Source organism: Streptomyces sp. NPDC006339 (assembly GCF_040612775.1).
Taxonomy (GTDB): domain Bacteria; phylum Actinomycetota; class Actinomycetes; order Streptomycetales; family Streptomycetaceae; genus Streptomyces.
Genome location: NZ_JBEXQW010000004.1, coordinates 1 through 55892, shown reverse-complemented (window position 1 = coordinate 55892; position 55892 = coordinate 1). Strand labels below are relative to the sequence as shown.

Genomic DNA, 55892 nt, shown 5'->3' with positions numbered 1-55892 from the left:
CGAGATCGCGGCGCTCACCGCCGCCGCCGAGACCGACACCTGTGCCGGTGCCCTCGCACCCGACACCGTCCATACCTGTGCCGAACTTCCGGCAGGAGCCTCGACGGAGTTCACGCTCGACGCCGGCCGTTCGCCCGACGTCCTCTACGTGCAGCTCATCGCCGCCCGCGGACAGACGCTGGAAGCCACGCTCACCGCCCCCGGCGGCAGCGCTCTCGCCTGCGAACGCCTCGACAGCGGATATGGCGAACTGCGCTGCCCGACCACCGCCGAGGGCGTCCACACCCTGCGCGTCCGTGACGGCTGGGGCTACGGCGGCGGGTTCTCCGTGTCCTGGACCGGGCTGCTCGGCACCCCGGCCTGCACCGCCGTCTCCGCGTCGGGCACCACGCTCGGCGCGCCCGAGGAGTTCACCGGCTCCCTGGCTGCCGGCGCGGCCGGCCACTGCTACGCCCTGCCCCTGGCCGCCGGCGACGTCCTGCGCGCCCACGTCTCCAAGTACTGGGTCCTCGTCTCCGTCCACGACGCCACCGGCGCCGAGGTGTGCACGACCCGCTCCCGCAGCTCCGGCGACCTCGACTGTGCCCTCACGGGCACCGCGCCCTATCGGGTCCTGGTGAACGACGACGCGGGCCGTGCCCACGACTACACGCTCTCCTTCGCCCGGCTCTCCCGCCCGGCCGGCTGCCCCGCCGTCCAGCCCCAGACCTACGGCACGGTGCCGGACGCCTCTTCCACCGCCCGCTGCCGTCTCCTGCACGTCCCGGCCGCCGGACCGTACGTCCACGCCCCGGTCGGCGAGGGCGTCACCGGCCGCCTCTTCAAGGCCGACGGCACGGCCGTGTGCGCAGCCGCCCCCGACAAGCCCTGCGAGCTCGCGATCGGCGACTACACCTGGGCGCGGGACGGAGCGAGCACCGGCACCGGCCCGTACGGCATCCGTTTCCACGCCACCCGCGGCACGGAGGGCTGCACCGCGACCCGCGACGACGGCTTCGCCTCCGGGCCCGCGACCGGTACCTTCACCGGCGCCGGACAGAGCCTGTGCCGCAGCCTGCCCACATCCTCCGGCCGCGGGCTCTACCTCGTCGACCGGGCCACCTCCGACGGCGCTCACCCCGACCTGAAGGTGTTCGACGCCAAGGGCGTGCCCCAGTGCGCCAACGAGTACGCCCCGACGGTCTGCAAGCTGACCGGCATCGCCCCCTTCCACGTCGTCCTCGCCGGCCCCGAAAGCGGCACCTACCGGCTCGTCGTCCAGCGCACCGGCGAGGCCGCGGGCTGCACCCCGTGGGCACAGTCCGCGTTCGGCGCCACCTGGGGCGCCGAGGTGAGGACCGACCCGCAGGGGCAGCGCACCGCGTGCCTGTCCGTCCCCGCCGCCGCGCACTCCACCGCCGAGATGCTCGACTACGCCAACGACAGCAACCAGGCCAACGCCTCGGTGCTCGTCCATGACAGCGCCGGCAACAAGGTCTGCGGCACTGGGGCCACCTCCACCGCGGTGTGCGCCTTCACCAGCGGCACCCCGTACACGGCGCTGCTGTCGGCGCGTGGCTACACGCCCGACACCTACCGCCTGGTCCGGCGGGACGTTTCGGCGACGGCCACGTGCGCGGCCCCCGCGTCGTTGACCGTGGGCGGGGCGTCGACCGGCGACACGTTCACCTCCGCCCTGGACAGCATGTGCCTGCGCGTCACCGCAGCGGCCACCGACAAGATGATGTTCTCCGTGCGGACCCCCGGCGCCGCGTGGAAGACCGGCGCGATGCTGGGCGTCACCGACGCCAAGGGCACGATCCGGTGCCTGAACCCCGGCGCCACCTGCCGGGTCACCGGCTCCACCTCGTACGTCGTCTTCGCCCTGGCCTCCGGCTACAACGGCACCGCGATCCCGGTCCGCCTGGACACCTGGCGGATGGCCACCTCGGCCGGTTGGGCCCCGCAGTGCACGGCCGACACGCTGTCCCCGGCCGGCTTCCCGCTGCGCAGCGGCACCTTCACGGAGACCGGACGGACGGCCTACTGCGCGGTCATCGACATGAAGCCGAACCAGGCGTTCGAGGTGGTCGGCACGGACAGCGCCACCGGCACCGAGACGGCCTGGACGACCCTGCTCGCCGACAGCTCCTTCGACGGCACCACCGACCTCTCGTACCAGTGCAGCGGCACCTACGGACAGTTCCGCTTCCGCTGCCTCACCACCGCGCACGCGTCCGCCGGCCGTTACGTCTTCCTGCTGCGCCCGGGCACCGCGCGCGCCCCGCTGGAGTACTCGCTGCAGGGCGTCTGCGACCAGGGCTGCTCCCCCTGGCCGAAGCCGGCCGAGGTGACCCGGCTGAGCAGCACCAGCGGGCCCGCCGGCACGGCCGGCCAGGTCGTGCTGTACGGCACGGGCCTGACGCTCGGCACCGAGATCTCGCTGCGCAACGACAGTGCGTCCAACGACTCCCCGATGAACCCGACGGTGTCGGTCAACGCCGAGGGAACCGCCCTCACGGTGCTGCTGGGCGCGCGGGACCTGCCTCCGGGCACCTACGACCTGGTCGTCGACGGCTCCACTCAGTTGCGCCAGGCGTACACCGTCACCGCCCCGCCCACGGCCACCCCCGGCCGGTTCGTGCCGGTCGAGCCGACGCGGTTCCTGGACACCCGTTCCGGTCTCGGTGTGCCGAAGGCGCGGGTGGGGGCCGGTGGCACGGTGAAGCTGAAGGTCGCCGGTGTGCAGGGTGTTCCGGCCACCGGTGTGACGGCGGTCGTCATGAACGTCACCGCGGTCGCCCCGACCGGCAGCGGCTTCATCACCGTCTACCCCGACGGCGAGCCCAGGCCGGCGGCGTCCAGCCTCAACTACACCGCGCCGCGCACCCTCTCCAACCTGGTGACGGTGGCCGTCCGCAACGGGTCGGTGAACCTGTACAACAGCTCGGGAGCCGTGGACCTGATCGCGGACGTCGCCGGCTACTACACGACGGCACCGGACCGGGGGTCCGCGATGACGTCCATCGAGCCGACGCGGTTCCTGGACACCCGTTCCGGTCTCGGTGCGCCGAAGGCGCGGGTGGGGGCCGGTGGCACGGTGAAGCTGAAGGTCGCCGGTGTGCACGGTGTTCCGGCCACCGGTGTGACGGCGGTCGTCATGAACGTCACCGCCGTCGCCCCGACCGCCAACGGCTTCGTCACCGTCCACCCCGACGGCCGTCCCCTGCCCGCCGTGTCGAACATCAACTACACGGCCGGCCGGACGCTGCCCAACCTCGTGGTGGTCCCGGTGGTGAACGGCACGGTCGCCCTGCGCAACAGCGCGGGCACGGTCGACCTGCTCGCGGACGTGACCGGCTACTTCTCCGGCGCCGGAGCGCCCTTCACCTCCACCGTGCCGACCCGGCTGCTCGACACCCGGGCCGGCCTCGGCGCGCGGGCCGGCGAGGTCGGACCCGGCGGTGTGGTCAGCATCCAGGTCGGCGGTGTGCACGGGGTCCCCGCGGCGGACGTCAAGGCGGTCGTCCTGAACGTGACCGTCACCGGCCCCACGAGCGACGGATTCCTGCGCGTCCACCCGCACGGGCGACCGCTGCCGGGCGTCTCGAACCTCAACTTCACGAAGGGCGAGACCATCTCCAACCTGGTGGTGGTGCCCGTCGTGGACGGCCGGGTCAGCTTCGTCAATCACTCGGGGGCGACGCAGGTGATCGCCGATCTGAACGGCTACTACGCCGGCTGATCCCGAGCGGAGCCGGACGGGCCGGCCGCGACGACCGGCCCGTCCCTATCCCCCCGTGCCGGGGGTGTACGTCCCGAAGCTCCAGACGTTGCCCTCGGCGTCCCGGGCCATGTAGTCCCGCGAGCCGTAGTCCTGGTCCGTCGGCGGCATCAGGATCTCGACGCCGTGCGCCACGGCCCGGGCATGGTGTTCGTCCACGTCGGTCACGTGGACGAACACCCCGGCCGGGCCGGCGCCGGTCATCAGCTTGTCGAACTCGCTGCCCGTGCCCTTGCTGCCGAGCATCACCGTCCCGTTCCCGTAGGACAGCTCGGCGTGCACCACCAGGCCGTCCTCCCCCTCGTACACGGCGTCCGCGGTGAAGCCGAACGCCTCCGTGAGCTGCCTGATGGCGGCCTTCGCGTCCTCGTACGTCAGCGTCGGACAGATGTCGGGTGCCTCGGCCATCCCGATCACTTCCTCTCGATGCGATCTGGATCCTCGATGTGACCTGGATCTCAGTCTGGCAGCCGCCACCGACAACGCGGGGACTCAGCGGAAGGTGTCGCACCGCGCCATGTCGCCGGTGCGGTATCCCTGCTCGAACCACTGCTGCCGCTGCGCCGCCGATCCGTGCGTCCAGTTCTCCGGGGTCACCCGGCCCTGGAAGCGCTCCTGGATCCGGTCGTCGCCGACCGCCGCCGCCGCGTCCAGGCCGTCCCGGACGTCCTGGTCGGTGAGCCGGGTGAGCAGCGGCCGGCCGGTCCTGTCGTCGGGCGTCGTCGTCGCGTGCCGCGCCCACACGCCCGCGTAGCAGTCGGCCTGGAGCTCGACCCGTACAGCGTTGGAGCCGGCACCGGTCCGGCCGTCCTGGGCCCGGGCCAGCGTCCCCATCAGGTTCTGCACGTGGTGGCCGTACTCGTGCGCCACCACGTACGCCTGCGCGAAGGGCCCGCCGGTCGAGCCGAACTTCGTGCGCAGCTCGTCGAAGAAGCCCAGGTCCAGATAGACCTGCCGGTCGCCCGGGCAGTAGAACGGGCCGACGGCCGAGCTCGCGGTGCCGCAGGCGGTGGGGACCCGCTCGCTGAACATCACCGTCGACGCGGTCGCGTACCGCCCGCCGCGCCGCTGGTACTCGGCCCGCCAGAAGTCCTGCACGCTGTTGACGACGGCCACGATCCGGCAGTCCTCGCGGGTGTTCGCGTCCGAGCCCTTCCGGCAGGTCCGGTCCACCTCGGCCGCCGAGGAGGAGGTGGGGGCCGGCTCCTCGCCGCCGGAGGACAGGCCGAGCTCCTCCGGGCCCACCCCGAAGAGCAGGCCCAGGACCAGGGCGATGACGCCGGCGATCCCGCCACCGACGGTGGCTCTGCCGCCCGGGATACGACTGCCCCGGACGTCCTTGACCTCCGAGGTGTCCAGGTTGGCGTCGTCGTCGAACTGCATGGCCACCGCCCTCCGCGTTTCTGCCGAGTATCGAGGAGTCCGGGGACTTCTACCCGTTGTGCGGGCGTTCGTGGCGAGAGGGGCGCGCACGGCGGATGTGGGGAATGTCGCGAAATGCCCTGCCTGTGATCTGTGGCCTAAAAGCAGTTGCAGGGGGCCGTTAGACTGGCCGCATGGCCATTCTCCCCGTGCATTAGCGGCGTCGAAGCCCCATCCAGCCGTCCTTCCGCCGTTTCCCACCGCCCTGGAGTCTGTCCGTGATCACCGCTTCCGGCATCGAGCTGCGCGCCGGCGCCCGCGTCCTCATCGAGTCCGCGTCCTTCCGTGTCGCCAAGGGCGACCGCATCGGCCTGGTCGGCCGCAACGGAGCGGGCAAGACCACCCTCACCAAGTGCCTCGCGGGCGAGGGCCAGCCGGCCGGCGGCACCATCACCCGCTCCGGCGAGGTCGGCTACCTCCCGCAGGACCCGCGCACCGGCGACCTCGACGTCCTCGCCCGCGACCGCATCCTGTCCGCCCGCGGTCTCGACGTCCTCATCCGCAAGATGCGGCAGAACGAGGAGCGCATCGCCACCGGCAGCGGCGCCACCCGGGAGAAGGCCCTCCGGCAGTACGAGCGCCAGGAGACCGAGTTCCTCACCAAGGGCGGCTACGCGGCCGAGGCGGAGGCGTCCACCATCGCCGCCGCCCTCGGCCTGCCCGACCGGGTCCTCGCCCAGCCGCTGCACACCCTCTCCGGCGGTCAGCGCCGCCGCATCGAGCTCGCCCGGATCCTCTTCTCGGACGCCGACACCCTGCTGCTCGACGAGCCCACCAACCACCTCGACGCCGACTCGATCGTCTGGCTGCGCGACTACCTCAAGTCCTACCGCGGCGGCTTCATCGTCATCTCCCACGACGTCGACCTGGTCGAGACCGTCGTCAACAAGGTCTTCTACCTGGACGCCAACCGCTCCACGATCGACGTCTACAACATGGGCTGGAAGCTCTACCAGCAGCAGCGCGAGGCCGACGAGAAGCGCCGCAAGCGCGAGCGCCAGAACGCCGAGAAGAAGGCCGCCGCCCTCAACTCGCAGGCCGACAAGATGCGCGCCAAGGCGACCAAGACCGTCGCCGCGCAGAACATGGCCAAGCGCGCCGAGCGGCTGCTCTCCGGCCTCGAGGCCGTCCGGGTCTCCGACAAGGTCGCCAAGCTGCGCTTCCCGGACCCCGCACCCTGCGGCAGGACCCCGCTCACGGCGGAGGGCCTGTCCAAGTCCTACGGCTCGCTCGAGATCTTCACCGATGTGAGCCTGGCCATCGACAAGGGCTCCCGCGTCGTCATCCTCGGCCTCAACGGCGCAGGCAAGACCACCCTGCTCCGGCTGCTCGGCGGTGTCGAGCAGCCCGACACCGGCACCGTCACGCCCGGCCACGGCCTCAAGCTCGGCTACTACGCCCAGGAGCACGAGACCCTCGACCCCGAGCGCACGGTCCTGGAGAACATGCGCTCCGCCGCTCCCGACCTCGACCTCGTCGAGGTGCGCAAGGTGCTCGGCTCCTTCCTGTTCTCCGGCGACGACGTCGACAAGCCGGCCGGCGTCCTCTCCGGCGGCGAGAAGACCCGGCTCGCGCTCGCCACCCTGGTCGTGTCCTCCGCGAACGTGCTGCTCCTCGACGAGCCGACCAACAACCTGGACCCGGCCAGCCGCGAGGAGATCCTCGGCGCGCTGCGCACGTACAAGGGCGCGGTCGTGCTCGTCACCCACGACGAGGGCGCCGTCGAGGCGCTCGACCCGGAGCGGATCATCCTGCTCCCGGACGGCGTCGAGGACCTGTGGGGCGCGGACTACGCGGACCTGGTGGCCCTGGCCTGACCCCGCGGCACCGGATGGATCATGCGGGGCTGGATCATTCGGCTCATGGGTGATCCTTCATCTGAGTGAGTGCTTCTCATACCCCCCGGCGCGGCCGCTGCGGAATCCTTCCGTCAGGGCCGCGCCGCTTCCGTTTCCGCAGCGCGGCCCTGACCTGGGGATTCCCGGCGGGGCGGGAGGCGGGGAGGGCTCCGCGCGGCGCGGAACGATCAATTCCGCTCGTGGCCGTCGCCGCCGCTCGCGCCAAGCGAATGGCACGGACCTTGTCGAATGGGTGGCCAGGACGTCCGGGAGGGGTGATCATGAGAAGTCCAGAGCGCACTTCCCATGAGGAGGCACGGGTGGCCGAGACTCTGAAGAAGGGCAGCCGGGTGACCGGCGCCGCGCGCGACAAGCTCGCGGCAGACCTGAAGAAGAAGTACGACTCCGGTGCGAGCATCCGGGCGCTGGCCGAGGAAACCGGTCGCTCCTACGGATTCGTCCACCGGATGCTCAGCGAGTCCGGAGTCACGCTGCGCGGACGCGGCGGAGCGACACGGGGCAAGAAGGCGGCCTCGGCCTGACATCGGGGCGGCTCGATCGGGCCACCGGGTCTCTCGGTGGCCACCCGGTCGGCCGTGAGGCCGACCGGGTGGTTACTGTGCAGTCACTTAGCATCGGATGCAGTGCTGCACCGGAACCGGAGGCGCCCCATGACTTCGCTCCACGACTCTGAGCACGAAGAGCGCGCAGAGCTCGTTCTCGACAAGGACGGTGTACGGCTCACCGTCGAGGACGCCGTTGCCACGGTGACCCTGACCAACCCGGCGAAGCGCAACGCCCAGTCTCCCGCTCTGTGGCGGGCGTTGACGGAAGCCGGCCGGTCACTGCCGGGCAGCGTGCGGATCGTGGTCCTGCGCGGTGAGGGCAAGTCCTTCTCCGCCGGCCTCGACCGGCAGGCGTTCACGCCCGAGGGCTTCGACGGCGAGCCGTCCTTCCTCGACATGGCCCGGGGATCCGACGAGGACCTCGACGCGGTCATCGCTGAATACCAGGACGCGTTCACCTGGTGGCGCCGCAGCGACATCGTGTCGATCGCGGCCGTCCAGGGCCACGCCATCGGCGCCGGCTTCCAGCTCGCCCTCGCGTGCGACCTGCGGGTCGTCGCCGACGACGTGCAGTTCGCCATGCGCGAGACCAGCCTCGGCCTCGTACCCGACCTCACCGGCACCCACCCGCTGGTCTCCCTCGTGGGCTACGCCCGCGCGCTCGAGATCTGCGCCACCGGGCGCTTCGTCCACGCCGAGGAGGCCGAGCGGATCGGCCTCGCCAACCTCGCCGTGCCCGCGGCCGAACTCGACGGCGCCGTACGGGACCTCACCGCGGCGCTGCTCGCCGCGCCGCGCTCCGCGGTCATCGAGACCAAGGCCCTGCTCCAGGGCGTCGCCGGCCGCTCGTACGAGGACCAGCGCGTCGCCGAGCGCGCCGCCCAGGCGCGGCGGCTGCGGGACCTGGCGGGGCTGGGCGACTGAGCCCTACCGGTTGATGCCGGGCCGGTTCGTGGGTGGGCCCGTGGGAGACCCTCCGGGGCCCCCACGGGCGGCTCCGTGGCCGGGTGGCTCACCGTAGTTCCGACACCACCACCGTGACCGTCGTCGCTTCCGGTGCCGCGGCCGTCACCGCCGTGCGGAGTGCGCGGGTGACCGTCAGGGGGTGGTGGTCCTTGGTGACCGCGACCTCGACGCGCAGACCCGTGGGCGTACGGACGACGGGCGCGCCGAAGGCGTCCGTCAGGGCGGCCACGCCCGGGACCGCGAGGGCCGCCAGGGCCGCCGGGTCGTCGGGGGTGGGCGGGGAGGTTCGCCCGGGTGGAGGAACGGGCGGCGGGGAATCCGGCGGCGCGTCGAGCAGGTCCGTGATCCGCAGGTTCACCTCCGCCACCGACAGGCCCAGCGTGCCCTCCGCCGCGTCCAGGAGCGCGACCCGCAGCCGGCTCGCGAGCTGGGGGAGCGGGCGGCCCGTCACCGCCGCGAATTCCAGGGAGACGCGGAGATCGCCCGGAGGCAGTCCCCCCGGCGGGACGGGGATCCCCGCGTCCGGGCCGGGCTCCGCGAGGCGGAACCTCGGGCGGGCCGGCACCACCCCCCGTACTCCTTGTGCTGCCGTCAGCAGCAGCTCCTGTACTGCCTGCTCGGCGATCCACGCGCCGTCCGCCGCTTCCCCCAGCGGCAGCAGCCGGTCCGTCGTGCGCCACACCTCAGCCGTCGTCATTGCTCCAGCCTGCCGCATTCCCGGCGCGAAGCCGGGCAAGCGCCCTTAATGTGGGCGAACAAGGCCGAACCTTCACGGAAGGGACGAGTGACGATGGCTGACAGCGTGCACTCCGACCAGCAGAACCCGATGACCAAGCGGGGCGGCGGCGATCCGGCCTCCCGGGGCCGGACCACCATCGCCGACGGCGTCGTCGAGAAGATCGCCGGCCTCGCGGCCCGCGACGTCGTCGGCGTCCACGCCATGGGCAGCGGACTCTCCCGCACCCTCGGCGCCGTCCGCGACCGCGTGCCCGGCGGAAGCAGCGCGAAATCCGGTGCCAGCCGGGGCGTCAAGGCCGAGGTCGGCGAGGTGCAGACCGCGCTCGACCTGGAGATCGTCGTCGACTACGGCGTCTCGATCTCCGATGTGGCGGGCGCCGTCCGGGAGAACGTCATCGCCGCCGTCGAGCGCATGACCGGCCTCGAGGTCGTCGAGGTCAACATCGCGGTCAGCGACGTCAAGCTGCCGGATGAAGAGGAAGAAGAACCGGAGAACCGACTCCAGTAGCGGGTGACGTCACGACGGAAAGGGCTCAGCATGAGCATGGCGATGATCGGCCTGGTGGCCGGCATGGCGCTCGGCTTCGCCGGGTACTTCGGCGGCTTCGGGGCGTTCGTCCTGGTCGCGGCGCTGGGAGCGATCGGCTTCATCGTCGGTCGCTTCGTCGACGGCGATCTGGAACCCGGCGACCTCTTCCGGGGTCGCGAGCGCGGCGAACGGCGGCGGTGACCCGGGGTGGCGGAGCTGGTGAAGGACCGGGTGGGGCCCGCCGCCCGGGGAGCGACCACGATCGCCGACCGGGTCGTCGCGAAGATCGCCGCCCAGGCGGCCCGCGAGGCGCTGGAAGCCGTCCCCGAGGGCGGCTCCGCACCGCACGCCTCGGTCGTCGTCCACCGTGACGTCGCCCGGGTCTCGGTGAGCCTCGAACTGGACTACCCCTCCGACATCGGCCGCCGGTGCGGCGCCGTCCGGGGGCGGGTCCGCCGCCGGGTCGAGGAACTCGCCGGCATCGAGGTCCACGAGGTCGCCGTGCACGTCGAGCGGCTGCACTCGGCCCGCACGGCGCACCACCGGGAACGGGGGCGACTGGCATGAGCGGCGCGACCGAGCCCGAGTCCGTACCCGTGCTCGCGGAGGACGAGCGGGCGGCCCCGCCGAGGGCCGGGCGCCGGTTCTGGGCCGTGCGGCGGATCCCCGCCGCCCTCCTGGCCGCCGTCGTCCTCGGCGGCGCCGGGCTGCTCCTCTACGACATCGCGGCCGTCCGCGCCGAGCGCAGCGCCATGGCCTGGCGCCGCTCCCTCGCCGACGACCTCGCCACCCGGACCCTCGACAACGCCTGGACCCTCGCCTGCGCCGCCCTCGCCGTGCTCCTCGGCCTCTGGCTCCTGGTGCTCGCGCTCACCCCCGGCCTGCGGTCCGTGCTGCCCATGCGCCACGAGCACCCCGACGTCCGCGCCGGCCTCGACCGCGAGGCCGCCGCGCTCGCCCTGCGCGACCGCGCCATGGAGGTCTCCGGCGTCCAGTCCGTACGGGTCCGGATGGGCCGGACCAAGGCGACCGTGCGGGCCGTCTCCCACTTCCGGGAACTGGAGGACGTCCGCCGCGACCTGGAGACCGTCCTCGCCGGCCGCATCGACGAACTCGGCCTCGCCCACCCGCCGGACCTGACGGTACGGGTGGCCCGGCCGGCCAGGAAGGGGTGACGGAATGACCCGCGTGCTCCGGCGCGTCAACCGGATCGTGCTGGCCCTCGCCGGCCTGCTGCTCCTCGCGGGCGGCGGGGCCGCGCTCGCCGCCGGCCTCGACCTGTCCGTACCCTCCTGGTGGCCCTGGTCGGGCCCCCACGACGTGCTGCTCGGCCGCTCCGCGCGGCAGCGCTGGCGCGGCGAGGGCTGGTGGTGGCCGGTGGTCATCGCCGTGCTCGGGCTCCTCGTGCTGCTCGCCCTGTGGTGGCTGATCGCCCAGTTCCGGCGGGCCCGGCTCGCCGAGGTCGTCGTCGACAGCGGCGACGGCGAGGAGGCCGTGCTGCGCGGCCGGGCCCTGGAAGCCGTCCTGGAGGCCGACGCGGCCGCCCAGGACGGCGTGGTCCGGGCCCGGGTCGCGCTCACCGGCCACCGCGCCGCGCCCCGCACCCGCGTCGCCCTGCTCCTGGAGCCCTACGCCTCCCCGGGCGACGCCCTGACCGGACTGTCCTCCGAGGCCCTCGGCAACGCCCGTAGGTCCACGGGCCTCGCCGCCCTGCCCACCGAGGCCCGGCTGCGGGCGGTCAAGCACCGGGCCCGGCGGGTCACCTGAGCGTCAGAAGCCGCGGCGGGCGCCGCCGTCCACCGGGAGCATCACGCCGGTGAGGTAGGAGGCGGCGGGCGACAGCAGGAATGCGGCGGCGCGGCCGAACTCGTCGGGGGTCCCGTAGCGGCGCAGCGGGATCGCCGCCTCGTTCGCCGCGCGCGTCGCCTCGGCGTCCCCGGACATCGCGTCGAGCGAGCGCACCCGGTCGGTGTCGATCCGGGCCGGCAGCAGGCCGACCACCCGGATGCCCCGCGGGCCCAGGTCGTTGGCGAGGGACTTGGCGAAGCCGGCGAGGCCCGGCCGCAGGCCGTTGGAGATGGTCAGGCCCGGGATCGGCTCGTGCACGGAGCCGGACAGCACGAAGCCGATGACGCCGCCCTCGGGCAGCGTCTCCGCCGCCGCGCGGGCCAGGCGCACCGCGCCGAGGAAGACGGTGTCGAAGGCCGTCGCCCACTGCTCGTCGGTGTTGTCGGCGCCGAAGCCCGGTGCCGGGCCGCCCACGCTGATGAGGATGCCGTCGAAGCCGCCGAACCGGGACCGCGCCTCGGCGATCAGCCGGGCCGGGGTCTCCGGGTCGGCGTTGTCGGCGGCGAGGCCCGCCGCGTCCGGGCCGAGCGCGGCGGCCGCCTCGGCGACCGTCTTCTCCTCGCGCCCGGTGAGCAGCACCTTCGCGCCCTCCGCGAGCAGCGCCTCGGCCGAGGCCCGGCCGAGCCCCCGCGTCGCGCCGGTCACCACGTACACACGGTCCTTCAACCCGAGATCCATGGGCCGATTCTAGGTCGCCGGCCCACGGGCGGGCCTCGGACACCCGTACGGTGTGCGGCATGAGTGACCTCACCGACCACTGGACCTCGCCGCCGGACCGTACGGTGCACGGCGCCCTCGGCCGCTGCGATCTGACGATCCTCCAGCCACCGTTCACCGTGGGCCCGGACGGCTTCCCGGCCAACGATCCCGTACGGGCGCGGGAGCTGGCGCTCTCCTTCGGCACGGTGGAGGAGGTGCTGGAGGAGCTGGAGTCCCGGGGGGCGATCGAGGCCCCGCCGTATCCGGCCGAGCGGGCCGACCTCGACGTGGTCCTGGCCGGGGCGTGGGGGCACGTCCTCGGCATCAGCGACCTCGCGCTCGCCGACGACGGCAACGACGAGCCGCTGCTGTACGAGGCGCGGAAGCTGCGCGAGCGCTTCCCCGACGCGAGGATCCTCGGCCGGGTGTCGTTCGACCCGGGCGACTCCCACACGGAGGACCTCGTGTGGCTGCCCGACGGCACCCTGTTCCACGCCTCCGGCTGGCCCGGCTCGGATCCCTGGGAGCTGACCGGCGACCCGTACGAGGTCGCCGCCGCGCTCGGGATCACGGAGGCGATGCTCGAGGACGCCGACCTCGACCTGGACGCGGAGGCCGAGGAGGTGGAGTGGGCCGACTTCGTCTCCCTGGCCCTGGGGGACGCCGATCCGTGGGCGCTGCCGCACCCGAGGGTGAGCGCCTTCCGGGTCCGGCACACCGCCTCGTACACGCGGCGCATGGAGGAGCTCTTCCTTCCGGATGTGTGACAACCCGCCCTGATCTTCGCGGAATTGACACGTCGTCATAGGCATGACCCTGCCATCTCTGTCAGTGGCGGGGGCTAGGGTGAAAATCCGGGGCGGCGCTCATGTCACGGGGGCTTCACGCGCCGCCCCTCACCCCCTCACGGCCCCCACCACGAGGGAAGGCTCGACACTTGAACAGGGCGATACGCACACCCCGGCGATGGCGGCTGGTCGCGCGGTTCGCGGCCGCGCTCGGCCTCGCCGGGGCCGTCACCCTCACCGGACTGCCCGGTGTGCCGGTCGAGGACAGCGCCGCCGTCCCCACCACGGCGAGGCTGAAGCCCGGCACGGGCAAGCGCTGCGACACCAAGCATCTGGGCAAGGCGTACGGCACGACGCCGGTCAACTCCGGCTTCCCCACGGCGCCCGGCACCAACTTCGACAAGTGGGGCGGGGACCCGAAGAACTTCACCTACCCGCTGCCCGGCAAGGCGTTCGACGGGCTAAAGGCCCCGACGGCCGCCGAGAAGACCAAGGCGCTCTCCAAGGTCCCCGGGGACCCGAAGAAGAACGTCGAGGCGTGGAAAGAGCAGGCGGCGAAGACCGGTGATCCCGCCGACAAGGCGATGGAGATCTACGCCCGCTACCTGGAGAAGCAGCGCTCGCAGTCCTTCGAGCGCTGGTTCGACAAGACGTACATCCGCAACGAGATCAACCTCAACAAGGGAGCCGCCTTCGAGGCGCGGCTCGTGCGGGACTTCCGACTGATCGGCCCCGACTGGCTGTGCGAGGTCTACGTCGAGATCTTCGACGAGAACGGCAAGAAGATCGCGACGCGCAAGTTCGACGCGTACAACCAGCGCACCAAGGAATTCAACGAGTTCAAGTCGAACAGCACCCTGACCAAGAAGCAGCTCGGCAACGACCGCGTCATCGCCCGGTCGATGCCCGACCACACCTTCCGCTACGCCGGCGCCAAGAACTTCGACGCCAGGCAGCGCAAGCTCATCGACGACTTCAACCGTGACGTCGAGCAGATGCGCCCGGGCAAGAAGAACCAGGTCCGCGGCTTCCAGCGGCAGTACAACGCGATCCCGCAGACCAAGCCCATCCGCGGCTACTCCCGTTACGACACCTGGTTCGCCCCCGGCTGCCAGGGCGGCCCGGCCGGACAGCCCCGGCTCGCCGCCGCGAGCGCCTGCGGCACCCGAGGCCCGCTCAACGACCGGATCAACGGCTCCGGCCGCACCCTGAACGAGGCGAAGCAGATCCAGGCCGAGGCCCGCCGGCTCGACACCCGCGGCACCCTGCCGCGCGGCGGCCCGGGCGGCGTGGACTTCACCACCCTCGAACTGCGCTACGTCGGCGGCCTCGCCAAGGGCCAGGGCATGCAGTACTCGATGAAGGCCGACATGATGCCCGACCCGGACGAGAACCCGGGCTTCGGCGGCCAGGCGTCGATGCAGCTCGCCTCCGACGCGCTGTTCACCTGGCTGGCGCTCACCCCCGACAAGTTCTGGGTCAACCTGAACCCGGACGAGCCCCACCGCGTCATGGACGCCAAGTTCGCCTCCACCGACGCCGGCCGCGTGCTGCTCGAGGCCGACCTGCGGATGAAGCACGACTTCTACAAGGCCATGGACCCCAAGACCGACCTCGGCAAGCGGTACTGGGCGGCGCTGCCCAAGCAGAACGGCTACCCGTGCATGCCGGGCCTGCGGAACTGGATCGAGCCCAAGCCCGCCCAGGTCCGCGAGCAGGACGGCGGCATCTACATCCTGGACGCCCCGCTGGCGCTGAAGTCCACCGCGCAGAAGACCGTCACCCAGGGACCGGGCGAGCCGATCTGCGACCCCGGCCCGGAGGAGATCAAGGCCGCGCAGAAGGTCGTCGACTCGATGATCGTGCCCGAGGTCGAGAAGATGATCAACAGCGCCCCGCAGTACGCCGACCTGCGCCGCGTCTACACCTCCCGGGTCGCCGCCGAGTGGATCCGGCAGCAGGACGCGAAGAAGGAGAGCGACTTCCGGCCGATCATCGACAGCGGCGACGTGAGCAAGTGGCCGCTGCGCGCCCCGAACGAGAAGTGGGACAAGGACGAGCTCTTCCAGCGCTACCGCAAGATCTACACCGAGGGCGAGTTCACCTACGACATCGCCACCGACCACGGCGTGACGGTGTACATCGTCGGCGGCGTCGACTTCTCCCGGCAGCCCAAGAAGAACATCAGCAAGGTCCGCTTCGACACCGAGAACCGCACGCTCGACACCACCACGCGGACCTCGATGCAGGCGGACGACACCTCCTACCGGGACACCGACATCCTCTACATCGGCGGTGACTCCTCCGGCGACACCGGCGGCGGCACCCCGACGCCGACGCCGACCCCCACGCCGACGCCGACGACGCCGAAGCCGACCGGGGAGCCGACCCCGACGGACCGGCCGTCGCAGAGCCAGACGCCGGCGCCCAGCGAGAGCCCCCGGCGACCGGGCGGCGACCTCGCCGACACCGGTTCCGACACACCCGTCGGCACCCTCGCCGCCGCGGCGGCCGCGGTGATCGCCGCCGGCGCGGGCCTGGTGTGGTGGATGCGCCGACGCAGCTCGACCACCGGCTGATCCGCCACCCCGGCTGATCCGCCATGCCGGCCCGGCCGGGGACGGTCGGACGGCCGCGGGGCCCCGCTCTCAGCTTCCGAGGGCGGGGCCCTGCTCTTCATCCGCCGCGTCTTCGTCCGCCGCGGCCGCCAGCGCCAGGGCGGTGCCCACCAGACCGATGTGGCTGAATGCCTGCGGGAAGTTCCCCAACTGCCGGCCCGTCACCGGGTCGTACTCCTCCGCGAGCAGCCCCAGGTCGCTGCACAGCCCCACGAGCCGCTCGAACAGCTCGCGCGCCTCCTTCGCCCGGCCGGTCAGCAGCAGCGCGTCCGCCAGCCAGAACGAGCACACCAGGAAGGTGCCCTCCTCGCCCGGCAGGCCGTCGACCGAGGGCCCCGCCGTCGAGTAGCGGCGCACATAGCCGCCCTGCATCAGCTCCCTCCGTACGGCGTCGACCGTGCCGACCACCCGCGGATCCTCCGGCGGCAGGAACCCGATCCGGGGGATCAGCAGCGTCGCCGCGTCGAGCTCCATCGAGCCGTACGCCTGCGTGAAGGTGTTGCGCACCGGGTCGTAGCCCTTCTCGCACACCTCCGCGTGGATCTCGTCCCGCATCGCCCGCCAGCGCGACGGGTCCCCGGGCAGCGAGGGGTCCTCCTCCAGGGTGCGCACCGCCCGGTCGGCCGCCGCCCAGGCCATCACCTTGGAGTGCACGAAGTGGCGCCGGGGCCCGCGCACCTCCCACAGCCCCTCGTCGGGCTCGCGCCAGGTCGACTCCAGGAAGCCCAGCAGGCTGAGCTGCAGGTTCCAGGCGTGCCGCTCCGGCGGGATCCCGGCCTCCCGCGCACGGTACAGCGAGTCCATCACCTCGCCGTACACGTCGAGCTGGAGCTGCTCCACGGCCGCGTTCCCGATCCGCACCGGCGCCGAGTCGGCGTAGCCGCGCAGCCACGGCAGGGTCGTCTCGGGCAGCCGGCGCTCCCCGGCCGGCCCGTACATGATCTGGAGATCGGCCGGGTCGCCGGCCACCGCGCGCAGCAGCCAGTCGCGCCAGGCGGCCGCCTCCTCGACGTATCCGGCGGACAGCAGCGCGCCGAGGGTGAGGGAGGAGTCGCGCAGCCAGCAGGCGCGGTAGTCCCAGTTGCGGACCCCGCCGAGCTCCTCGGGCAGGGAGGTGGTGGGCGCGGCGACGATGCCGCCGGTGGGGGCGTAGATGAGGGCCTTGAGGGTGATCAGGGAGCGTACGACCGCGTCCCGGTAGGGCCCTTGGTAGGTACAGCGGGCCGCCCACTCGCGCCAGTCGGCGAGCGAGTGCTCCAGGGACTCGAAGGGGTCGACGAGGACGGGGCGCGGCTCGTGGGAGGGGTGCCAGGTGAGGACGAAGGCGACCTGTTCGCCGGCGGAGACGGTGAACGACGACCAGGTGCCGAACTGCTGGCCCCAGGTCTTCACCGGCGGCTCGCTGCGCAGCCACACGGAGTCGGGCCCGGCGACGGCCACCCGGTGGCCGTCGGCGCGTCGCACCCACGGCACGATCGAGCCGTAGTCGAAGCGCAGCCGCAGCACCGCGTTCATCTCCACGGTCCCGCTGACGCCCTCCACGATCCGCACGACGTCGGGGGCCTTGTCGCGCTGCGGCATGAAGTCGACGACCTTGACCGTGCCCGTACGGGTCTCCCAGAAGGTCTCCAGGACCAGGGTGTCCTCGGCGTAGCGGCGGCTCGTGCAGTTGGTCGCGCCCTTGGGGGCGATCCGCCAGTGGCCGTTGTCCTCGTCGCCGAGGAGGGCGGCGAAGCAGGCTGCGGAGTCGAAGCGGGGCAGACACAGCCAGTCGATCGAACCGTCACGGCCGACGAGTGCGGCGGTCTGGAGATCGCCGATGAGGGCGTAGTCGTCGATACGTTGCGTCACGCTTTGGGCTGTTCCCGCAAGTGGGGACGGTCAATCAGTACGGCGGGCCGGGGTGACGCACCCCTCAGGCGGAGGCGGTGGCCGGCTCGGGCGTCCCGTCCGCCTCTTCGGCCTCACGGGCCGCCGCCTCCCGGTCGCGCTTCTCGCGCCGGACGAGGACCACCCAGCCGACCGGGACGCCGGCGGCGAACAGCCACCACTGGACGGCGTACGCCATGTGCGCGCCGATCGAGTCGTGGTCGGGGTCCGGGATCAGCTCGGGCGTGCCGCCGGCCGGCTCGGGCGCGGTCTGCTGGATGTAGCCGCCGAGGACGGTGCGGCCGATCAGCTCGGCCTGCTGGGCGCTGCTGATCAGCATGACCTGACGGTCCGGCAGGCCCTTGAGGTCCTTGATGCCGCTGGCGCCGGTGGTCTCGTCGGCCATGAGGCGCCCGGTGACGGTGACCTCGCCCCGGGGCGCGGGCGGCACCTCCGGGTAGGCGCGCTGGTCGCCGGCCGCCGGGACCCAGCCGCGGTTGACCAGGACGACCTTGCCGTCCTTCAGGACGAGCGGGGTGAGCACATGGGCGCCGACCCGTTCGTCGGCCGACACCCGGCGGCGTACGACGACCTCGTGGGCGGTATCGAAGGTGCCGGTGGCGGTGACGTGCCGCCAGTAGTCGGCGCGCGGGACGGTGTGCCCGGGGGAGGTGAGCGTCTCGACCGGTACGGGCTTCGCCGCCAGGTTGTCCGCGATCAGGGCGTTCTGGGCGACCCGGCGCTCGTGCCGGTGGAACTGCCAGAAACCCAGCTCGATCATCACGGGGATGAGGACGAGGGCGAGGAGGGTGAGGATCACCCACTGCCGGGACAACAGGAAGCGGTACACGCTGTCGACGGTACAACGTGAGGAGGGGCCCCCTTGCGGCGGGTGCCGAAGGGGGCGAGCCCCGCGGGGGCGGGGAGCAGCGACGCCGCATGTACGGTCGAGGGGTGTACCGCGGACCATCCCCGCGTGGGCGGGGAAGTGCCACCGGGCGCGGCACCCGGCTCAACGACGGCACGGTGGCACGGTCACACCTTGTCGACGATGCCCACCTTCCCCTCCGCGCGGGCGCAGTGCCCGCCGCAGTACCAGCGGCCCTCCACCTCGACGCCCTGTCCGATGATCTGGACCCGGCAGTGCTCGCAGATGGGCGCCATGCGGTGGATGGCGCAGGCGAAGCAGTCGAAGACGTGCACCGCGCCCTGCGCGTGCACCTCGAAGGACATGCCGTAATCGTTTCCGCAGACCTCACAACGTGCCATGCGCCACAGGGTGCGGCCACGCGCGGGCGAAGGGCGGGCGGCGCGCCCGTCCGTCACCCGTCTGCCGGGGTCACGTCCCGCAGAAGCTGGGTGAAGGCGGCCTCGTCGACGATCGGCGTGCCGTACGCCTTCGCCTTGACCGTCTTGGAGGTGGCCGCGTCCGGGTCGTTGGTGACGAGCAGACTGGTGAGCCGCGACACACTGCTCGCCACGTGCAGCCCGGCCTCGACCGTGCGGTCCTCCAGCAGCTCGCGGTCGACGGAGGTGTCGCCGGAGAACGCCACCCGCATGCCCTGCTTGAGCGGTTTGTCCGACTCGTAACGTCCCGGGTTCGGATACGGGCAGGCCGGCCGCTTGCGCGAGGGTCGCCAACTGTTCGCCCGGTACGCGGCCTGGTGGCCGATCCGGGGCCGCTCCGGCGACGCCGCCCACTCCGTCAGCGGCCGGCACTCGAGCAGCGGCAGCCGCACGTTCCGCTCGGCGGCCGCGTGCAGGCTCGGGCGGAACGCCTCGGCCAGCACCCGCGCGTCGTCCAGCGCGTTGTGCGCGCGCTGCTGCACCACGCCGAAGTGCGCGGCCAGCGACTCCAGCTTGTGGTTGGGCAGCGGCAGCGCCAGCTCCTTGGACAGCGCGATGGTGCACAGCCGCTGCCGCACCGGCGCGGCGCTCTTGGCGCGCGCGTACTCACGGGCGATCATCTGCCAGTCGAACATCGCGTTGTGCGCGACCAGCACCCGCCCGTCGAGCCGCGCCGCGAACGCGTCGGCGATCTCCGGGAACAGCGGCGCGCCCTCCAGCACGTCACTGGTGAGCCCGTGGATCCACACCGGCCCCGGATCCCGCTCGGGGTTCACCAGCGTGTACCAGTGGTCCTCCACGTTCCCCTGCGCGTCGAGCCGGTAGACGGCAGCCGACACTATCCGGTCGTCGCGGGCGAGGCCGGTGGTCTCCACGTCGACGACCGCGTACCCCTGCGGGTAGGCGGCCGGCCACGTCGCTGCTGTCGTACGGTCGTCGAGCATGGTCACTGAGAATACGGGCCCGCACTGACAGGACCGCTCCCGGTGCCCGCTCCCGTGGCCGGATTCGTCCCCCGAAGCGGACCGCCGCCCGGGCGCCGAGCCCGCGAGGACCCCACCGGGCCGCCCCCGCAGCGGATTTCACCGGGCGAGCGCGGGCCGGGCCCGGTCGGCGTCACCCTCCCTCGGAACGCGAACCACGTGCGCGCGGGAACACGCCCTCCGTCAGGCGGCGTTCGTGGACCCTCACGATCCGGCACGGCGGCAGGCCGACCGGCGAGCGGCCGCTGTCGGGGGCGTCGGGGGTGTGACGTCGGGAGTGTGACGGTGAGGGCGCCTTGTCGGAAGGTGCCAAAGCTTGCTGACAAGTCGTCTCGCATACTTGTCGGTAACGACGTCTAGCCGTGCCCCGCCCCTCGCCCCTACCGTCGTCGGCATGCCGAACCTGCCCGATGTCGTGCTCTGGTCCATACCGGCGTTCGTCCTGCTCACCGTCCTGGAGATGGTCAGCTACCGGATCCACCCGGACGAGGACGCCGCCGGGTACGAGGCGAAGGACGCCGCCACCAGCATCGGGATGGGGCTGGGGAGTCTCGTCTTCGACGCGTTGTGGAAGATTCCCGTCGTCGCGATCTACACCGCCGTCTACGAGCTGACGCCGCTGCGGGTGCCCGTGCTGTGGTGGACGATCCCGCTCATGCTGCTCGCCCAGGACTTCTGCTACTACTGGCAGCACCGCGGGCACCACGTCGTCCGGATTCTGTGGGCCTGTCACGTCGTGCACCACAGCAGTCGGAAGTTCAACCTCACCACCGCGCTCCGGCAGCCCTGGACCAGCCTCACCTCGTGGCCGTTCTACCTGCCGATGATCGCCCTCGGGGTGCACCCCGCCGCCGTGGCGTTCTGCTACTCGGTCAACCTCGTCTACCAGTTCTGGATCCACACCGAGCGGGTCGGGAAGCTGCCGCGGCCCTTCGAGTTCCTGCTCAACACGCCCTCGCACCACCGCGTGCACCACGCCTCCCAGGGCGGCTATCTGGACCGCAACTTCGGCGGCATCCTCATCGTCTGGGACCGGATGTTCGGCTCCTTCGTGCCCGAGACCGACAAGCCCGTCTACGGGCTCACCAAGAACATCGAGACCTACAACCCGCTGCGCGTCGCCACCCACGAGTACGCCGCCATCGCCCGCGACCTGAAGGCCGCGCGCACCTGGCGCGAGCGCGGCGGGCGGTTGTTCCGCGGGCCCGGCTGGCAGCCCGGCCCCGACCGGCCCAAGGGCCCGCAGGGCGGCACCGCGCCGGAGCCCGCCGCGTGAGCCGGCCCGTCACCGCCCCCCGGACGCCCGAGGCGCCTCCCGCCTCCCCCGTCTCCCGCGCGCTGCTCGCCGCCTTCCTCCTCGCCGCCGCCGTCGACCTGGTCTCCCTCCTCGCCGGCGCCGACCTCGGGCACCGGATCGCCAAGCCGCTCCTGATGCCGCTGCTCGCCGCGTACGCCGCCACCCGCGGCGGCCCCCGGCTGCTCACCGCCGCGCTGCTGTTCGGCTGGGGCGGCGACGTCTTCCTGCTCCTCGACGCCGACTGGGCCTTCCTCGTCGGCATGGGCTCCTTCGCCGCCGGACACGTCTGCTACCTCGCCCTCTTCGGCCGGCGGCGCACCTCCCCGGCCCTCGGCGCGCTCTACGTCCTCGCCCTCGCCGGCACCGTGACCGCCCTCTGGCCCGACCTGCCCGCCGACCTGCGCGTCCCCGTGGCCGGCTACTCCCTGCTGCTCACCGCCATGGCCTACCGGGCGAGCTCCCTCGGCGCCGTCGCGGGCGCGGGCGGCGCGCTGTTCCTGCTCTCCGACACCCTCATCGCCACCGGCGTCGCCGACTGGCCGCAGCCGCCCGTCCCCGACTTCTGGGTCATGCTCACCTACATCGCGGCGCAGTGCCTGCTCACCGAGGGAGCACTGCGCGCGCGGTACGGTGAACGCCGTACGACCGGCTGACAGCGAGGACCCATGCGCGCCACCACCATCCACGCCCCCTTCGACATGCGGGTGGAGGACGTGCCCGACCCGGTGGTGCGGGACGCCACGGACGTCGTCGTCCGCGTGGTCCGGGCCTGCATCTGCGGCAGCGACCTGTGGGCCTACCGCGGCGAGTCCGCCCGTACGCCCGGCCAGCGCATCGGCCACGAGTTCCTCGGGATCGTCGAGGAGGCCGGCGCGGACGTGCGCGGCTTCCGGCCCGGCGACCTCGTCGTCGCCCCCTTCGTCTGGTCCGACGGCACCTGCGACTACTGCGCCGAGGGCCTCCAGACCTCCTGCCCCAACGGCGGCTTCTGGGGCTCCGTCGGCTCCGACGGCGGCCAGGGCGAGGCCGTCCGGGTCCCCTTCGCCGACGGCACCCTCGTGAAGCTGCCCGCCGAAGCGGCCTCCGACGACCGCCTGCTGACCGCCCTGCTGGCCCTCTCCGACGTCATGGGCACCGGCCACCACGCCGCCCTCGGCGCCGGCGTGCGCAAGGGCTCCACCGTCGCCGTCGTCGGGGACGGCGCCGTCGGCCTCTGCGGCGTGCTCGCGGCGCGCAGGCTCGGCGCCGAGCGGATCATCGCGCTGGGCCGTCACACCGCCCGTACCGACATCGCCCGCGCCTTCGGCGCCACCGACGTCGTCGCCGAGCGCGGCGAGGCCGCCGAGGCCGCCGTCCGCGAACTCACCGGCGGCCAGGGCGCCCACGCCGTCATCGAGGCCGTCGGCACCGAGCAGTCCATGCGCACCGCCGTCGCCGTCACCCGCGACGGCGGCTCCATCGGCTACGTCGGCGTCCCGCACGGCAGCGGCACCGGCCTGGACCTCTCCGTCATGTTCGACCGCAACATCGCCCTGCGCGGCGGCGTGGCGCCCGTCCGCGCCTACATCCCCGAGCTCCTCCCGGACATCCTCGACGGCACCATCGACCCGTCCCCGGTCTTCGACCTCACCGTCGGCCTCGACGGAGTCCCCAATGGCTACCGGGCCATGGACGAGCGCACCGCCCTCAAGGTCCTCGTCAGGCCGTGAGCCACGCGGGCTCGTCCCCGCCCTGACGGCCCGGCGGACGCGACCAGTCCGCCGGGCCGCCCTCGTACGCCACCGGCGACAGCGCGTACCGCAGCCGCCCCAGCGGACCGTCCGACTCCGCCAGGTACCGCTCCGGCTCGTAGCGGGGAAGCCCGTGGGTCAGGAAGTGGCCCGTCTGGGCGAGCGCCAGCCGTACGAGCCGGGTGCCGCCGTCCCGGTCCTGCTCGGTCAGCGAGCGCAGCACCGCCGCCGCCAGCAGATATCCGGTGCCGTGGTCCAGGGCCTGGGCCGGCAGCACGCCGGGCTGCTCCGCGGAGCCCTCGGTCACCGCGATCCCGGTCGCCGCCTGGACCAGGCTGTCGAAGCCGCGGCGTCCGCCCCAGGGGCCGTAGTCGCCCCAGGCCGACAGCCGGGCGGTCACCAGGCCGGGCCGGTGCAGGTCGTAGCGGTCAAGGGCGCCGGGACGGTAACCGGTCACCAGGACGTCCGCCGCGTCGAGGAGTTCACCGAAGGTCCGCCGGTCCGAGGGGCGGTCCAGATCCAGGGCCGCCGTCCGCTTCCCGATGTCGGCGTCCGCGTGCTGGTCCGGCAGCTCGGGGTTGTCCGGCGGATCGATCCGCAGCACGTCCGCGCCGAGCAGCGCCAGCGTCCGGGTGGCCACCGGCCCGGCGATGACCCGGGTGAGGTCGAGCACCCGCAGCGGACCCGTACGCCGTCCCGTACGCCTCGGCGGCGCCTCGTCCAGCCGCTCCCTCGTCAGCAGCGGCCGCGCGGCCACCTCCCGGCCCTGCGGGTGCGCGGCCCACTGCTCCGGGCCGCGTACGGCCACGGCCAGGCCGCCGGCCTCGTACACCGCGGTCTCCACCTCGACGGCCGTCCGCCCGCCGATCGCTGCCGCCACCGCGTCCGCCGAAGCGGTCGTCCCCAGCGCCCTGAGCAGCGCCTCCTCGTGGTGCGGATAGTTGGCGTGGGTGCGGACCCAGCCGTCCGACGCCCGCCAGAACCGGGACAACGGGGCGAAGTTCACCGGCGCCCGCCCGTTCACCCGCAGGTGACGCTCGCTCACGAAGGCCGTCGCGACCGCCCCGTCGTCCACCCGCACCCGCCCCGGCAGCCCCGCCCGTTCGACCGCCGCCAGCGAGCAGACCGCGACGGTGGCGCGGGCCAGGTCCATCACCGGCAGCCGCGCCTCCAGGAGCCCCGACGGCCCGCCGTACTCGACCCGGTCGACCAGGGCGGGATCGCCGCCGAGGGCCGACCACAGCGACTCCGTACCGGTACGCACTGTGTTGTCCATGGGAGAACTATGAACCGCCCGTGGCACCGAGTGCCACGGGCGGTTCACCTGCGAACGGAGGCGGTTACTTGCGGACCGCGTCCAGCGCGTCCACCAGGCCGGCCCCGTAGAAGCCGTTCTTGTTCACGTCGCCCTCGCACACCGCGTCGACGGTGCCGTTGCCGTCGATGTCGTACGGGTTGGTGCATGCGCGGTCGTCGGCCTGCGCGTACAGCAGGGCCTTCAGAGCCGCCGGGCTCGCGTGCGGGTGGGTCGACTTCAGCAGCGCGAGGACGCCCGCCGCGTGCGGCGCGGCCATCGACGTGCCGGCCTTGTAGTTGAAGCCGCCGTTGACCGTGGTCGACAGGATGCGGCCGTTGACCGCCGGGGCGTCCGGGGTCTGGTACTCGGTGCGGTCACCGCCCGGCGCGGCGATGTCGATGACGCCGAGACCGTAGTTGGAGTACGACGCCTTCAGGTCCTTGGCGCCGGTCGAGGAGACCGTCACCACGCCCGGAATCATCGCCGGGTAGTCGAGGCAGACCTTCGGGTCGATGACCCGGTCGACCTCGGTGCTGTCGTTCGGGCTGCTCTTGTCCAGGATGGAGTCGGCCGCCAGGTCGAACTTGGAGTTGCCGGCCGCGGCCACGTTGACCGTGCCCTTCTTCTCCGCGTAGCGGGTCGCCCGGGTGACCGCCTCGAGGAGGGCCTTCTGGTCCTCGTCGTTCTTGCAGGCGAACATCCACGGGTCGGTGTAGTAGCTGTTGTTGGTGATGTCGATGCCGTTCTCGGCCGCCCACATGAAGCCGCAGACCACGGCCTCGGTGTAGAAGAAGCCGCTCGGCGTCGACACCTTGATGCCGGCGAGCTTCACGCCCGGCGCGACACCGGTGATGCCGGTGCCGTTCTTCGCGGCGGCGATGGTGCCGGCCACGTGGGTGCCGTGGTCGCTCTCGCCCGCGCCCGGACGCCACGAGCCGGGCGTCGTGTCGGCCTTGCCGCTGACACAGTTGACGGAGGCGGCGGCGTCGAAGTTCGGCGCCAGGTCCGGGTGGGTGTCGTCCACGCCGGTGTCGATGACGCCGACGGTGACGCGCTTGCTGCCGAGGGTCTTCGCGTGCGCCTTGTCGGCCTTGATCGCCGGCAGGTCCCACTGCAGGGGCTCCAGCGCGTCCTGCTCGCCCGTGGCGGCGGCCGCGGCGGCCTTGGCCTCGGCCGGGGTCAGCGCCTGCGTGTCCTCGCCGACGGAGGTGTCGGTCGCGGCGGCCAGCGGAGCCGTACGGGTCGCACCGGCCGACACCACGCCGGGCGCCTGGCGGATCGTCCGCGCGAACTCGGGGTTCTGCGAGTGGACGACGATCACACCGATCCGGTCGTAGGACACGACCACTTCACCGCCGGCGGCGGCTATCGCCTTCTTCACCGACGCGGCCGTCCAGCGGCCGTGGTCGACGTTCACGACGTACGACAGCTTCGGGCCGTTCGTGGCGACGGCGGCCGTCGAGAGGTCGCTCAACTCCGCGGCGGAGGCGGCGCCCGAGGGCAGGAAGCCGAGCGAGGCCGTGAGCGCGAGGCCGACGGGCAGAGCGAGTGCTCGGCCGCGCCTCGATCCCAGATGAGCCATGGGTTCTCCACATCATCCGTATGTACTGCCCAGACGCGGATGTGCGCGTGGGCAGGTGCATGACGAGGGAAGCTATCGCCGATCTTGCCCGGTCATCAATGGTGCGGACGTACTTGATGAAGATCCGGCGAAGAAAAAACATCCGGTTGAACCGCTTCGCCCCCCGCTCCGTGCCGTTGAGCAGGGGAGGGGCTCCGTCCGGAACCCCGCTGCCCACCCCAGCGAGGCCCCCTTGTCCATGCCCACCGCACCCGCGTCACGAGGAGAATCCGTGGCTACCGACGCACCTCCGCCGCCCCGAGACGGCACGGAACCCGCCGCCCCCGCACAGCCCACGACGGAGGAGTTCGTCGAGGTGCAGGAGAGCGCCGAGTTCGGCGAACTGCGCCGCACCTACCGCTCCTTCGCCTTCCCCCTGACGGTCGCCTTCATCGCCTGGTACCTGCTGTACGTGCTGCTCTCCAACTACGCGGGCGACTTCATGGGCACCAAGCTCTTCGGCAACGTCAACGTGGCCCTCGTCCTCGGCCTCGGCCAGTTCGCGACCACCTTCCTCATCGCCTGGCTGTACTCGCGGCACGCGGCCGACCGCCTCGACCCGAAGGCCGAGGCCATCAAGCAGCACATGGAGTCCCGTACGGAGGCCGACGCATGAGCGACACCCTTCTCCTCGCGGCGGGCAACGCGACCAGCGAGCACCGCCCGCTGATCATCAGCCTCTTCGCCGCCTTCGTCGTCGCCACCCTCGCCATCACCGTCTGGGCCGGCCGCCAGACCAAGAGCGCCGCCGACTTCTACGCCGGCGGACGGCAGTTCACCGGCTTCCAGAACGGCCTGGCCATCTCCGGCGACTACATGTCCGCCGCGTCCTTCCTCGGCATCGCCGGCGCCATCGCCCTCTTCGGCTACGACGGCTTCCTCTACTCCATCGGCTTCCTCGTCGCCTGGCTGGTCGCCCTCCTCCTGGTCGCCGAACCGCTGCGCAACTCCGGCCGCTTCACCATGGGCGACGTCCTCGCCTACCGGATGCGCCAGCGGCCCGTCCGCACCGCCGCCGGCACCTCCACCATCGTCGTGTCGATCTTCTACCTGCTCGCGCAGATGGCCGGCGCCGGCGTCCTCGTCTCGCTGCTGCTCGGCATCACCAGCGACGGCGGGAAGGTCGCCATCGTCGCCCTCGTCGGCGTCCTGATGATCGTGTACGTGACGATCGGCGGCATGAAGGGCACCACCTGGGTGCAGATGGTCAAGGCCGTCCTGCTCATCGCGGGCACGCTCCTGATCACCTTCCTCATCCTGCTGAAGTTCGGCTTCAACCTCTCCGAGCTGCTGGGCGCGGCCGCCACCAACAGCGGCAAGGGCCAGGCGTTCCTGGAGCCCGGCCTCAAGTACGGCGTCAGCGGCGTCTCCAAGCTCGACTTCCTGTCGCTCGGCATCGCGCTCGTCCTCGGCACGGCCGGCCTGCCGCACATCCTCATCCGCTTCTACACGGTGCCGACCGCCAAGGCCGCCCGTAAGTCCGTCAACTGGGCCATCGGCATCATCGGCGCCTTCTACCTGATGACGATCGTCCTCGGCTTCGGCGCCGCGGCCCTGCTCAAGAACAGCGACATCATCGCCTCCAACAAGGCCGGCAACACCGCGGCCCCGCTCGCCGCCCTGGAGATCGGCGGCGGCGCGGACTCGACCGGCGGCGCCATCCTGCTCGCCGTCATCTCCGCCGTCGCCTTCGCGACCATCCTCGCCGTCGTCGCCGGCCTCACCCTGGCCTCGTCCTCGTCCTTCGCGCACGACATCTACGCCAACGTCATCCGGCGCGGACAGGCCACCGAGAAGGAGGAGGTGCGGGCCGCCCGCTGGGCCACCGTCCTCATCGGCGTCGTCTCGATCGCCCTCGGCGCCCTCGCCCGCGACCTCAACGTCGCCGGCCTGGTCGCCCTCGCCTTCGCCGTCGCCGCCTCCGCCAACCTGCCGACGATCCTCTACAGCCTCTTCTGGAAGCGGTTCACCACCCAGGGAGCGCTCTGGTCGATCTACGGCGGACTGGTCTCCGCGGTCGTCCTCGTGCTCTTCTCGCCCGTCGTCTCCGGCAAGCCGACCTCCATGTTCAAGAGCGTCGACTTCTACTGGTTCCCGCTGGAGAACCCCGGCCTGGTCTCCATCCCGCTCGGCTTCCTGCTCGGCTGGCTCGGCTCGATCCTCTCCAAGGAGGAGCCGGACAAGGGCAAGTACGCGGAACTGGAGGTCAAGTCCCTCACCGGTGTCGGAGCGCACTGAGTCGTATACGTTCCGCTGCGGGCCGACGGCCGCGTCGTATGGTTCTACGACGCGGCCGTCCCGGTCCTCGTGACAATCGGCCCGTGCCCGATGTCCGAGGGCTCACGTAGGCTCGTACACAAGCGAACCGGAAGAAGGGGAGGGGGCCCAGTGCTCATCGACACCTACGGCCGAGTGGCCACCGACCTGCGGGTCTCCCTGACCGACCGGTGCAATCTGCGCTGTACGTACTGCATGCCGGAAGAGGGCCTGCAGTGGCTGGCCAAGCCCGACCTGCTCACCGACGACGAGATCGTCCGGCTGATACGGATCGCGGTCACCGACCTCGGCGTCACCGAGGTCCGCTTCACCGGCGGCGAGCCCCTGCTCCGCCCCGGCCTCGTCGGGATCGTCGAGCGCTGCGCCGCCCTGGAGCCCCGCCCCCGCATGTCGCTGACCACCAACGGCATCGGACTCAAGCGCACCGCCGGCGCCCTGAAGGCGGCCGGCCTCGACCGGGTCAACGTCTCCCTCGACACCCTGCGCCCCGAGGTCTTCAAGACCCTCACCCGCCGCGACCGCCACCAGGACGTCCTCGACGGCATGGCCGCCGCCCGCGACGCCGGCCTCACCCCCGTCAAGGTCAACGCCGTCCTGATGCCCGGGCTCAACGCGGACGAGGCCCCCGACCTCCTCGCCTGGGCGATCGAGCAGGACTACGAGCTCCGCTTCATCGAGCAGATGCCGCTCGACGCCCAGCACGGCTGGAAGCGCGACGGCATGATCACCGCCGGGGACATCCTGGAGTCCCTGCGCACCCGCTTCACCCTGACCCCCGAGGGCTCCGAGGAGCGCGGCTCGGCCCCCGCCGAGCGCTGGGTCGTCGACGGCGGCCCGCACACGGTCGGCGTCATCGCCTCCGTCACCCGCCCCTTCTGCCGGGCCTGCGACCGCACCCGGCTCACCGCCGACGGCCAGGTCCGCACCTGCCTCTTCGCCACCGAGGAGACCGACCTGCGGGCGGCGCTCCGCTCGGACGCCCCGGACGCGGCGATCGCCGACCTCTGGAAGAAGGCCATGTGGGGCAAGAAGGCCGGCTCGGGCCTCGACGACCCCAGCTTCCTCCAGCCCGACCGCCCGATGTCGGCGATCGGCGGCTGAGCCCCGGCCGCTCGGGCCGGGTCACCATCCGGTCAGGCCGGGTCCCAGTCGGTCAGCAGGACGACGTCCTTCAGGAAACCCCGTACGCCCAGGAACTGGGAGAGGTGCTCGCGGTGCTCCTCGCACGCGAGCCACGTCTTGCGCCGCTCCGGCGTGTGGAGCTTGGGGTTGTTCCAGGCGAGCACCCACACGGCGTCGGCCCGGCACCCCTTGGCGGAACAGATCGGCTTCTCTTCGCTCACTGGACCCTGGATCACCTGATCATTGTCCAGCAAGGGCGATGCCGGGCAGCCACGGGGGGAGCTGCCCGGCATCGGTCCGTCGCTCCGACGGGGGATGCGGAGCGCGTAGGCAGTATGTCACGGCGCATGGGGTGCGGTGCACCGGAACTTCATGATTGATCTGAGCATTTCTTGAGCTTCGCGCTCACCGAACGTGATCGGTCCGGCCGTACGCACCGTAGGTGGGTTCCGCTACGGCTTCCGCGCCCGGATCGAGCGCGGGCCGCACCGGAGCCGGGACGAAGGTGGAGGGAAGGGACGGCGCGCTCTCCCGGCCCGCGTTGGCGATCACCACCGCGATGTACGGGAGTACCGCGCCGAGCACCAGGGCCACCACCGCCACCGGCCGCTGCACGTTCCACAGCGAGGCCGCGGCGATCACCGCGAGGGTGCGCACCGACATCGACACCACGTACCGGCGCTGCCGGCCCCGGACGTCGTCGGCGAGCCCCTGCCGGGCCCCGGTGATCCGGAAGACCTCGGTTCCGCCATGCTTCCGCATCACATTCCACCGCCCACGCGCCGTGCCGGACCCTCCCCGGTCCGGACCTGATTCCACGGTACGCCCGCCGTCCCGGGCGGACGAGACCGGGGCACGTCTGGAGCCGTCCGACATGCGCGGTATGCCCGATCGGTCGAGACTGGGCACACATGCGCACAAGGAGGCGACGATGAGTTGGTTGTGGGCGATCATTGTGGGCCTGGTCCTGGGCCTGCTCGCCAAGGCGATCCTCCCCGGCAAGCAGCAGATCCCGCTGTGGCTGACGACCGTGTTCGGCATTCTGGGCAGCGTGCTCGGCAACGCGGTCGCGACCTGGATCGGGGTCAACGACACCAAGGGAATCGACTGGACCCGTCATCTGCTCCAGCTCATCGGCGCCGTCGCCGTGGTGGGAGTCGGGGACATGCTGTGGGCCTCGATGAAGGGCAACCGCAGACGGGCCTGACTCCCGGGGCCTGACCCCCGGGGCCCGGCCCCGCGGACACCGGCGAGGCCCCGGCCCCGCCCGTCGGCACGACGGAGGCCCGGTACGGCGCAGCGCGCGCGTACCGGGCCTCCGCCCGTGTCCGTACGGGGTCAGCCGGCGACGACCTCGATCGCCGCCAGGTTCTTCTTGCCTCGGCGCAGCACCAGCCAGCGCCCGTGCAGCAGCTCGTCCGCCGACACCTCGGCGTCCTCGGCCGTCACCTTCACGTTGTTCACGTAGGCGCCGCCCTCCTTCACCGTGCGGCGGGCCGCCGACTTGCTCGGCGCGAGACCGACCTCGGCGAACAGGTCCACCACCTGGCCCAGCTCCGTCACGCGCGCGTGCGGCAGCTCGGACAGGGCGGCGGCCAGCGTCGCCTCGTCCAGGTCGCCCAGCTCGCCCTGGCCGAACAGCGCCTTGGAGGCGTCGATCACCGCCCGGCACTGCTCGGCGCCGTGCACCAGCGTGGTGAGCTCCTCGGCGAGCGCCCGCTGCGCCGTACGGGCCTGCGGCCGCTCGGCCGTCAGCCGCTCCAGCTCCTCCAGCTCCTCGCGGGACTTGAAGGACAGGATCCGCATGTAGGTGGAGATGTCCCGGTCGTCCACGTTCAGCCAGAACTGGTAGAACGCGTACGGCGTGGTCATCTCCGGGTCCAGCCAGACGGCGCCGCTCTCGGTCTTGCCGAACTTGGTGCCGTCGGCCTTCACCATCAGCGGCGTCGCCAGCGCGTGGACCTGCGCCTCCGGCTCCAGCTTGTGGATCAGGTCCAGGCCCGCCACCAGGTTGCCCCACTGGTCGGAGCCGCCCTGCTGCAGCGTGCAGCCGTAGCGCCGGTACAGCTCCAGGAAGTCCATGCCCTGGAGGAGCTGGTAGCTGAACTCGGTGTAGCTGATGCCCTGCTCGGACTCCAGGCGCCGGGCCACGGAGTCCTTGGTCAGCATCTTGTTGACCCGGAAGTGCTTGCCGATGTCCCGCAGGAACTCGATCGCCGACATGCCGGCGGTCCAGTCCAGGTTGTTCACCATGACCGCCGCGTTCTCCCCCTCGAAGGAGAGGAACGGCTCGATCTGCGAGCGCAGCCGGTTCACCCAGTTCGCGACCGTCTCCGGGTCGTTCAGGGTGCGCTCGGCGGTCGGCCGCGGGTCACCGATCTGGCCGGTGGCCCCGCCGACCAGCGCCAGCGGCCGGTGCCCGGCCTGCTGGAGCCGGCGGACGGTGAGGACCTGGACCAGGTGGCCGACGTGGAGACTGGCCGCGGTCGGGTCGAAACCGCAATAGAACGTGACGGGACCGTCCGCGAGCGCCTTGCGCAGGGCCTCTTCGTCGGTGGACTGGGCGAAGAGCCCGCGCCACTTCAGCTCGTCGACGATGTCCGTCACGATCTTCGGTCTCCTTGATTGATGGTCGTCACGCCACCCCCAGTCTATGGGGGTCAGACGCCCTTGCTGACCGAGCTCATGTTGAAGTCCGGCACCCGCAGGGCGGGCATCGCGGCCCGGGTGAACCAGTCGCTCCACTCGCGCGGCAGCGTCTTCTCCGTCCGGCCCGCCTCGGTGGCCCGCGACAGCAGGTCGACCGGCGACTCGTTGAACCGGAAGTTGTTCACCTCGCCGACCACCTCGCCGTTCTCGACGAGGTAGACGCCGTCCCGGGTCAGCCCGGTGAGCAGCAGCGTCGCCGGGTCGACCTCGCGGATGTACCAGAGGCAGGTCAGCAGCAGACCGCGCTCGGTGGCGGAGACCATCTCCTCCAGCGACCGCTCGCCGCCGCCGTCCAGGATCAGGTTCCCCGCCCCCGGGGCCACCGGCAGCTTCGTGAGCCCCGCGGAGTGCCGGGTGGTGATCAGATGCTCCAGCCGGCCGTCCCGCACCCAGTCCACGGGGGAGATCGGCAGACCGTTGTCGAAGGCCGAGGAGTCGTCGCCGGAGGAGTGGGCGATCACGAACGGCGCCGACTCCAGGCCCGGCTCGTTCGGGTCGCTGCGCAGGGTCAGCGGCAGCGGCGAGAGGGTCTCGCCGATCCGGGTGCCGCCGCCGGGCTTGGAGAAGACCGTGCGGCCCTCCACGGCGTCCCGGGCCACCGAGGACCAGAGCTGGTAGATCAGCAGGTCGGCCACGGCGGTCGGCGGCAGCAGCGTCTCGTAGCGCCCGGCCGGCAGCTCGATCCGCCGCTCCGCCCAGTTGAGCCGGGTGGCGAGCTCGCCGTCCAGCGCGGTCGGGTCGACGTCCTTGAAGTCCCGCGTCGCCCGCCCGGCCCACGCGCTGCGGGCGCGGTCCGGCGACTTGGCGTTGAGCTCCAGGGTGCCGTTGGGCTGGTCGTGCCGCAGCCGCAGCCCCGTGGACGTGCCCAGGTAGGTCGACGTGAGCTGGTGGTGGGCGAAGCCGTACAGCTCGCGGCCGCCGGCCCGGGCCCGCGCGAACGCCTCGCCAAGCGCGGGCGCGAAGGCGTCGAAGACGGCGGAGGTGGTCTCGGCCGGCGCGTCGGTGAAGTCCGGCGACGCGGGCACGCCCTCGACCAGCGGCTGGGCGTCCTCGGCGGGCCCGGCCGCCCGCGCGGCCTCCTCGGCGGCCCGGACCAGCGGCTCCAGGTCCTCGGCGGTCACGGCGGACCGGGACACCACACCGGAGGCGGTGCCCTCGGCACCGTCCACGGTGGCGATCACGGTCAGCGTACGGCCACGCGTGACCCCGTTGGTGGTCAGCGCGTTCCCGGCCCAGCGCAGATTCGCCGAGGACTCCTCGTCGGCGATGACGACACACCCGTCCGCGCGGGACAGCTCCAGCGCCCGCTCGACGATCTCGTACGGCTTGCTGACGCGGCTCATCGACCGGCCTCCTGCGTCGTGTTGAGGATGTTCACACCCCGGAACAGGGCGGACGGGCAGCCGTGGGAGACCGCGGCGACCTGGCCCGGCTGGGCCTTGCCGCAGTTGAACGCGCCGCCCAGGACGTACGTCTGGGGGCCGCCCACCTGCTCCATGGAGCCCCAGAAGTCCGTCGTCGTCGCCTGGTACGCCACGTCCCGGAGCTGGCCCGCGAGCCGGCCGTTCTCGATGCGGAAGAAGCGCTGGCCGGTGAACTGGAAGTTGTAGCGCTGCATGTCGATGGACCACGAGCGGTCGCCGACCACGTAGATGCCCCGTTCCACGCCGCCGATCAGGTCCTCCGTGGACAGACCGCCCGGATCGGGCTGGAGCGACACGTTCGCCATCCGCTGCACCGGCACATGGCCGGGGGAGTCGGCGAAGGCGCAGCCGTTGGAGCGGCCGAGCCCGGTCAGCTTCGCGATCCGGCGGTCCAACTGGTAGCCGACCAGCGTGCCGTCCTTCACCAGGTCCCAGGACTGCGCCTCGACGCCCTCGTCGTCGTAACCGATGGTCGCGAGCCCGTGCTCGGCGGTCCGGTCACCCGTCACGTTCATGATCGAGGAGCCGTAGGCCAGCCTGCCCAGTTGGTCGAAGGTGGCGAACGAGGTGCCCGCGTACGCCGCCTCGTAGCCGAGCGCCCGGTCCAGCTCGGTCGCGTGGCCGATCGACTCGTGGATCGTCAGCCACAGGTTGGACGGGTCCACGACCAGGTCGTAGCGCCCGGCCTCGACGCTCGGCGCCCGCATCTTCTCGGCGAGCAGCTCCGGGATCTCCTCCAGCTCCTTGTCCCAGTCCCAGCCGGTGCCCGTCAGGTACTCCCAGCCCCGCCCGACCGGCGGCGCGATCGTCCGCATCGAGTCGAACTCGCCGGTCGACCCGTCCACGGCGACCGCCGTGAGCTGCGGGTGCAGCCGGACCCGCTGCTGGGTGGTGACGGTGCCGGCCGTGTCCGCGTAGAACTTGTTCTCGAAGACGGTGAGCAGCGAGGCGTCCACGTGGGCCACGCCGTCGGCCCGCAGCAGCCGCGCGCTCCAGTCGGCGAGCAGCCCGCTCTTCTCCTCGGGGGAGATGGTGAAGGGATCGATCTCGTACGAGGAGATCCACACCTTGTCGGCGTGCACCGGCTCCTCCGCGAGCTCCACACGCTCGTCGGACCCGGCCGCCGCGATCACCTTCGCCGACAGCTTCGCCATCGCCACCGCCTGTGAGGCGACCCGCGCGGCCGCGTCCATGGTCATGTCCACCCCGGACGCGAACCCCCACGCCCCGCCGTGCACCACCCGCACCGCGTAGCCGAGGTCCGTGATGTCCGAGGAACCCGAGGGCTTGGCGTCGCGCAGCCGCCACGAGGCGCTGCGCACCCGCTCCAGGCGGAAGTCGGCGTGTTCGGCGCCGAGCGCCCGCGCCCGCGCGAGCGCCGCGTCGGCCAGCGCCCGCAACGGAAGCTGGGTGAAGGCTTCGTCGAGGGAATGGGTCCCAGATTGCACAGCTTGTCTCCTGTCGTGTGAGACCGGTCGCCCCTGATCATGTCGTGCTTTCGGCCGCGACGCCCAGACCTTTCTGTAGGGACCCGACAGTGACACCAGGAAGCCACTGTCAGGGCCCGATTCTCCGTATTGCGGAAGCGACCGATAGGTTTTCGGCATACCAGACCGCTATCGAAAGGGTGATCCGTTGAGCCGCTCGGTTCTCGTCACCGGAGGAAACCGGGGCATCGGCCTCGCCATCGCCCGCGCGTTCGCCGAGGCGGGCGACAAGGTCGCGTTCACGTACCGGTCCGGCGAGCCGCCGGCCGCCCTGACCGACCTGGGCTGCCTGGCCGTCAAGTGCGACATCACCGACGCCGAGCAGGTGGAGCAGGCGTACAAGGAGATCGAGGAGAAGCACGGTCCGGTCGAGGTCCTCGTGGCCAACGCCGGCGTGACGAAGGACCAGCTCCTGATGCGCATGTCCGAGGAGGACTTCACGTCCGTCCTCGACACCAACCTCACCGGCACCTTCCGGGTCGTCAAGCGTGCCAACCGCGGCATGCTGCGCGCCAAGAAGGGCCGGGTCGTGCTGATCTCCTCGGTCGTCGGTCTGCTCGGCTCGGCGGGCCAGGCGAACTACGCCGCCTCGAAGGCCGGACTGGTCGGTTTCGCGCGGTCGCTGGCCCGTGAGCTCGGCTCGCGCAACATCACCTTCAACGTCGTCGCGCCCGGTTTCGTCGCCACCGACATGACCGCGGTGCTCACCGACGAGCAGCGCGCCGGCATCGTGTCCCAGGTGCCGCTGGGCCGCTACGCGCAGCCCGAGGAGATCGCCGCCACGGTGAAGTTCCTCGCCTCGGACGACGCCTCGTACATCACTGGAGCCGTCATCCCGGTTGACGGCGGATTGGGCATGGGTCACTGATCACATGAGCGGAATTCTCGAGGGCAAGCGCATCCTGATCACCGGTGTGCTGATGGAGTCCTCCATCGCCTTCCACGCCGCGAAGCTGGCCCAGGAGCAGGGCGCGGAGATCATCCTCACCGCCTGGCCCCGGCCGACGCTGACCGAGCGCATCGCCAAGAAGCTGCCGCAGCCCGACAAGGTGAAGGTCCTGGAGCTCGACGTCTCCAACGACGAGCACCTGGCGCGCCTGGAGGGCCAGGTGCGCGAGCACCTCGGCGACCGTCTGGACGGCGTCGTGCACTCCATCGGCTTCGCCCCGCAGGACGCGCTCGGCGGCAACTTCCTGAACACGCCGTTCGAGTCGGTCGCCACCGCCATGCACGTCTCGGCCTTCTCCCTGAAGTCCCTGACGATGGCGCTGCTGCCGCTGATGAGCGAGGGCGGCTCGGTCGTCGGCCTCACCTTCGACGCGAAGTTCGCCTGGCCGCAGTACGACTGGATGGGCCCGGCCAAGGCGGCCCTGGAGGCCACCAGCCGCTACATGGCCCGCGACCTCGGCAAGCAGAACATCCGCTGCAACCTGGTCTCGGCCGGCCCGCTCGGTTCGATGGCCGCCAAGTCCATCCCCGGTTTCTCCGAGCTGGCCAGCGTGTGGGACAGCCGCTCCCCGCTGGAGTGGGACCTGTCCGACCCGGAGCCGGCGGGCCGCGCCATCGTCGCCCTGCTCTCCGACTGGTTCCCGAAGACGACGGGCGAGATCGTCCACGTGGACGGCGGTCTGCACGCGATCGGCGCCTGACGCCGAGCGCACGCCGTACGTGAAGGGGCCGGGGCCCGCCGATGAGGCGGGACCCGGCCCTTCGCGATTCCGCAACCCGGGGCCCGAGTCGAAAAGTGGGCCGAACCACCCCAGACTGGGTCAGAGCACGATGTTCAGGGCGTGACGTTCCGGCTACTGCTCGGGGAGGAGGTACGGACATGCGCGCACTCCACCGCGGTACCGCCGCCTTCGCCACGGCCGTCGCCCTCTTCACCGGGATGGCCGTCGCGGCCGAGGTCCGCGCCGCCCCCGCCCCCGTGGACGAAGCCGTCGGCCGGCCCGCCGCCGAGCAGCCCGAGAACTTCGGCGCCTCCTGCCACACCGTCGTCGAGGGCTCCCAGGTCACGGCGTACTGCCGCAACCCCTATCCCGACACCGACCGGGTCCGGCTGCACGTCGAATGCGCCCGCTGGTGGGACCTCGACACCGACAGCGCCCCCGTCGTGGTCCTCCCGGCCGACCACGCCCAGGTGACCGGCCGCTGCTGGAAGGAGGTCCGCGCGGCCTGGACCACCCACGAGCCGGCGGGCCGGAACTAGGCCGTCGTGGCGCTCCGGACCCCTGGGCTCGGCTCCGACTCGGGCTCCGCTTCCGGCTCCGCGCCGCTCCTGAGGCACAGGAACGGATAGCTCGCCGCCTCCGCCGCCGCCCGCTCCGCGTCGCCCGCGCGGATCGCCTCCACCAGGCGCGCGTGGTCCATGTGATTCTCCGGCCGCAGCTCCCGGCCCACGTCCTCGCGCAGCCACTCCCGCAGCACATGCCCCAGGTCCGCGTACAGCTCGGTCAGCACCTCGTTGTGCGAGGCGACCACCACGGCGTGGTGGAAGGCGGCGTCCACGGTGACGAACTCCTCCGCGTCGCCCGACGCCCACACCTCCTCGCGCTTGAGGAGCAGGGCGTCCAGTTGCCTGAGGTCCCGGTCCGTACGCCGCCGCGCCGCCAGCCGCGCCGCCGAGGACTCCAGGGTGGAGCGCAGCTCCGCGATATGGCGGGGGTCCGAGCCGGCGAACCTGCGGTGCATCACCCCGGCCAGCTCGCTCGTCGCCACCACATAGGTGCCCGAGCCCTGCCGGATGTCGAGCAGCCCGTTGTGCGCCAGCGCGCGGACCGCCTCCCGCACGGTGTTGCGGGCGACGCCGAGCTGCTCGACGAGCTCCGGCTCCGTCGGGATCCGCGATCCCACCGGCCACTCGCCGGAGGTGATCTGGTTCCGCAGCTCGGCGATCACCTGATCGGAGAGCCCGGTCCGCCGGGGATGGCCGAGCGCCATGCTGCACCTACCGTTTCGTCGAGAAGAGTGGCGAGGGTGGTCCGGAATTCGTTCGAGATTGGACAACCAATCATCCCATGATTCTATGATGGGGCCCATGCCTGACGAGCCGCAGACCCTCGACCACGCCGCCACCGCGACGACGGCCCGTCCCACCCGGGGCGCCGATTCTCCCGCACCCAGCGCGCGACCCGCCCGCTGGATCACCCGGCTCGTCGTCGTCGGCCTCGTCCTCGCCGCCCTCAACCTGCGACCGGCCATCACCAGCCTCGGCGCCCTCCTCGAAGAGGTCACCGCCGGCCTCCACATGAGCGGCAGCGTCGCCGGTGTCCTCACCTCCGTACCGCCGCTCTGCTTCGCCGTCTTCGGCATCGCCGCCCCGCGCCTCGCCCGCCGCTTCGGCCCCGTCGCCATCGTCTGCGCCGGCATGGCCGCGATCTTCGCGGGCCTGGTGCTGCGCCCCTTCGCCGGCGGCACCGCCGGGTTCCTCGCGGCCAGCGCCCTCGCCCTCATGGGCATCGCGCTCAGCAACGTCCTCATGCCGGTCCTCGTCAAGAAGTACTTCCCGGACCGCGTCGGCAGCATGACCGGCCTCTATTCAATGGCCCTCGCCCTGGGCACCTCCGTGGCGGCCGCCGCGACCGTGCCCCTGACCGCCGCGCTGGGCGGCTGGCGGCTCGGCCTCGGCATATGGGCGGGCCTCGCGGCCCTCGCCGTGCTCCCCTGGCTGCCGCTGCTCCGCGACCGCGCCACGCAGGCGCGTACGGGGACGGGGACGGACGCGGGCCCGGGCACCTCCGGCGCCACCGCCTCCAGCGCCGTGCCCGCCGCCGCCGGGACGCCCGCCGCGCCGCGCGTCACCCGCAGCCGCACCGCCTGGGCCCTCGCCGCCTTCTTCGGCCTCCAGGCCACCGGCGCCTACATCACCATGGGCTGGATGCCGCAGATCTTCCGCGACGCCGGCGTGCCCGCCTCGACCGCGGGCGTGCTCCTCGCCGTCACCATGGTCATGGGCGTGCCGCTCGCCTTCGTCATCCCCAAGCTCGCCTCCCGGATGCGGAACCAGTGGCCCATCGTCGTCGCCCTCGGCCTGTGCGGACTCGGCGGCTACACCGGCCTCTACGTCGCCCCCGCCGCCGGCGCGTGGGCCTGGGCCCTGCTCCTGGGCGTCTCCAACTGCGCCTTCCCGCTCGCCCTCACCATGATCGGGATGCGCTCGCGGACCGGCGCCGGCGTCGTGAAGCTCTCCGCCTTCGCCCAGAGCGTCGGCTACCTCATCTCCATCCCCGGCCCGCTGCTCGTCGGCGTCCTCTACCAGCACAGCGGCGGCTGGGGCCTGCCCATCGCCCTCATGGGCGGCCTGATGGTCCCGCAGATGATCGTCGGCAGCCTCGCGGGCCGTGACCGGACCGTCGAGGACGAATGCTGAGATGCGAGAATGTGCGCATGCCCGTACTCGAACCGAACCCCCCGAACGGCCAGAAGAAGCTCCTCATCGTCTTCGGCACGATGATCGGCATCACGGTCCTCATCGGCGTCATCGCCTCCCTCGCCTCTCCCTGAGCCGCGAAGGTGGGGCCTGCCCCCGTATCCCCTAGGGGGCGGGTGTCAGGGTGAAGTGGGTGGATCACCTGATGGGCCACCGCCGCCGCGCTCCGTACGGTGGAACCGACCCAGCGAGCACGCGGATCCCATCCCACGGAGGCGGCCATGACGGCGCGAACGCACACCGGCGCCCGGAGCGTCCCGACCCCCTCGGCCGGCGTCGACACCCGACTGCCCTGGTGGGCGCTGGCCCTTCCCGTCCTCGCCTTCGTCGCCCTCTTCCTGCTCATCACGGGGCCGGGGGAGGCCCACGCGACGGCCGGTGACCCGGGCGTCGGAGGCTTCCTGGAGCGGCTCCGGCAAACCCTCCCTCTCTGAGTCGAGGGGGGCCGATTCATGCGAAGCTGTGGGGCATGAGCGTCGACACACCCCGAAGGATCGTGCTCCTCCGACACGCCAAGGCGGACTGGCCCCAGACCTCAGACCACGAGCGCCCGCTCGCCGATCGCGGTCGCCAGGACGCCCCGCTGGCGGGCCGCAAGCTCGCCGCCGAAGGCTTCGGCTTCGACCTGGCCCTCTGCTCCACCGCGGTGCGGACCCGGGAGACCTGGAAGCTCGTCGCCCCGCAGTTGCCCGAGCGCCCCAAGACCGTGTACGAGGAGCGGCTGTACGAGGCATCCCTCGGCGAGCTCATCGCCGTGGTCAACGAGACTCCCGACACGGTGGCCAACCTGCTCCTCATCGGCCACAACCCCGGGATGCACGCGCTCGCCGACGCCCTCTCCGGCGGCTCCGAGGGCGACGCGCTCGAGCGGATGACCCGCAGCGGCTTTCCCACCGCCGCCTTCGCCGTCGTGACCTTCGACGGCTCCTGGAAGTCCGTCGAGCACGGCATGAACGGCACCCTGGCCGAGTTCTGGGCCCCGCACGCCTGAGCCGCGGTGTGCCGGGGCGCGCGCCCGACCCGTACCGCACCGGCGCACACCCGTACGCGAAGGGGCCCGGCCGTCACAGGACGGCCGGGCCCCTCATGTCTCGCGCCTCAGTGCGGCAGGTCCTCCGCGCCGCCGTCCGCGGCCTCTACCTCCTCGCGGGTGATCCCGAGCAGGTAGAGCACCGTGTCCAGGAACGGCACGTTCACCGCGGTGTGCGCCGCCTCCCGCACCACCGGCTTGGCGTTGAACGCCACCCCGAGCCCGGCCGCGTTCAGCATGTCCAGATCGTTGGCCCCGTCGCCGATCGCGACCGTCTGCGCCAGCGGCACCCCGGCCTCCGCGGCGAAGCGGCGCAGCAGCCGCGCCTTGCCCGCCCGGTCCACGATCTCCCCGGTGACCCGGCCGGTGAGCCTGCCGTCGACGATCTCCAGGGTGTTCGCCTGGGCGAAGTCCAGCCCCAGCTTCTCCTTCAGGTCGTCGGTGACCTGCGTGAATCCGCCGGAGACCACGCCGACCTGGTAGCCGAGCCGCTTGAGCGTACGGATCAGGGTCCGCGCCCCGGGCGTCAGCCGCACCTCCTCGCGGACCTTGTCGACCACGGAGGCGTCCAGGCCGGCCAGCAGCTCCACCCGCGCGTGCAGGGACTGCTCGAAGTCCAGCTCGCCGCGCATCGCCGCCGCCGTCACCTCGGCGACCTTGTCCTCGCAGCCCGCGTGCGCCGCGAACAGCTCGATGACCTCGTCCTGGATCAGCGTCGAGTCGACGTCCATCACCACGAGCCGCTGGGCCCGCCGGTGCAGCCCGGCGGAGACCACGGCCACGTCGACGCCGACCGAGTGCGCCTCGGTGGCGAGCGCCGTGCGCAGCGCCTCCGTCGCACAGCCCGAGACGGCGAACTCGACGGCCGTCACCGGATACTTCGCCAGCCGGAAGATACGGTCGATGTTGCCGCCGGTCCCGGCGATCCTGGCCGCTATGGCCGCCGTCTGCTCGGCGGTCAGCGGGTGCCCGAGCACGGTGACGTGCGAGCGTCCCTCACCGCGCGGACGGTTGTCGCCGGTGCCCGAGATGATCTCGGCCTGCAGCTTCATGGACTCGGCCCAGTTGTGCACGGTCGCCCGAAGCTCGCCCTGGGAGGCGACGGTCGGCTCCGTGACCAGCGCGCACAGGACGAGGCGGCCGCGGGACACGACCTGCTCGATGTCCACGACGTCGACGGAGAAGGCGGCGAGGGTGTCGAAGAGTCCGGCGGTGATCCCGGGACGGTCCTTCCCGAAGATCTTGACGAGAAGAGTGGGCACGTCCGAGGCGGGGACGTCCGATGTCTGCGATGCGCTCATGGTGCTTCCACCGTATCGGGCACCGCGTGCCACCCGGCCCCCCGTCCCGCCTGACGGACACCCGTACGACCGCGCGGACGCCCGGAACGCCCGGCCTGTGCACATGCGCAAGCTCTTCACGCGGGCCGACTTTCGGATACGGGCCGGGGCCTGAAATAGTTCCCCCGGATGTTCACCATCCCTGGGCTCCCAGCGACGGGGGTACATCGGGGGACAAGTAGTGGGGCATGGAGTGCCAGAACTCGTACTGGAATTGAATGGAAGGACCTGGACCCTCGATCCGTCCAGGTCGTACACCCTGGGCCGTGATCCCCAGGGCGACCTCGTGATCGACGACGCCAGGGTCTCGTGGCGGCACGCCACGGTGAGCTGGGGCGGCCGGAGCTGGGTCATCGAGGACCACGGCTCCACCAACGGCACGTTCGTGCAGGGGCAGCGGATCCACCAGGTGGAGATCGGGCCCGGCTCGGCCGTCCACCTCGGCAACGCCACCGACGGTCCGCGGCTGAACCTCGCCGCCGTCGGAGCACCGGCCCAGCAGGGGGTCCCGCAGCAGGCCCAGCAGCCCGTGCAGCAGCCGGCCCACCAGGCCGCGCCGCACCAGGCCGCGCCGGCCGACTGGGCCACCCACCAGGCCCCGCCGCAGCACCAGGCTCCGCAGCACCAGGCCCCGCCGCAGCAGGGCTGGCAGCAGCAGGCGCCGCAGGCGGTCCCGCACCAGCAGCATCACCAGCAGCAGCCGCACCAGGCGCCGCCGCAGACCCCGCAGGAGGTCTACGCGTCGAAGGTTCCGCCGCAGCAGGCCGGCCCGCAGGGCGCGATGCCGATGCACGGCGACCGCAGCCCGACGACCTTCCACCAGTTGAACCTCGGCCGCGTCATGCGGATCGGCCGTGCGCTCGAGAACGAGCTGGTCGTCTCCGACCTCCAGGTCTCCCGCCTCCACGCCGAGTTCCACGCGACGCCCGACGGCCGCTTCGAGATCCGCGACCTCGGCTCGCACAACGGCACGTACGTCAACGGCCAGCCGATCCCCAAGGGCGGCACCGTCCTCCTCGGCCCCAACGACATCGTCGGCGTCGGCCACTCGACCTTCCGGATCGTCGGCAACCAGCTCGAGGAGTTCGTCGACACCGGCGAGGTCTCCTTCTCGGCCCGCCACCTCACGGTGACCGTCGACGGCGGCAAGCAGATCCTCAAGGACGTCACCTTCGGCGTCCCCGAGAAGTCGCTGATCGGCGTCATCGGCCCCTCCGGCTCCGGCAAGTCGACCCTCCTCAAGGCGCTCACCGGCTACCGGCCCGCCGACCAGGGCGACGTCCTCTACGACAACCGCAGCCTCTACAAGCAGTTCGCCGAGCTGCGCCAGCGCATCGGTCTGGTCCCGCAGGACGACATCCTGCACAAGGAGCTGACCGTCCAGAAGGCGCTGCGCTACGCGGCCAAGCTCCGCTTCCCCGGCGACACCGCCGAGGCCGAGCGCGAGGCCCGGATCGGCGAGGTGCTGCGCGAGCTCAAGCTCGACATCCACAAGGAGAAGAAGGTCACCTCCCTCTCCGGTGGCCAGCGCAAGCGCGTCTCCGTGGCCCTGGAGCTGCTGACCAAGCCGTCGCTGATCTTCCTGGACGAGCCGACCTCCGGCCTCGACCCGGGCATGGACCGCGACGTCATGCAGCTTCTGCGCGGCCTCGCCGACGACGGCCGCACGGTCCTCGTGGTCACCCACTCGGTGGCCGAGCTCGGCCTGTGCGACAAGCTGCTCGTGATGGCGCCCGGCGGCTCGGTGGCGTACTTCGGTCCGCCGGACGAGGCGCTGAACTTCTTCGGCTACTCCACCTGGGCCGACGTCTTCTCCGCGTTCGAGAACTACCGCGACTACGACTGGGCGGGCCGCTGGAAGGGCTCGCAGCACTACCAGATGTACGCGGCCGAGATCGACGCCGTCGCCGCCCAGCCGGTCCAGATGCCGCAGCAGGCCCAGCAGGCGATGAGCAAGCCGCCCAAGCCGCAGGGCTGGGGCTCCCAGCTCTGGACCCTGATCCGCCGCTACGTGTCGGTGATCGCCTCCGACGTGGGCTTCATCGCCCTGATGGTGATCCTGCCGGCCGTCCTCGGCGCGGTCTCGGTGGTCATCCCCGCCGACTTCGGCCTGGGCAAGCCCACCCCGCCGTCCCGCTACAACGGCGACGCCGGCACGATCATGCTGATCCTCGCGGTCGGCATGTGCTTCTCGGGCGCCGCCAACTCCGTACGAGAACTGATCAAGGAACGGGTCATCTACGAGCGAGAGCGCGCCACCGGCCTGTCCCGCTCCGCGTACCTGATGTCCAAGGTCATCGTCCTCGGCCTGATCACCGCCTTCCAGGGCGTGATCATCTGCGGCATCGGCTTCTCCACCCGTGAGCTGCCCGAAGAGGGCCTCTTCATGCCGCCGGCCGTCGAGCTGTGCATCCAGGTCATCGCGCTCGGCCTGACCTCGATGATGGTGGGCCTGGTCATCTCCTCGCTGGTGAAGACCGCCGAGAAGACGATGCCGCTGCTGGTCATGTTCGCGATCATCCAGGTCGTGTTCACCGGCATCCTCTTCCAGGTGTACGGCTCGCCGGGCCTGGAGCAGTTCGCCTGGCTCATGCCGTCGCGCTGGGGCATCGCCGGCGCGGGCACCACGCTCGACCTCGGGCGCCTGATGCCGCCGTGGGACCACAAGAACCCCGGCAACACCGACCCGCTGTGGGAGCACACGGTCGCCCAGTGGAGCATCGACCTCGGCATCCAGCTCCTCATGGCCGCGGTCTGCGTCGTCGTCGTGGCTCGGCTGCTGCGCCGCCACGAGCCGGAGGTCATGCGCAAGTAGACGCGGCCCCCGGGCTCCCACCCGGTCCGCGCGCACGCCGAAGGGCGGCACCCCGTGCGGGGTGCCGCCCTTCGGCATGTCCTGCGCGTCCCGGCCGTCGGCTCAGTACGCGCTGTTGACGTTGTCCATGGAGCCGTAGCGGTCGGCCGCGTAGTTGCAGGCGGCGACGATGTTGGCGACCGGGTCGTACTGGTCGAACTTGGTGCCCGGCACGTGGTAGGCCTTGAAGGTCGGGTAGATGACCTGGAGCAGACCCTTCGAGGGGACACCGTTGATGGCGTTGATGTCCCAGTTGTTGATGGCCCGCGGGTTACCGCTGGACTCCCGCATGATGTTGCGGTGGATGCCCTCGTAGGTGCCCGGGATGTTGTGCTTCTTCATGATGTGCAGCGCCTCGCGGATCCAGCCGTCGAGGTTGTTCGCGAAGACGGGCTGGCGGGCGGCGGCGCGGCTCGCGGCGGCCTTCTCGGCCGCGCGCTTCTTGGCCGCGGCCTCGGCCTTCTTCTTCGCGGCGGCGGCCTTGGCGGCCTCCGCCTTCTTCTTCGCCTCCGCGGCGGCCTTGGCCTTGGCGTCGGCCTCCTGCTTCGCCTTGAGGGCGAAGGCGGAGGTCTGCTCGTTCAGGCTGGCGGCCATGGCCTTGGCCTGCGGGCTGTTCGCGTCGTAGGACCACGCGACCTGCTGGGTGTTCGCGAGGGCCTGGGGCTCGACCTCGGCGGAGGCGTTGCCCGGGATGAGGGAGAAGCCGAGCGCCGCGGCGCTCAGAGCGGCGACGCCGGCGATCGTGGCCTTGTGGGTCTTCTTCAGACCACGACTGTGGCCAGGGGTGTTCGCAGACATGCAGGACTACCTCTTCGAATCGCTGGGGGTCGCTCAGGCCGGGGCGGCGCTCCGCCTAGCTCGGCGGCGACGAACGCAATTCTTAGCGGCAGCAAAATCCTGTGGCAAAGGTGTGACGTACGATCCCCGGTAGTGGATCAGGGGCCCCGCGAGGGCGCTCCGACAGGGGCCCGCGACCAGACCTGGCAGCGCTGATCTCGCCTTTACGCGTCCACTAGGGGGATTCGTAAGTGATGTGGGTCCTATGCGCGGGCTCACATCGGTCGCGTAACAACCTCACCAGGCGTTGCGCGCGCAATGCACACAGTGAGGCCCCTCCTCCCGGAGGAGGAGAAGGGCGCGGGCGGCCTCCTCCCGGAGTCGTCCGGCCGGCGGGGAAGGGCCCCGGCCTAGGTCCGCGGACCTAGGCGAGCGCCGTCCCCGGGCGGATACGGACCGTCACACCCCGCCGGTACGGTGAACGCATGAGCCACCGACCGAGCTCCGGCCTGGCCGCCGTGAGCAGCGCCCTGCTGGCGATGAACCGCCAGATGGAGGTCCGCGACGTCCTCAAGACGATCGTCGCCTCCGCGCGCGAGCTGCTCGACGCCGAGTACGCGGCGCTCGGCGTCCCCGACGACCACGGCGGCTTCGCCCAGTTCGTCGTGGACGGCGTCAGCGACGAGCAGTGGCGCGCCATCGGCCCCCTGCCCCGCCAGCACGGCATCCTCGCCGCCATGCTCCACAAGGCCGAGCCCGAGCGCCTCGCCGACGTCCGCAAGGACCCCCGCTTCGAGGGCTGGCCCGACGCCCACCCCGAGATGTCCGACTTCCTGGGGCTGCCGGTCCGCGACGGCGACGAGATCCTCGCCGCCCTCTTCCTCGCCAACAAGCGCTGCCCCAGGCCGTCCGGCGGCTGCGGCTTCACCGCCGAGGACGAGGAGCTCCTGACCCTCCTCGCCCAGCACGCCGCCATCGCCCTCACCAACGCCCGGCTCTACGAGCGCAGCCGCGAGCTCACCATCGCCGAGGAGCGCTCCCGCCTCGCCCACGAGCTGCACGACGCCGTCAGCCAGAAGCTCTTCTCCCTCCGCCTCACCGCCCAGGCCGCCGCCGCCCTCGTCGACCGCGACCCCGCGCGGGCCAAGGGCGAGCTCCAGCAGGTCGCCGAGCTCGCCGCCGAGGCCGCCGACGAGCTGCGCGCCGCCGTCGTCGAGCTCCGGCCCGCGGCCCTCGACGAGGACGGCCTGGTCCACACCCTGCGCACCCAGATCCAGGTCCTCGACCGCGCCCACACCGCCAAGGTCACCTTCGAGGGCGCCGGCGTCCGCGCGCTGCCCGCCGCCCAGGAGGAGGCCGTGCTCCGGGTGGCCCAGGAGGCCCTGCACAACGCGCTGCGCCACTCCGGCGCGGCCCGCGTCACCGTCTCCCTCACCCGCAGCGGGCAGGGGGCACGGCTCACCGTCACCGACGACGGCCGCGGCTTCGACCCCGGCACGGTCCGCACCGCCGGCCGCCACCTCGGCCTGGTCTCCATGCGCGACCGGGCCGCCGGCGTCGGCGGCACGCTCACCGTCACATCGGCCCCCGGCCGGGGCACCACGATCGAGATGGAGGTCCCCGGTGGCTGACAAGCCCATCCGCGTCCTGCTCGTCGACGACCACCAGGTCGTCCGCCGCGGCCTGCGCACCTTCCTGGAGGTCCAGGACGACATAGAGGTGGTGGGGGAGGCGTCCGACGGCGCGGAGGGCGTCACCGCCGCCGAGGAGCTGCGGCCGGACGTCGTCCTCATGGACGTGAAGATGCCCGGCACCGACGGCATCGAGGCGCTGCGCCGGCTGCGGGAGCTCGCCAACCCGGCCCGCGTCCTGATCGTCACCAGCTTCACCGAGCAGCGCACGGTCGTCCCCGCGCTGCGCGCCGGCGCGTGCGGATACGTCTACAAGGACATCGACCCCGACGCCCTCGCCGGCGCCATCCGCTCCGTCCACGCCGGCCATGTGCTCCTCCAGCCCGAGGTGGCCGACGCGCTCCTCAGCCAGGAGGACCAGGGGCAGGGCGGGGGCACGGGCCGCGGCTCCACGCTGACCGAGCGGGAGCGGGAGGTCCTCGGCCTCATCGCCGACGGCCGCTCCAACCGGGAGATCGCCCGCGCGCTCGTCCTGTCGGAGAAGACGGTCAAGACGCACGTCTCCAACATCCTCATGAAGCTGGACCTCGCCGACCGCACGCAGGCCGCGCTCTGGGCCGTACGGCACGGCCTGACCTCGTAGGTACGACCGTTCCCCTTTTCATACTGTCGGGTGGATGTCCCCCGTTCGGCGTAACCGGGCGGGGGAGGGGGCGTTCTTCAGGGTGTGCTGCGGCGGACCGGCCGCGGCGATGACCAGGAGGATCCCGAAGTGAACAACCTCAAGAAGGCCGCTGCCCTCACCATGGTCGCCGGTGGCATCGTCGCCGCCGGTGCCGGCGTCGCCTCCGCCCACGGCGGTGCGCACGCCCACGGGCAGGCCCTCAACTCGCCGGGCGTCGCCTCCGGCAACCTGGTGCAGGCCCCGGTCCACGTCCCCGTGAACGTCTCCGGCAACACGGTCAACGTGATCGGCCTGCTCAACCCGGCCTTCGGCAACGGCGCCGTCAACCACTGACGCCCCCACCGATCCACCGGCCCCCGGACGATCCCCCGGGGGCCGGTCCCTTCCCCCACGCGTCCCTCGCACCGCCCGGCGCCGGTGCGCCTCCCGGGCCGCCGGTGGTGACCGGCTGAGCCGGGGCTAGAGCTCCCGTTCCCTCTCCTCCACGTACGCGTTGTACGCGGCGACCTGTGCCCGCCGGGCCACCCGCTCCACCGGCCGCAGCGCCGCCCCCCGCGCCGCCAACCCCTCTCCCGACGCGTTCCTCGCACCGCTCGGCGCCGGGGCGCCTCCCGGGCTTCGGATCGCTGCGGCGGACTCCGTCCGCCGGTCGTGACCGGCGCGACCGGGACCGTGGGAGCGGGAGCCGCGCTCGCCAGGCGGGGCGTGGCGGAAGCCGCGCCGGCCGAGCCGGGGCTAGAGCTCCCGCTCCCTCTCCTCCACGTACGCGTTGTACGCCGCGACCTGCGCCCGCCGGGCCACCCGCTCCACCGGCCGCAGCGCCGCCCCCCGCGCCGCCATCTCCGACGCGCTCACCGCGCCGCCGTGGCCGTGGTCGTAGGCGAGGTCGACGAGCAGGCCGACGCGCTGGGCCAGCTCCAGGACGCGGACGGCGCGGGGCGGGTAGCCGGGGGCGAGGATCTCGCGGCCGGCCTCCGCGCGGGCGCGGTAGGCGTCGCGGGCCGCGTCCGCCGCCGGGCCCGACGCGGCGACGTCGAGACGCGTCAGCACCGTCGTCGCCTCCCGCAGCGCCTCCGCCAGCTCCCGCTCCGCCTCGCCGAGCGACGGCACGTCCGCCGGCGGAGCCTCCCGCACGGTCAGGCAGTGCCAGACCACCTCCACGTGCACATCGCCCTCCTGCCCCGCCTCCGTCACCTCCGGCACCAGACCGTACGGCGCGCCGAAACCGACCACCGCCTCCTCCGCGTCGAGCGCCCGCGCGTTGAACTCCGGCGGACCGCTCAGCCCCAGCGGATGCCCCGGCGCGGGCAGCGCCACCCGCCACCCGGTCACCCCGAGCCGCCGCAGCCGCCCGAGCGCCAGCGTCAGGCCCACCGGCCCCGCCTCGCCCGGCAGCCCTTCCACGCGGTGCACCGCGTCCTCCCCGACAATCGCGAGCGCCGCATCGTCCGGCGACACCGCCCCGGCCAGCAGGGCATTGCCCCAGGCGGCCAGACGTCCTGAGCGTGGTTCCGAAAGCATGCCCCCCAGCGTAGGGACTCCCACGGGCCCCGAAGGCGCAAAGCAAGCCCTAAGGACCGGCCCGGCCCGCCGGTGGCGTAGGTTTTCCCTGGACGCCGCGCCCACAGGCGCAAGGCGACGACTCGACTCGACCGCAAGGGGAGACAACGCGCTCATGAGCGATGTACTGGAGCTGGTGGACGTATCCGTGGTCCGCGACGGACGGGCTCTGGTGGACGAGGTCTCGTGGTCGGTCAAGGAGGGCGAGCGCTGGGTCATCCTCGGCCCCAACGGCGCGGGCAAGACCACCCTGCTCAACATCGCCTCCAGCTACCTCTTCCCGACCACCGGCACGGCGACCGTCCTCGGCGAGCGCCTCGGCGGCGTCGGCACCGACGTCTTCGACCTCCGCCCCCGCATCGGCATGGCCGGCATCGCCATGGCCGAGAAGCTCCCGAAGAGCCAGACCGTCCTCCAGACCGTCCTCACCGCCGCCTACGGCATGACCGCCACCTGGCACGAGGACTACGACCCGGTCGACGAGGAGCGCGCCAAGGCGTTCCTCGACCGCCTCGGCATGACCGACTACCTGGACCGCAGGTTCGGCACCCTCTCCGAGGGCGAGCGCAAGCGCACCCTCATCGCCCGCGCGATGATGACCGACCCCGAGCTCCTCCTCCTCGACGAGCCCGCCGCCGGCCTCGACCTCGGCGGCCGCGAGGACCTGGTCCGCCGCCTCGGCCGGCTCGCCCGCGACCCGTACGCACCCTCCATGATCATGGTCACCCACCATGTCGAGGAGATCGCGCCCGGCTTCACCCACGTCCTGATGATCCGTCAGGGCAAGGTGCTCGCCGCGGGCCCCATGGAGACCGAGCTGACCTCCCGCAACCTCTCCCACTGCTTCGGCCTGCCGCTCGTCGTCGAGCACCTCGGCGACCGCTACACCGCACAGGGCCTGCCCCTGAAGTAGGGGTACGGGGAAGGGACGCCGTGACCCGCACAGCACTCGCGCCCCCGCCCGCCCCCGGCCGTACTCCGGCACCCTGTCCCGGAATGCCCCACCGCCCTACCATGACCACGTGGACATCGACGCATGGATCTGGTGGCTGATCGCCGCGGTGGGGCTCGGCATTCCCCTCGTTCTCACCGCGATGCCCGAGTTCGGCATGTTCTCCGTCGGCGCGGTCGCCGGAGCCGTGACCGCCGCCCTCGACTTCGGCATCGTCGCCCAAGTGCTCGTCTTCGCCGTCGTCTCCGTGGCGCTCGTCGCGGTGGTACGCCCCATCGCGGCACGCCACCGCGACGGCCGCGCCGGACACGCCACCGGCATCGAAGCCCTGAGAGGCCGTCAGGCCGTCGTCCTCGAACGGGTCGACGGCAGCGGCGGCCGCATCAAGCTGGCCGGCGAGGTCTGGTCCGCCCGCACCCTCGACTCCGGGCAGAGTTTCGAACCCGGCGAACAGGTCGACGTCGTCGACATCGACGGAGCCACCGCGGTCGTCATGTGACCGAACCTCACCCATGACGCTCCGCGGTCTGGGAAACTCGATCATCATCTGGTTAGTCAACCGGCAGCGAAGGACACGGGGAACACGATGTCAGCAGTCATCATCGTCCTGATCATTCTGGTGGTGCTTGTCTTCATCGCCCTGATCAAGACGATCCAGGTCATCCCGCAGGCCAGCGCCGCCATCGTGGAACGCTTCGGCCGCTACACCCGCACGCTCAACGCCGGACTGAACATCGTCGTCCCGTTCATCGACCGCATCCGCAACCGGATCGACCTCCGCGAACAGGTCGTTCCCTTCCCGCCGCAGCCGGTCATCACCCAGGACAACCTGGTCGTCAACATCGACACCGTCATCTACTACCAGGTGACCGACGCCCGCGCCGCCACCTACGAGGTCGCCAGCTACATCCAGGCCATCGAGCAGCTCACCGTCACCACCCTGCGCAACATCATCGGCGGCATGGACCTCGAGCGGACCCTCACCTCCCGCGAGGAGATCAACGCCGCCCTGCGCGGAGTCCTCGACGAGGCCACCGGCAAGTGGGGCATCCGCGTCAACCGCGTCGAGCTCAAGGCCATCGAGCCGCCCACCTCCATCCAGGACTCGATGGAGAAGCAGATGCGCGCCGACCGCGACAAGCGCGCCGCCATCCTCACCGCCGAGGGCATCCGCCAGTCGCAGATCCTGACCGCCGAGGGCGAGAAGCAGTCGGCGATCCTCCGCGCCGAGGGCGAGGCCAAGGCCGCCGCCCTCAAGGCCGAGGGCGAGGCCCAGGCCGTCCGTACGGTCTTCGAGGCCATCCACGCCGGCGACCCCGACCAGAAGCTGCTCTCCTACCAGTACCTCCAGATGCTCCCGAAGATCGCCGAGGGCGACGCCAACAAGCTCTGGATCGTGCCCAGCGAGATCGGCGACGCCCTCAAGGGCCTCTCCGGCGCCTTCGGCAACGTCGCCCCCGGAGTCCCCGGCTTCAACACCAAGAGCGGCGGCAACGGAAACGGCTCCGAGCGGCGCGAGGAGCCGCCCGTCGACTGACGGCCGTCCGCCCTCCGGGAGATGGCTGACACGTACACGTAACCTCGGGCATGATCGGTACGAGCCCCTCGACTCCGGCGCGACCGGGGCGGGGAGGCGACTCACCGAACCCATAAGGAGATGGCGTTGTCCATCTGGGAAATGCTCGCGGTCTTCGCGGCCGGCACCGCCGCCGGTGCCATCAACACCATCGTCGGATCGGGAACGCTCATCACGTTCCCGGTCCTCCTCGCCACCGGCCTCCCGCCGATCACCGCGAACGTGTCCAACGCCCTCGGTCTCGTCCCCGGATCCATCAGCGGAGCCATCGGCTACCGCAGCGAACTCAAGGGCCAGACCCCCCGCATCCTCCGCCTCGGCGGCGCCGCCCTCCTCGGCGGACTCGTCGGCGCCATCCTGCTCCTGGCGCTGCCCTCCGACGCCTTCGACGCGATCGTCCCCGTCCTCATCGGCATCGCCCTGATCCTCGTCCTCCTCCAGCCCCGCATCGCCGCCGCCGTCCAGCGCCGCCGCGAGGCCCACGGAACCGAGGCCCACCCCCACGGCGGCGCCGCCCTCCTCGCCGGACTCTTCCTCGCCAGCATCTACGGCGGCTACTTCGGCGCCGCCCAAGGCGTCCTCTACATCTCGCTCATGGGACTGCTGCTCCACGACAGCCTGCAGCGCATCAACGCCGTCAAGAACATCCTCGGCGCCGTCGTCAACGGCGTCGCCGCCGTCTTCTTCCTCTTCGTCGCCGACTTCGACTGGACCGCCGTCCTCCTCATCGCCGTCGGCTCCACCATCGGCGGCCAGATCGGCGCCAAGGTCGGCAAACGCCTGCCCCCCACCGTCCTGCGCGGAGTCATCATCGCCGTCGGTATCGTCGCCATTCTCCAACTCACCCTGAGGTGACGGCCCCCACATGACAGTGAGGCCCGTCCCCGACCGGGACGGGCCCACAACAGACGACAGACGACAGACGGCATACGACAGACGACCGGCGGCCTACGACAGGGTTACGCGGCCTGCCCGGCCAGCCAGTCCGGCAGCTCCGACCGCTCCGCCGCCCGCAGCGCCAGCAGCATCGTCTCCGCCGGCGTCGGCACGAACGGCTGGTGCAACAGCGGCATCCCCGCCTCCTCCGGCGTCCGGTCCGCCTTGCGGTGGTTGTCCTCCGCACACGAGGCCACCGTATTCAGCCAGGTGTCCCCACCCCCCTGCGCCCGCGGCACCACATGGTCCACCGTCGTGGCCCGCCGCCCGCAGTACGCACACCGGTGCTGGTCCCTCACCAGCACACCCCGCCTCGACCACGGGGCCTGTCTTCGGAACGGCACCCGCACGTATCTGCACAACCTGATCACCCGGGGCACCGGCATGTCCACAGCGGCCGCCCGCACACGCAGACCGGGGTGTTCCTGCTCCACGACGGCCTTGTCCTGCAGGACAAGCACCACCGCACGGTTGAGTGTGACCGTCGAAAGCGGCTCGAAGCTCGCGTTCAGAACCAGCGTGTCCCGCATAGTGCCCACCTCCCGTGTGCCGGCCCACCCCCGCGGCGGGCTTGGATCAACTCTGGCCGGGCGCGCCGGGTTGGACAACGCAATATCCGCGCAAAGAAAGATGCCCGCTTCTGATCTCTCCAAGACCAGAAGCGGGCAAACAACGGACGAACGATCGGCCTTACGCGGGGTGTTCGTACTCCGCCACCAACTGCGCACGTCCCAGCGTGTGGAAACGCAGGTTGAAGCCGACCGCGGCGGGCGACGCGTCGGCGTCAGGACCGAGCTTCTCCTGATCCACCGCGTACACGGTGAAGACGTACCGGTGCGGACCGTCCCCCTTCGGCGGGGCCGCCCCGCCGAAGTCCTTCGACCCGTAGTCGTTGCGGGCGTGCACCGCACCCGCCGGCAGACCCTCGAACGACCCCGAGCCCGCACCCGCCGGCAGCTCGGTCACCGACGCCGGGATGTCGAACAGCACCCAGTGCCAGAACCCGCTCCCGGTCGGCGCGTCCGGGTCGAAGCAGGTCACCGCGAAGCTCTTCGTCTCCGCCGGGAAACCCTCCCAGCGGAGCTGCGGCGAGGTGTTCCCCTCGGCGTACACCTGAGCGTCCTTCAGAAACCCACCCTGCTCGACGTCCTCGCTCACCACCGTGAACGACGGCACCGTCGGGTGGAAGTCGTGCGGGAGCGGCGCCCTCTTGGCCTCGGTCACGTCTGCACCTCCGAATCGAAGATCGTCCTTACGGCCCGAGCCTAGAGCCAGTTCCGACGCCCACCGACCTCGGCGAGCCACTGGTTCAGATAAGCCGCCCAGTCGGTGGTGTGGAAGTCGTCGAGACCCACCTTGAACGCCCGGAACGAGTCACTGCCCTCACCGAACAGACCCGGCTTCTTGTCCATCTCCAGGACGACGTCCATCTCCCGGTCGTCCGCGACGAAGCTGACCTCGACCTGGTTCAGACCCCGGTACTGCTGCGGCGCGAAGAACTCGATCTCCTGGTAGAACGGCAGCTTCTGCCGCGTCCCACGGATGTGACCGCGCTCCATGTCCGCGCTCTTGAAGCGGAAGCCCAACTGCAGGAACGCGTCCAGGATGGCCTGCTGCGCCGGCAGCGGATGCACGTTGATCGGGTCCAGGTCACCCGAGTCGACGGCACGGGCGATCTCCAGCTCGGTCGTCACCCCGATGTTCATCCCCTGCAGCCGCTGCCCGGCGATCGTCGTGACCGGCGTCTCCCACGGGATCTCCAGACCGAACGGCACCACGTGCACCGCACCGGCCTGCACCTCGAAGGCCCCGCCGAGGCGCACCTTCACGAACTCGATGTCCTGCTTGTGCTCCTGGTCGCCGCCCTCGACCTCGACCCGCGCCTGCAGCCCGACCGAAAGTCCCTCGATCTGCTGGGCGACCGAACCACCCTGGATGCGCACCTCGCCCTGGACGACACCGCCCGGGACGACGTTCTCCTCGGTCAGCACGGTCTCCACCGACGCCCCACCGGCCCCCAGGCTCGCCAGCAGCTTCTTGAACCCCATGTCGTGCGTCCTCTCCTTGTCGGTCCTGTCCTCTCCCTACGCGCCACGAAGGTATCCGGTTCCCCGTACCCTCGGACGCCATGAGCGAGAGCCCCGACCGTACGCCGCTCCCGCGGAGCTTCTTCGACCGACCCGTCCTGGAGGTGGCCCCCGATCTCCTCGGCCGCACCCTGGTCCGCAACACCCCCGCCGGCCCCATCGAGCTCCGCCTCACGGAGGTGGAGGCGTACGCCGGCGCGGTCGACCCCGGCTCCCACGCCTTCCGCGGCCGCACCGCCCGCAACGCCGTCATGTTCGGCCCGCCCGGACACGCGTACGTCTACTTCACCTACGGCATGTGGCACTGCCTGAACCTGGTGTGCGGCCCCGAGGGAGAGGCCAGCGGAGTCCTGCTGCGCGCGGGAGAGATCCTCACGGGAGCGGAGCAGGCCAGGAAGCGCCGGCTCTCGGCCCGATACGACTCCGAGCTCGCCAAGGGCCCGGCCCGCCTGGCCACCGCCCTCGACGTCGCCCTCTCCCTGAACGGCACCGACGCCTGCGCCGGCCCGGACGCCCCACTCTCCGTCCTCACCGGCACGCCACCCACCGCCGACCTCATCCGCAACGGCCCCCGCACGGGAGTGGGCGGCGAAGGCGCCCCGCACCCCTGGCGCTTCTGGATCGACGGCGACCGCTCCGTCAGTCCCTACCGGGCCCACGTGCCGCGGAAGCGGGGAGCGTCAGGCGCTGCTTGACTCTGCGGCCGCAGATGCGTAATGTGGCCCGAGCCGTAAGAGACGGGCAGTGCTCACCGAAGCCTCCCGGAGCGGCCATCCACTCCTTACAACGATTCCCAGCGGGGCGTGTTTCGGCTTGCCGAAATCTGTTCCGAAAGACTCGATTATGAGTCGGCAGGGAAATCCGCTAAAGTAGTGGACACGCCGGAAGGGCCCGAAACGACGAAAGTCGAATAGGACTCGGAAAGCACCGAGGAAATCGGATCGGAAAGATCTGATAGAGTCGGAAACGAAGGAAGCGCCCGGAGGAAAACCCGCGAGGGTGAGTACAAAGGAAGCGTCCGCACCTTGAGAACTCAACAGCGTGCCAAAAATCAACGCCAGATTAGTTGATACCCCGTCCATCTTCGGATGGTCGAG

Annotated in this window: 56 protein-coding genes (1 of these 56 running past the window's edge); 34 read left to right on the top strand and 22 right to left on the bottom strand. The window is 71.7% G+C overall.

Going from position 1 to position 55892, the window contains the following annotated elements; all coding sequences use genetic code 11:
* A protein-coding gene (locus ABZ135_RS04255; RefSeq protein WP_356691593.1) for a hypothetical protein crosses the window boundary here: on the top strand, positions 1-3724 show its 3' portion. It extends 248 nt beyond the left edge of the window; 3724 of the gene's 3972 nt are visible here — the last part of the coding sequence; its start codon lies off the left edge, out of view; the stop codon is at positions 3722-3724.
* Between the two features lie 45 nt (positions 3725-3769).
* Here the strand turns inward: ABZ135_RS04255 and ABZ135_RS04250 are convergent, their stop codons facing one another.
* Positions 3770-4171: a VOC family protein gene (locus ABZ135_RS04250; RefSeq protein ID WP_356691591.1), complete on the bottom strand. Its 402-nt coding sequence runs from the start codon at positions 4169-4171 to the stop codon at positions 3770-3772.
* 84 nt (positions 4172-4255) lie between these two features.
* Complete coding sequence (locus ABZ135_RS04245; RefSeq protein WP_356691589.1) at positions 4256-5146, bottom strand: neutral zinc metallopeptidase; 891 nt, start codon at positions 5144-5146, stop codon at positions 4256-4258.
* A 257-nt stretch (positions 5147-5403) separates the two neighbouring features.
* On the opposite strand from ABZ135_RS04245, the gene ABZ135_RS04240 reads away from it, so the two are divergent.
* The 3 genes from ABZ135_RS04240 (at position 5404) to ABZ135_RS04230 (ending at position 8513) form a co-directional block, all read left to right on the top strand.
* Positions 5404-7002, top strand: a complete 1599-nt coding sequence (locus tag ABZ135_RS04240; protein ID WP_356691587.1) for an ABC-F family ATP-binding cassette domain-containing protein — start codon at positions 5404-5406, stop codon at positions 7000-7002.
* Positions 7003-7343: 341 nt separating this feature from the next.
* The gene (locus ABZ135_RS04235) at positions 7344-7565 is read left to right on the top strand and encodes a helix-turn-helix domain-containing protein (RefSeq protein WP_006123601.1); all 222 of its coding nucleotides are present in this window, start codon (positions 7344-7346) and stop codon (positions 7563-7565) included.
* A gap of 129 nt (positions 7566-7694) precedes the next feature.
* Entirely contained in the window at positions 7695-8513 is an 819-nt protein-coding gene (locus ABZ135_RS04230; protein WP_356691585.1) for an enoyl-CoA hydratase/isomerase family protein, read from the top strand.
* Between the two features lie 88 nt (positions 8514-8601).
* On the opposite strand, the gene ABZ135_RS04225 is transcribed toward ABZ135_RS04230, so the two are convergent.
* The gene (locus ABZ135_RS04225; protein WP_356691583.1) at positions 8602-9252 is read right to left on the bottom strand and encodes a hypothetical protein; all 651 of its coding nucleotides are present in this window, start codon (positions 9250-9252) and stop codon (positions 8602-8604) included.
* A 93-nt stretch (positions 9253-9345) separates the two neighbouring features.
* Here ABZ135_RS04225 and ABZ135_RS04220 point away from each other — a divergent pair, with 93 nt between their 5' ends.
* Genes ABZ135_RS04220 through amaP form a run of 5 tightly spaced genes read left to right on the top strand, consistent with a single transcriptional unit; the run spans position 9346 to position 11589 of the window.
* Positions 9346-9801, top strand: coding sequence for an Asp23/Gls24 family envelope stress response protein (locus ABZ135_RS04220; RefSeq protein WP_356691581.1), 456 nt, complete (start codon positions 9346-9348; stop codon positions 9799-9801).
* Between the two features lie 30 nt (positions 9802-9831).
* Positions 9832-10023: a hypothetical protein gene (locus ABZ135_RS04215; RefSeq protein ID WP_356691579.1), complete on the top strand. Its 192-nt coding sequence runs from the start codon at positions 9832-9834 to the stop codon at positions 10021-10023.
* A gap of 15 nt (positions 10024-10038) precedes the next feature.
* Complete coding sequence (locus ABZ135_RS04210) at positions 10039-10389, top strand: hypothetical protein (RefSeq protein ID WP_356691901.1); 351 nt, start codon at positions 10039-10041, stop codon at positions 10387-10389.
* Entirely contained in the window at positions 10386-10997 is a 612-nt protein-coding gene (locus ABZ135_RS04205) for a DUF6286 domain-containing protein (RefSeq protein WP_356691577.1), read from the top strand. The genes ABZ135_RS04210 and ABZ135_RS04205 overlap by 4 nt, the downstream gene beginning before the upstream one ends.
* Positions 10998-11001: 4 nt before the next feature.
* Positions 11002-11589 carry an alkaline shock response membrane anchor protein AmaP gene (gene amaP / locus ABZ135_RS04200; RefSeq protein ID WP_356691575.1) on the top strand — a complete coding sequence of 196 codons (588 nt, stop codon included), beginning with the start codon at positions 11002-11004 and terminating at the stop codon, positions 11587-11589.
* 3 nt (positions 11590-11592) lie between these two features.
* Here amaP and ABZ135_RS04195 read toward each other — a convergent pair whose 3' ends face one another.
* Positions 11593-12348 (bottom strand): SDR family oxidoreductase, encoded by a 756-nt coding sequence (locus ABZ135_RS04195; RefSeq protein WP_356691573.1) that lies wholly within the window; start codon positions 12346-12348, stop codon positions 11593-11595.
* Between the two features lie 59 nt (positions 12349-12407).
* Here ABZ135_RS04195 and ABZ135_RS04190 point away from each other — a divergent pair, with 59 nt between their 5' ends.
* Complete coding sequence (locus ABZ135_RS04190; RefSeq protein WP_356691571.1) at positions 12408-13136, top strand: DUF6333 family protein; 729 nt, start codon at positions 12408-12410, stop codon at positions 13134-13136.
* A 170-nt stretch (positions 13137-13306) separates the two neighbouring features.
* A complete protein-coding gene (locus ABZ135_RS04185) occupies positions 13307-15736 on the top strand; it encodes a hypothetical protein (RefSeq protein ID WP_356691569.1) in 2430 nt (809 codons plus the stop codon).
* Between the two features lie 69 nt (positions 15737-15805).
* Here the strand turns inward: ABZ135_RS04185 and ABZ135_RS04180 are convergent, their stop codons facing one another.
* The 4 genes from ABZ135_RS04180 to ABZ135_RS04165 form a co-directional block, all read right to left on the bottom strand.
* A complete protein-coding gene (locus tag ABZ135_RS04180; protein WP_356691567.1) occupies positions 15806-17626 on the bottom strand; it encodes a glycoside hydrolase family 15 protein in 1821 nt (606 codons plus the stop codon).
* A gap of 64 nt (positions 17627-17690) precedes the next feature.
* Entirely contained in the window at positions 17691-18494 is an 804-nt protein-coding gene (locus tag ABZ135_RS04175) for an SURF1 family protein (protein WP_356691565.1), read from the bottom strand.
* 185 nt (positions 18495-18679) lie between these two features.
* Positions 18680-18913, bottom strand: a complete 234-nt coding sequence (locus ABZ135_RS04170; RefSeq protein WP_356691563.1) for a hypothetical protein — start codon at positions 18911-18913, stop codon at positions 18680-18682.
* A 53-nt stretch (positions 18914-18966) separates the two neighbouring features.
* A complete protein-coding gene (locus ABZ135_RS04165) occupies positions 18967-19941 on the bottom strand; it encodes a DEDDh family exonuclease (protein WP_356691561.1) in 975 nt (324 codons plus the stop codon).
* A gap of 427 nt (positions 19942-20368) precedes the next feature.
* On the opposite strand from ABZ135_RS04165, the gene ABZ135_RS04160 reads away from it, so the two are divergent.
* The 3 genes from ABZ135_RS04160 to ABZ135_RS04150 are packed head-to-tail and all read left to right on the top strand — an operon-like array spanning position 20369 to position 22980.
* Positions 20369-21250 carry a sterol desaturase family protein gene (locus ABZ135_RS04160; RefSeq protein WP_356691559.1) on the top strand — a complete coding sequence of 294 codons (882 nt, stop codon included), beginning with the start codon at positions 20369-20371 and terminating at the stop codon, positions 21248-21250.
* Positions 21247-21924, top strand: a complete 678-nt coding sequence (locus ABZ135_RS04155) for a lysoplasmalogenase (RefSeq protein ID WP_356691557.1) — start codon at positions 21247-21249, stop codon at positions 21922-21924. The genes ABZ135_RS04160 and ABZ135_RS04155 overlap by 4 nt, the downstream gene beginning before the upstream one ends.
* A 12-nt stretch (positions 21925-21936) precedes the next feature.
* Positions 21937-22980, top strand: coding sequence for a zinc-dependent alcohol dehydrogenase family protein (locus ABZ135_RS04150; protein WP_356691555.1), 1044 nt, complete (start codon positions 21937-21939; stop codon positions 22978-22980).
* Here ABZ135_RS04150 and ABZ135_RS04145 read toward each other — a convergent pair.
* Together ABZ135_RS04145 and ABZ135_RS04140 are read right to left on the bottom strand one after the other, a co-directional pair.
* A complete protein-coding gene (locus tag ABZ135_RS04145; RefSeq protein ID WP_356691553.1) occupies positions 22970-24277 on the bottom strand; it encodes a CoA transferase in 1308 nt (435 codons plus the stop codon). The genes ABZ135_RS04150 and ABZ135_RS04145 overlap by 11 nt on opposite strands.
* 64 nt (positions 24278-24341) lie before the next feature.
* Positions 24342-25880, bottom strand: coding sequence for a S8 family serine peptidase (locus ABZ135_RS04140; protein WP_356691551.1), 1539 nt, complete (start codon positions 25878-25880; stop codon positions 24342-24344).
* A gap of 271 nt (positions 25881-26151) precedes the next feature.
* On the opposite strand from ABZ135_RS04140, the gene ABZ135_RS04135 reads away from it, so the two are divergent.
* The 3 genes from ABZ135_RS04135 (at position 26152) to moaA (ending at position 29297) form a co-directional block, all read left to right on the top strand.
* Positions 26152-26535, top strand: coding sequence for a DUF485 domain-containing protein (locus ABZ135_RS04135; RefSeq protein ID WP_356691549.1), 384 nt, complete (start codon positions 26152-26154; stop codon positions 26533-26535).
* On the top strand, positions 26532-28157 hold the full coding sequence (locus ABZ135_RS04130) for a cation acetate symporter (RefSeq protein ID WP_356691547.1): 1626 nt from the start codon (positions 26532-26534) through the stop codon (positions 28155-28157). Before ABZ135_RS04135 ends, ABZ135_RS04130 begins: the two co-directional genes overlap by 4 nt.
* 150 nt (positions 28158-28307) lie before the next feature.
* Positions 28308-29297, top strand: a complete 990-nt coding sequence (gene moaA / locus ABZ135_RS04125) for a GTP 3',8-cyclase MoaA (RefSeq protein ID WP_356691545.1) — start codon at positions 28308-28310, stop codon at positions 29295-29297.
* 32 nt (positions 29298-29329) lie between these two features.
* Here the strand turns inward: moaA and ABZ135_RS04120 are convergent, their stop codons facing one another.
* Positions 29330-29539, bottom strand: coding sequence for a hypothetical protein (locus ABZ135_RS04120; protein WP_356691899.1), 210 nt, complete (start codon positions 29537-29539; stop codon positions 29330-29332).
* A gap of 184 nt (positions 29540-29723) precedes the next feature.
* A complete protein-coding gene (locus ABZ135_RS04115) occupies positions 29724-30080 on the bottom strand; it encodes a DUF3099 domain-containing protein (protein WP_356691543.1) in 357 nt (118 codons plus the stop codon).
* A 169-nt stretch (positions 30081-30249) separates the two neighbouring features.
* Between ABZ135_RS04115 and ABZ135_RS04110 the strand changes: the two genes are divergently transcribed.
* The gene (locus ABZ135_RS04110) at positions 30250-30525 is read left to right on the top strand and encodes a GlsB/YeaQ/YmgE family stress response membrane protein (RefSeq protein ID WP_356691541.1); all 276 of its coding nucleotides are present in this window, start codon (positions 30250-30252) and stop codon (positions 30523-30525) included.
* A gap of 131 nt (positions 30526-30656) precedes the next feature.
* Here ABZ135_RS04110 and tyrS read toward each other — a convergent pair whose 3' ends face one another.
* From tyrS to ABZ135_RS04095, 3 genes are read right to left on the bottom strand one after another with little or no spacing between them, the layout of a single operon-like run.
* On the bottom strand, positions 30657-31925 hold the full coding sequence (gene tyrS / locus ABZ135_RS04105; RefSeq protein WP_356691539.1) for a tyrosine--tRNA ligase: 1269 nt from the start codon (positions 31923-31925) through the stop codon (positions 30657-30659).
* Positions 31926-31978: 53 nt separating this feature from the next.
* Complete coding sequence (locus ABZ135_RS04100) at positions 31979-33370, bottom strand: metallopeptidase TldD-related protein (protein WP_356691537.1); 1392 nt, start codon at positions 33368-33370, stop codon at positions 31979-31981.
* Positions 33367-34899 (bottom strand): TldD/PmbA family protein, encoded by a 1533-nt coding sequence (locus ABZ135_RS04095; protein ID WP_356691535.1) that lies wholly within the window; start codon positions 34897-34899, stop codon positions 33367-33369. Before ABZ135_RS04095 ends, ABZ135_RS04100 begins: the two co-directional genes overlap by 4 nt.
* A gap of 187 nt (positions 34900-35086) precedes the next feature.
* Between ABZ135_RS04095 and fabG the strand changes: the two genes are divergently transcribed.
* The 3 genes from fabG to ABZ135_RS04080 all read left to right on the top strand — a co-directional run bounded on the left by fabG (position 35087) and on the right by ABZ135_RS04080 (position 37147).
* Entirely contained in the window at positions 35087-35806 is a 720-nt protein-coding gene (gene fabG, locus ABZ135_RS04090) for a 3-oxoacyl-[acyl-carrier-protein] reductase (protein ID WP_352078729.1), read from the top strand.
* A 4-nt stretch (positions 35807-35810) separates the two neighbouring features.
* A complete protein-coding gene (gene fabI / locus ABZ135_RS04085) occupies positions 35811-36587 on the top strand; it encodes an enoyl-ACP reductase FabI (RefSeq protein ID WP_356691533.1) in 777 nt (258 codons plus the stop codon).
* Positions 36588-36766: 179 nt separating this feature from the next.
* Positions 36767-37147: a hypothetical protein gene (locus ABZ135_RS04080; RefSeq protein WP_356691531.1), complete on the top strand. Its 381-nt coding sequence runs from the start codon at positions 36767-36769 to the stop codon at positions 37145-37147.
* Here ABZ135_RS04080 and ABZ135_RS04075 read toward each other — a convergent pair.
* On the bottom strand, positions 37144-37878 hold the full coding sequence (locus tag ABZ135_RS04075; protein WP_356691529.1) for a FadR/GntR family transcriptional regulator: 735 nt from the start codon (positions 37876-37878) through the stop codon (positions 37144-37146). The two genes, ABZ135_RS04080 and ABZ135_RS04075, sit on opposite strands and share 4 nt — an antisense overlap.
* A 97-nt stretch (positions 37879-37975) precedes the next feature.
* Between ABZ135_RS04075 and ABZ135_RS04070 the strand changes: the two genes are divergently transcribed.
* The 4 genes from ABZ135_RS04070 (at position 37976) to ABZ135_RS04055 (ending at position 40358) form a co-directional block, all read left to right on the top strand.
* Entirely contained in the window at positions 37976-39307 is a 1332-nt protein-coding gene (locus ABZ135_RS04070; protein WP_356691527.1) for an MFS transporter, read from the top strand.
* A gap of 17 nt (positions 39308-39324) precedes the next feature.
* The gene (locus tag ABZ135_RS04065) at positions 39325-39441 is read left to right on the top strand and encodes an SGM_5486 family transporter-associated protein (protein WP_356691525.1); all 117 of its coding nucleotides are present in this window, start codon (positions 39325-39327) and stop codon (positions 39439-39441) included.
* A 147-nt stretch (positions 39442-39588) separates the two neighbouring features.
* Positions 39589-39801 (top strand): hypothetical protein, encoded by a 213-nt coding sequence (locus tag ABZ135_RS04060; RefSeq protein WP_356691523.1) that lies wholly within the window; start codon positions 39589-39591, stop codon positions 39799-39801.
* A 35-nt stretch (positions 39802-39836) separates the two neighbouring features.
* Positions 39837-40358, top strand: a complete 522-nt coding sequence (locus ABZ135_RS04055; RefSeq protein WP_356691521.1) for a histidine phosphatase family protein — start codon at positions 39837-39839, stop codon at positions 40356-40358.
* A gap of 107 nt (positions 40359-40465) precedes the next feature.
* Here the strand turns inward: ABZ135_RS04055 and serB are convergent, their stop codons facing one another.
* On the bottom strand, positions 40466-41698 hold the full coding sequence (gene serB / locus ABZ135_RS04050; protein ID WP_356691519.1) for a phosphoserine phosphatase SerB: 1233 nt from the start codon (positions 41696-41698) through the stop codon (positions 40466-40468).
* Between the two features lie 220 nt (positions 41699-41918).
* On the opposite strand from serB, the gene ABZ135_RS04045 reads away from it, so the two are divergent.
* Positions 41919-44552, top strand: coding sequence for an FHA domain-containing protein (locus tag ABZ135_RS04045; RefSeq protein WP_356691517.1), 2634 nt, complete (start codon positions 41919-41921; stop codon positions 44550-44552).
* Between the two features lie 102 nt (positions 44553-44654).
* On the opposite strand, the gene ABZ135_RS04040 is transcribed toward ABZ135_RS04045, so the two are convergent.
* Positions 44655-45389, bottom strand: coding sequence for a transglycosylase SLT domain-containing protein (locus ABZ135_RS04040; RefSeq protein ID WP_356691515.1), 735 nt, complete (start codon positions 45387-45389; stop codon positions 44655-44657).
* A 464-nt stretch (positions 45390-45853) separates the two neighbouring features.
* Here ABZ135_RS04040 and ABZ135_RS04035 point away from each other — a divergent pair, with 464 nt between their 5' ends.
* The 3 genes from ABZ135_RS04035 to ABZ135_RS04025 all read left to right on the top strand — a co-directional run bounded on the left by ABZ135_RS04035 (position 45854) and on the right by ABZ135_RS04025 (position 48017).
* On the top strand, positions 45854-46999 hold the full coding sequence (locus ABZ135_RS04035) for a GAF domain-containing sensor histidine kinase (protein ID WP_356691513.1): 1146 nt from the start codon (positions 45854-45856) through the stop codon (positions 46997-46999).
* Positions 46992-47642 (top strand): response regulator transcription factor, encoded by a 651-nt coding sequence (locus ABZ135_RS04030; protein WP_356691511.1) that lies wholly within the window; start codon positions 46992-46994, stop codon positions 47640-47642. Before ABZ135_RS04035 ends, ABZ135_RS04030 begins: the two co-directional genes overlap by 8 nt.
* 129 nt (positions 47643-47771) lie before the next feature.
* Positions 47772-48017: a chaplin gene (locus ABZ135_RS04025; RefSeq protein WP_128976733.1), complete on the top strand. Its 246-nt coding sequence runs from the start codon at positions 47772-47774 to the stop codon at positions 48015-48017.
* 402 nt (positions 48018-48419) lie between these two features.
* Here the strand turns inward: ABZ135_RS04025 and ABZ135_RS04020 are convergent, their stop codons facing one another.
* Positions 48420-49205: a hypothetical protein gene (locus ABZ135_RS04020; protein ID WP_356691509.1), complete on the bottom strand. Its 786-nt coding sequence runs from the start codon at positions 49203-49205 to the stop codon at positions 48420-48422.
* Positions 49206-49359: 154 nt separating this feature from the next.
* Here ABZ135_RS04020 and ABZ135_RS04015 point away from each other — a divergent pair, with 154 nt between their 5' ends.
* From ABZ135_RS04015 to ABZ135_RS04000, 4 genes are all read left to right on the top strand, one after another.
* Entirely contained in the window at positions 49360-50157 is a 798-nt protein-coding gene (locus ABZ135_RS04015; protein WP_356691507.1) for an ABC transporter ATP-binding protein, read from the top strand.
* A 109-nt stretch (positions 50158-50266) separates the two neighbouring features.
* Positions 50267-50695, top strand: coding sequence for an NfeD family protein (locus ABZ135_RS04010; protein ID WP_356691505.1), 429 nt, complete (start codon positions 50267-50269; stop codon positions 50693-50695).
* An 87-nt stretch (positions 50696-50782) separates the two neighbouring features.
* Entirely contained in the window at positions 50783-51733 is a 951-nt protein-coding gene (locus ABZ135_RS04005) for an SPFH domain-containing protein (RefSeq protein WP_356691503.1), read from the top strand.
* A 120-nt stretch (positions 51734-51853) separates the two neighbouring features.
* Positions 51854-52627, top strand: coding sequence for a sulfite exporter TauE/SafE family protein (locus ABZ135_RS04000; protein WP_356691501.1), 774 nt, complete (start codon positions 51854-51856; stop codon positions 52625-52627).
* A 104-nt stretch (positions 52628-52731) separates the two neighbouring features.
* Here ABZ135_RS04000 and ABZ135_RS03995 read toward each other — a convergent pair whose 3' ends face one another.
* The 3 genes from ABZ135_RS03995 to ABZ135_RS03985 all read right to left on the bottom strand — a co-directional run bounded on the left by ABZ135_RS03995 (position 52732) and on the right by ABZ135_RS03985 (position 54756).
* Positions 52732-53238 (bottom strand): HNH endonuclease, encoded by a 507-nt coding sequence (locus ABZ135_RS03995; RefSeq protein WP_356691499.1) that lies wholly within the window; start codon positions 53236-53238, stop codon positions 52732-52734.
* A 160-nt stretch (positions 53239-53398) separates the two neighbouring features.
* Complete coding sequence (locus ABZ135_RS03990; RefSeq protein WP_356691497.1) at positions 53399-53932, bottom strand: YbhB/YbcL family Raf kinase inhibitor-like protein; 534 nt, start codon at positions 53930-53932, stop codon at positions 53399-53401.
* Positions 53933-53973: 41 nt separating this feature from the next.
* Positions 53974-54756: a sporulation protein gene (locus ABZ135_RS03985; RefSeq protein ID WP_356691495.1), complete on the bottom strand. Its 783-nt coding sequence runs from the start codon at positions 54754-54756 to the stop codon at positions 53974-53976.
* A gap of 80 nt (positions 54757-54836) precedes the next feature.
* Here ABZ135_RS03985 and ABZ135_RS03980 point away from each other — a divergent pair, with 80 nt between their 5' ends.
* The gene (locus ABZ135_RS03980) at positions 54837-55490 is read left to right on the top strand and encodes a DNA-3-methyladenine glycosylase (RefSeq protein WP_356691493.1); all 654 of its coding nucleotides are present in this window, start codon (positions 54837-54839) and stop codon (positions 55488-55490) included.
* Positions 55491-55892 lie beyond the last annotated feature (402 nt).

Bases quoted from the DNA above. Each gene is read 5' to 3' on its own strand.
- ABZ135_RS04060 (WP_356691523.1), top strand. From the start codon at position 39,589: ATGACGGCGCGAACGCACACCGGCGCCCGGAGCGTCCCGACCCCCTCG.
- ABZ135_RS03985 (WP_356691495.1), bottom strand. From the start codon at position 54,756: ATGGGGTTCAAGAAGCTGCTGGCGAGCCTGGGGGCCGGTGGGGCGTCG.
- ABZ135_RS04055 (WP_356691521.1), top strand. From the start codon at position 39,837: ATGAGCGTCGACACACCCCGAAGGATCGTGCTCCTCCGACACGCCAAG.
- ABZ135_RS04160 (WP_356691559.1), top strand. From the start codon at position 20,369: ATGCCGAACCTGCCCGATGTCGTGCTCTGGTCCATACCGGCGTTCGTC.
- ABZ135_RS04220 (WP_356691581.1), top strand. From the start codon at position 9,346: ATGGCTGACAGCGTGCACTCCGACCAGCAGAACCCGATGACCAAGCGG.
- ABZ135_RS04130 (WP_356691547.1), top strand. From the start codon at position 26,532: ATGAGCGACACCCTTCTCCTCGCGGCGGGCAACGCGACCAGCGAGCAC.
- ABZ135_RS04075 (WP_356691529.1), bottom strand. From the start codon at position 37,878: ATGGCGCTCGGCCATCCCCGGCGGACCGGGCTCTCCGATCAGGTGATC.
- ABZ135_RS04190 (WP_356691571.1), top strand. From the start codon at position 12,408: ATGAGTGACCTCACCGACCACTGGACCTCGCCGCCGGACCGTACGGTG.
- ABZ135_RS04015 (WP_356691507.1), top strand. From the start codon at position 49,360: ATGAGCGATGTACTGGAGCTGGTGGACGTATCCGTGGTCCGCGACGGA.
- ABZ135_RS04070 (WP_356691527.1), top strand. From the start codon at position 37,976: ATGCCTGACGAGCCGCAGACCCTCGACCACGCCGCCACCGCGACGACG.
- ABZ135_RS04035 (WP_356691513.1), top strand. From the start codon at position 45,854: ATGAGCCACCGACCGAGCTCCGGCCTGGCCGCCGTGAGCAGCGCCCTG.
- ABZ135_RS03995 (WP_356691499.1), bottom strand. From the start codon at position 53,238: ATGCGGGACACGCTGGTTCTGAACGCGAGCTTCGAGCCGCTTTCGACG.
- ABZ135_RS04115 (WP_356691543.1), bottom strand. From the start codon at position 30,080: ATGCGGAAGCATGGCGGAACCGAGGTCTTCCGGATCACCGGGGCCCGG.
- ABZ135_RS04215 (WP_356691579.1), top strand. From the start codon at position 9,832: ATGAGCATGGCGATGATCGGCCTGGTGGCCGGCATGGCGCTCGGCTTC.
- ABZ135_RS04245 (WP_356691589.1), bottom strand. From the start codon at position 5,146: ATGCAGTTCGACGACGACGCCAACCTGGACACCTCGGAGGTCAAGGAC.
- ABZ135_RS04195 (WP_356691573.1), bottom strand. From the start codon at position 12,348: ATGGATCTCGGGTTGAAGGACCGTGTGTACGTGGTGACCGGCGCGACG.
- ABZ135_RS04020 (WP_356691509.1), bottom strand. From the start codon at position 49,205: ATGCTTTCGGAACCACGCTCAGGACGTCTGGCCGCCTGGGGCAATGCC.
- fabI (WP_356691533.1), top strand. From the start codon at position 35,811: ATGAGCGGAATTCTCGAGGGCAAGCGCATCCTGATCACCGGTGTGCTG.
- serB (WP_356691519.1), bottom strand. From the start codon at position 41,698: ATGAGCGCATCGCAGACATCGGACGTCCCCGCCTCGGACGTGCCCACT.
- ABZ135_RS04205 (WP_356691577.1), top strand. From the start codon at position 10,386: ATGAGCGGCGCGACCGAGCCCGAGTCCGTACCCGTGCTCGCGGAGGAC.
- amaP (WP_356691575.1), top strand. From the start codon at position 11,002: ATGACCCGCGTGCTCCGGCGCGTCAACCGGATCGTGCTGGCCCTCGCC.
- ABZ135_RS04100 (WP_356691537.1), bottom strand. From the start codon at position 33,370: ATGAGCCGCGTCAGCAAGCCGTACGAGATCGTCGAGCGGGCGCTGGAG.
- ABZ135_RS04145 (WP_356691553.1), bottom strand. From the start codon at position 24,277: ATGGACAACACAGTGCGTACCGGTACGGAGTCGCTGTGGTCGGCCCTC.
- ABZ135_RS04065 (WP_356691525.1), top strand. From the start codon at position 39,325: ATGCCCGTACTCGAACCGAACCCCCCGAACGGCCAGAAGAAGCTCCTC.
- ABZ135_RS04000 (WP_356691501.1), top strand. From the start codon at position 51,854: ATGGCGTTGTCCATCTGGGAAATGCTCGCGGTCTTCGCGGCCGGCACC.
- ABZ135_RS04170 (WP_356691563.1), bottom strand. From the start codon at position 18,913: ATGGCACGTTGTGAGGTCTGCGGAAACGATTACGGCATGTCCTTCGAG.
- ABZ135_RS04110 (WP_356691541.1), top strand. From the start codon at position 30,250: ATGAGTTGGTTGTGGGCGATCATTGTGGGCCTGGTCCTGGGCCTGCTC.
- ABZ135_RS04225 (WP_356691583.1), bottom strand. From the start codon at position 9,252: ATGACGACGGCTGAGGTGTGGCGCACGACGGACCGGCTGCTGCCGCTG.
- ABZ135_RS03980 (WP_356691493.1), top strand. From the start codon at position 54,837: ATGAGCGAGAGCCCCGACCGTACGCCGCTCCCGCGGAGCTTCTTCGAC.
- ABZ135_RS04080 (WP_356691531.1), top strand. From the start codon at position 36,767: ATGCGCGCACTCCACCGCGGTACCGCCGCCTTCGCCACGGCCGTCGCC.
- ABZ135_RS04230 (WP_356691585.1), top strand. From the start codon at position 7,695: ATGACTTCGCTCCACGACTCTGAGCACGAAGAGCGCGCAGAGCTCGTT.
- ABZ135_RS04005 (WP_356691503.1), top strand. From the start codon at position 50,783: ATGTCAGCAGTCATCATCGTCCTGATCATTCTGGTGGTGCTTGTCTTC.
- ABZ135_RS04140 (WP_356691551.1), bottom strand. From the start codon at position 25,880: ATGGCTCATCTGGGATCGAGGCGCGGCCGAGCACTCGCTCTGCCCGTC.
- ABZ135_RS04150 (WP_356691555.1), top strand. From the start codon at position 21,937: ATGCGCGCCACCACCATCCACGCCCCCTTCGACATGCGGGTGGAGGAC.
- ABZ135_RS04250 (WP_356691591.1), bottom strand. From the start codon at position 4,171: ATGGCCGAGGCACCCGACATCTGTCCGACGCTGACGTACGAGGACGCG.
- ABZ135_RS04040 (WP_356691515.1), bottom strand. From the start codon at position 45,389: ATGTCTGCGAACACCCCTGGCCACAGTCGTGGTCTGAAGAAGACCCAC.